The organism is Pseudomonas sp. PA-6-3C (assembly GCF_021605825.1).
GTDB classification, from domain to species: domain Bacteria; phylum Pseudomonadota; class Gammaproteobacteria; order Pseudomonadales; family Pseudomonadaceae; genus Aquipseudomonas; species Aquipseudomonas edaphica.
The window spans coordinates 1-56,826 of the sequence record NZ_WKDV01000025.1 but is presented as its reverse complement, the minus strand read 5'-3'; the positions used below and the strand labels follow the sequence as shown (position 1 = coordinate 56,826).

The window sequence follows — 56,826 nt, the reverse complement described above, 5'->3', positions numbered from 1 at the left end:
GACGGCACCCTCGACGCCACCGGCCTCAACTGCCCGGAACCGGTGATGATGTTGCACCAGCACATCCGCGACCTGCCGCCTGGCGGCCTGCTCAAGGTGATCGCGACCGACCCGTCGACCCGTCGCGATATTCCCAAGTTCTGTGTGTTCCTTGACCACGAACTGGTGGATCAGCAGGAACAGGCCGGCAAATACCTGTACTGGATTCGCAAGAAGTCTGCTTAAACCAGGCGAATCCGCCGGCGCGCGCTGCGTGCCAGGCGGATCAACAGCATCGCCGCGGCGCAGCTCAAGCCCACGATCAGCCCTTGCCACAGCCCACTCGGCCCACTTGCTGCGCCCAGCCAATCGGTCAGCCCCAGGGCATAACCCACCGGCAACCCCACGCCCCAGTAAGCAAACAAGGTCAGCACCATGGTCACCCGTGTGTCCTGGTAGCCACGCAACGCGCCGGCTGCGGTGACCTGGATCGCGTCGGAGAACTGGAACAGCGCCGCAAACACGATCAGCATCGATGCCACGTGGATCACCCGCGGGTCAGGCGTGTAAATCGTGGCAATCTGTTCGCGAAACAGCAGCATCAGGCTGCAGGACAGGCACGCGTAGGTCAGTGCCGTGCCCATGCCGACCCCGGCGGCAAAGCGTGCTTCACGCGGCTCGCCACGGCCCAATGCCTGGCCGACCCGCACCGTGACCGCCATGCTCAGCGAATAGGGGATCATAAACACCAGCGAGCTGAAGTTCAGCGCGATCTGGTGCCCGGCCACCACGTTGGCGCCCAGGCTGCCGATCAGCAGGGCGATCACCGCAAAGATGCTCGATTCGGCAAACACCGCGATCCCGATCGGCAGGCCGATGCCCAGCACGCGCTTGATCACGGCCCATTGCGGCCAGTCGAAACGCTTGAACAACTCGCTGCTCTGGTACGCCGGTGCCCAGCGGGTCCAGGCGGCGAGGCCGAGCATCATCACCCACATCACAATGGCTGTAGCCCAGCCACAGCCCACGCCGCCCATGGCCGGCACACCGAAGTGGCCATAAATGAACACGTAGTTCAGTGGAATATTCAATGCCAGCCCGCACAGGCCCATGACCATGCTGGGGCGCGTACGGCCCAGGCCATCACTGAAGCAACGCAACACGTAATACAGGGCGATGGCGGGCATGCCGGACGCGATGCCGTGCAGGTAGGCCATGCAGGGTTTGATCAGCTCGGGGTCGACATTCATCGCGTGCAGGATCGGCTCGGCGCTGATCAGCATCAGCAGGGCAGTGATGCCCACCACCACTGCCAGCCACAGGGATTGGCGCACCAGCGGGCCAATCTCGGTGTGGTGACCGGCGCCGAAGCGCTGGGCGACTTTGGGCGTGGTGGCCAGCAGCGTGCCGGTCATCAGCAGGTATACCGGAATCCAGATCGAGTTGCCCAAGGCCACCGCCGCCAGGTCTCGCGGGCTCACGCGCCCGGCCATCACCGCATCGACAAAGCCCATGGCCGTGGTGGCGAGTTGGCCGATCATGATCGGCAGGGCCAGGGTCAGCAGGCTGCGCACCTCGCGACTGACGCGGGCGAGGCGGGAGAGGGTGGAGGTGGCGGTGTTCACGTGCGGTTGTCCAGTAAAAGAGTTGCAAAGGACGGCGAAGTCTACGTGTTGACGCTGTGGTCAGGAAAAAACCTGTGTTGCTGATTTGTAATGCGCTTTCCCGGTAGAGGATAAACCCCTGTGGGAACAGGCCCATGTGGGAGCTGGCTCCCACACAAGCCAGCTCCCACACTCGAACCACGCATCCCTGTACACTGCTGGTCCGCGAAAGGAGCCTGCCATGCTGATTGTTGCCGACGAAAATATCCCGCTGCTCGATGCCTTCTTCGAAGGGTTTGGCGAGATTCGCCGCGTACCCGGGCGTTCCATCGACCGCGCCACGGTCGAGCAGGCCGATGTGCTGCTGGTGCGCTCGGTAACAAACGTCAATCGTGCCTTGTTGGACGGCACTCAAGTGCGCTTTGTGGGCACCTGCACCATTGGCACCGATCACCTGGACCTGGATTACTTCAAACAGGCCGGTATCACCTGGTCCAGCGCCCCGGGCTGTAATGCCCGAGGCGTGGTGGACTATGTGCTGGGCAGCTTGCAGACCCTGGCCGAAATCGAAGGCGCCGACCTGAACCAGCGCACTTATGGCATCGTCGGTGCCGGTGAAGTGGGCGGGCGCTTGGTCAAGGTGCTTAAAGGTCTGGGTTGGAACGTGCTGGTGTGCGACCCGCCGCGCCAGATTGCCGAAGACGGTGATTACGTCAGCCTGCAGCAGATTATCGAGCAGTGCGATGTGATCAGCCTGCACACGCCGCTGACCAAGTCTGGTAACGGCTCCACCTGGCACCTGTTTGATCGTGAACGCCTTGGTCGCCTCAAGCCCGGCACCTGGCTGATCAACGCCAGTCGCGGCCCTGTCGTCGATAACGCGGCCTTACGCGAAGTACTGCTGGAGCGCGAAGACCTGCAAGCCGTGCTGGACGTGTGGGAAGGCGAGCCCGAAGTGGACGTCGACCTGGCCGACCTGTGCGTGCTGGCCACACCGCATATCGCCGGCTACAGCCTCGACGGCAAACAGCGTGGCACCGCGCAGATCTACCAGGCTTTGTGCGCCCATATGGGCCAGGAACCCAGTATCCAGTTGAGTGATTTGTTGCCGCAGCCATGGCTGGCCGAGGTGCACTTGAATGCATCGACAGACCCGGCCTGGGCGCTGGCGACCTTGTGCCGCAGTGTGTACGACCCGCGCCGCGATGATGCGGATTTGCGCCGCAGCCTTGTGGGAACCGTGGAAGAGCAACGCAAGGCGTTCGACCTGCTGCGCAAGCATTACCCGGAGCGTCGCGAGATAGATGGCTTGAAGGTGCGGATCAATGGCGAGTCGGCAGTGTTGTCGAACATCGTCACTGCATTGGGCGCCATGCCTTTATAGGACTGTTACGCCTGTGGCGAGGGAGCTTGCTCCCGTTCGACTGCGCAGCAGTCGCAGGCTTTCAGGGGCGCTGCGCACTGGAGCGCCAGCCCGGCCCAGCGGGAGCAAGCTCCCTCGCCACAAAAGGCGGACCACAAAAAACAGGCATAAAAAACCCGGCCATCAAGGCCGGGTCTGAAAGAGCGTGGGCGCGTCAGCCTTGCTTGGCAGGTTTGACCAGTCGCTGTTCCAGGTCGCTGCACGCTTGCTGGATCATTTCTTCGGTAATCTGCACTTCGCGGCCCTTGGCGTCGATATACGAGCAAGGCAGGTGCTGCGGCTGGCGAATCACTTCAATTTTGGCGTCACTGCTGTTTTGCAAGGTCATGGCCTGTCTCCTCATCAGGTTGTGTGCCTAATCTAATACCTGCGCGTGACCGCGCTATTACAACTGCTTACACGATCACCGCTTCGAACGCCCAGTCCAGCAGAAACCGATACAAATTTCCACCCAGGCGTTAGACCGATAGCCTCTAGGCATCAACATCGGCGGGCATAATTAACCTGACGCATTGTTATTTAGCTAAGTTCCCCCAATGTTGGTGTACAGGTTCCTCATCGGTATGCCCGCCATGTTCTCAGTCCGTCAACGCCGTGCCATTCGCCTGGCCAGCCGCTTTATCGCGCCGTACCGCTGGCAGGCACTGGGTGCTTTGTTGGCACTCATCGTCACTGCGGGCATCACCTTGTCCATGGGGCAGGGCATTCGCCTGCTGGTGGACCAGGGGTTCATGACCCAGTCGCCGCACCTGCTCAACCAGTCCATTGGCCTGTTCATGGTGCTGGTGCTGGGCCTGGCCGTGGGTACGTTTGCGCGGTTTTACCTGGTGTCGTGGATCGGCGAACGGGTGGTGGCGGACATTCGTCGGCAAGTCTTCAATCATCTGATCTACCTGCACCCAGGCTTTTACGAGAACAACCGCAGTTCGGAAATCCAGTCGCGGCTGACCACCGACACCACGTTGCTGCAATCGGTGATCGGCTCGTCGCTGTCGCTGTTCCTGCGCAACGCCTTGATGGTGATCGGCGGCATCGTGCTGTTGTTTGTCACCAACCCCAAGCTCACCAGCATCGTGGTGGTGGCGCTGCCGCTGGTGCTTGCGCCGATCCTGATCTTCGGTCGCCGCGTGCGCAGCCTGTCGCGGCTGAGCCAGGACCGTATTGCCGATGTGGGCAGTTACGTGTCGGAGACGCTTGGCCAGATCAAGACCGTGCAGGCCTATAACCACCAGGTGCAGGACGAACAGCGCTTTGCCATCACCGTGGAAGAGGCGTTTGCCACGGCGCGTAAACGCATCGCGCAGCGCGCCTGGCTGATTACACTGGTGATCATGCTGGTGCTCGGCGCCGTGGGGGTGATGCTGTGGGTGGGCGGTATGGATGTGATCAGTGGGCGGATTTCCGGCGGTGAACTGGCGGCGTTCGTGTTTTACAGCCTGATCGTCGGCAGTGCGGTTGGCACTCTGAGCGAAGTGCTCGGTGAGCTGCAACGTGCCGCCGGTGCCGCTGAGCGGATTGGCGAACTGTTGCAGTCGAGCAATGACATCCAGGCACCCGCCGAAGGCAGCGTGCAGTTGCCGGAGCGGGTCAGCGGTCGTATGGAACTGCAAGACTTGCGTTTTTCCTACCCGTCGCGGCCGGACAGCTACGCCATCGACGGTTTGAGCCTGAGCATCAACCCCGGTGAAACCCTGGCGTTGGTCGGCCCATCCGGCGCGGGTAAATCGACGATCTTTGATTTGCTGCTGCGCTTTTACGATCCGCAGCAAGGCCGCATCCTGCTTGAGGGCCACCCGCTGACCGAACTCGAGCCAATGGACCTGCGCCGTCATTTCGCGCTGGTTTCCCAGAGCCCGGCGCTGTTCTTCGGCAGCGTTGAAGAAAACATCCGTTATGGCAACCCGTCCGCCACCCGCGAACAGGTCGAAGCCGCGGCACGCATCGCCCACGCCCATGACTTCATCCTGCAAATGCCCGATGGCTACCAGACCCATCTGGGCGACGGCGGTATGGGCCTGTCCGGCGGCCAACGCCAACGCCTGGCCATCGCCCGCGCGTTGCTGGTGGATGCGCCGATCCTGCTGCTGGACGAAGCCACCAGCGCCCTGGATGCGCAGAGTGAGCATTTGATACAGCAAGCCTTGCCGCAACTGATGCAGGGCCGCACCACGCTGGTGATTGCGCATCGGTTGGCCACAGTGAAGAACGCCGACCGGATTGCGGTGATGGACCAGGGCAAGCTGGTGGCAGTGGGTACGCATCAACAGTTGATTGCGAGTAATCCGTTGTATGCACGGTTAGCGGCGTTGCAGTTCAGTGATGGCGGTGAGGTTGTGAAAAACGAAGGCTAGCGCGATCTATGTGGCGAGCGGGCTAGTGTGGCAGGCAGGCTAGTAGGGTGAGCAGGCTAGTAGGCTGAGCAGGTTTGTTGTGGAGAGCGGGCTTGATGTGGCGAGCGGGCTTGCCCCGCGTTGGGCTGCGTAGCAGCCCCAAAACTTGCCGACTCGGTCTATCAGTTACACCGTGGCGGGGCTGAATAGGGAGCGCTTCGCACTCCAGCGCAGGGCAAGCCTGCTCGCCACAACAAGCCTGCTCGCCACAACAAGCCTGGTGGCCAAATGAAACCTGTTGGCCACAGCAAGCCTGCTGATCGCACTTCAGTCAGTCTTACTGATCATCAAAATACCGCTCATGCCAATCCACCAGCGGCTGCGGTGAATTGAGTTTCTGCCCGTAGATCACCGAATAAGACAGCACGTTCTGCACATACTGGCGGGTTTCGTCGAACGGGATGCTTTCCACCCACACATCGAAACTCAGGTGGTCGGCACCGCGCAGCCACTGGCGCACACGGCCGGGGCCGGCGTTGTAGGCGGCGGAGGCGAGTACGCGGTTGCCGTTGAATTGGCTGTGTACCTGGCTCAGGTAGGCGGCGCCGAGCTGGATGTTTTTGTCCGGGTCCAGCACCTGGGCCGGGGAGGCCAGTGGGATGCTGAATTTACGTGCGGTTTCTTTGGCAGTGCCGGGCATCAGTTGCATCAGGCCACTGGCGCCGACGCCGGAGCGCGCGTCGTCCATGAAGGCACTTTCCTGGCGGGTGATGGCGAACACCCAGCTTGAATGCAGGCCACGCACCTTGGCTTCGCGTACCAGCGTGTCGCGGTGTGCCATCGGGAAACGAATATCCAGGTCATCCCAGTACTGCGCCTGGCTGATGGTGCGGATCGCCGGGAAGTACCACTTCATGTCGTAGGCCAGCTTGGCCTGGGCGACCATTTCATCGCGGTTGAAGTGACGGCTGACGTGGTACCACTCGCGGCGGCCATCAACAATCTGGCCGCGTGCATAGAACTCCATCGCGCGGCGCACACCGGGGGTGTTGCGCACTTTGTTGATCAGCGCCTGGCTCATCACCAACGGTTTGTTTTTCAACTGGTAGGGCGCTTTGGAGCGATCAGCCGCGAGGAACCCGTAGAAATCACGTTCCTGCGCAAGATTCTTGTACAGCACCAGCGGCTGCGGGTTCTTCGGCTCGGCCAGTTCCAGGCTGCGCGCCTGCCAGTAGCGCCAGCGGTTGGTGGTGGCCAGGTCTTGCGGGAGTTTGCGGGTCAACTGGTAGGCATCTTCCCAGCGAGCCAGGCGCAACAGCAGGCGCAGGCGCCATTCGGAGACGGTGTTGTCACGCAGCTCGGGGTCGTACTTGGTCATCACGTCCAGGGCGCGTGGGTCGTAGCGGCGCGCGAGGGTCAGGCCGATTTCGCGGGCGATCGACACTTTTTCGTCACGGGAGAAGTGCATGCTGCTGGCATAGCCGTCGAGCAGGGCCATGGCCTTGTCCGGGTCCTGGCGTGCCAGGCGGCGCAGGCCCAGGCCCACAGCGTCAGACATGGCCTCGTTGGCCGGCAGGAAGCGCGACGGGTCGCTGAGCATGTCGGGCTTTTGCGCCACGTCGATCATCAAGCGGCCTTGGGCGCCAAGGGTTGGCAGGGTTTTCACCAGGCTGTTGGCCAATGCGTAGTTGCGGGCTTCGGCGGCGAGCTTGGCGCGGTCCCAGATTTTCTGTTCGGTGAGTTGGCCATCGGCGGCCCACTGGCCAAAGGTGGCGTCACAGGCGGCCGGCTGGGATTTGCCGGTCATCCAGAGTTTTTCGGTGGTCTTGTAGCCTTCGGCTTTGAGGTTGTGCGTCAGCTGGTACTGGCCATGCAGGCAGTCCAGTTCGACGAAATTGAGCTTGGCGTCGTAGTACTTTTCGAAGGTTTGCCAGTCACCACGGTCGGCCAGCCAGCGCAACCAACGCAGTTTCATCCAGTTGGCCTGGGGCAGGTCGCCGTTTTTGGCGAGGAACTGTTCGATTTCCTCGTTGCTCGCGGTTTTGAGGCGCGCGGTCAGCTCGTCGTAGGCCAGGTACGGCGTGAGCGGGTAGTCGGCCAGGGCCTGGCTGTATTGCATATACGGGCCGCTGTCGCCTTTGGCGAGGGCGCGTTTGGCTTCATCGTAATACTGACGTTGGGTGGTGAGGTCCACGGCCTGGGCGGATTGAACGGCGGTGGCGGAAAGAAGCAGACAAGATAAAAAGTTGAAAAGGCGACTGCGCATGAGACGTCCGTGCAGAGAAATCACGACTAGCACCGGCACCGCCGACACTGATTGCCCCTAGCTTAGCCTTTTGCCAGCGGCTGGCGAAAGCTTTGCCGGCCGGCTGGCAGCAGTTCACCGTAAATGTCCTACAGAACGTGTCTGTGGCAAAAATGCCGGCCGCATCCCACCCTCAAGTCAGGTAGAATGCGCGCCCAGTTTTTGGAGAAGCGTATGACCCTGCTCAAATTCAGCGATGTGTCCCTTGCTTTCGGCGCTATGCCGTTGTTGGACAAGGTGTCCTGGCAGATCGCCCGTGGTGAGCGGGTGTGCATCATCGGCCGCAACGGCACCGGCAAGTCCAGCATGATGAAGCTGGTAAAAGGCGACCAGAAGCCCGATGACGGCTCTGTATGGCGCGCGCCGGGCCTCAAGATCGGCGAATTGCCGCAGGAATTGCCGGTGGCCGACGGACGGACAGTGTTCGACGTGGTTGCCGAAGGCCTCGACGGCGTTGGCGAGTTGCTCGCGCAGTACCATCACCTGGCGCAGAACTGCGTCACCGAAGCCGACCTGGACAAGCTCATGCACGTCCAGCAAGACCTCGAAGCCCGTGACGGCTGGCGCTTGCAGCAACTGGTCGACAGCACCCTGAGCCGCCTGCAACTGCCGGCCGACAAGACCCTCGCCGAGTTGTCCGGTGGCTGGCGCCGTCGCGTGCTGCTGGCCCAGGCGCTGGTGTCCGAGCCCGACCTGCTGCTGCTCGACGAACCAACCAACCACCTGGACATCGGCGCTATCGCCTGGCTCGAAGAAGCCCTCAAGGATTTCCAGGGCGCCGTGCTGTTCATCACGCACGACCGCTCCTTCCTGCAAAACCTGGCCACGCGCATCCTCGAACTGGACCGTGGCGGCCTGATCGACTGGAACGGCGACTACGCCAGCTTCCTGGTACACAAAGAAGCCTCGCTGGCCGCTGAAGAAACCGCCAACGCGCTGTTCGACAAGAAGCTGGCCCAGGAAGAAGTCTGGATCCGCCAGGGCATCAAGGCCCGTCGCACCCGTAACGAAGGCCGTGTACGCGCCCTCAAAGCCCTGCGTGTTGAGCGCAGTGAGCGCCGCGAGCGCACCGGCAAGGCCAATATCCAGCTGGACACCGCCGACAAGTCGGGCAAGCAGGTGATGGTGCTGGAGAATGTCAGCTTCCACCACCCGGATGGCCCGTTCCTGATCAAGGACTTTTCGATGGTCCTGCAGCGCGGCGACCGTATCGGCCTGCTGGGCGCCAACGGCACCGGCAAGACCACCTTGCTCAAACTGATGCTCAATGGCCTGCAACCGACCAGCGGCACCGTGGAAGAAGGCACGCGCATCGACGTGGCCTACTTCGACCAGTTGCGCCATCAGTTGGACCTGGAAAAGACCGTGATCGACAACGTCGCCGAAGGCCGCGACTTTATCGACATCGACGGTCAGAGCCGCCACGTGCTGAGCTACCTGGGCGACTTCCTGTTCAGCCCGCAGCGTGCGCGTACGCCAGTCAAAGCCCTGTCCGGTGGTGAGCGTGCGCGCCTGCTGCTGGCCAAGCTGTTCAGCAAGCCGTCCAACCTGCTGGTACTCGACGAACCGACCAACGACCTCGACGTGGAAACCCTCGAGCTGCTGGAAGAGGTTTTGCTGACCTTCAACGGCACCGTGCTGATGGTCAGCCACGACCGGGCATTCCTCGACAACGTGGTGACCAGCACCCTGGTCTTCGAAGGTGAAGGCAAGGTGCGTGAATACGTCGGTGGTTACCAGGACTGGATCCGTCAGGGCGGCTCGCCGCGCCTGCTGGGCGTGACCGAGAGCAAGTCCGGCAAGGCCGACCTGACCTCGGCAGTCGTGGCGCCTGTGGCCGCTGCTGCTGCACCGGTTGCGGAAGCTGCACCGGCGGCCAAGAAGAAGCTCAGCTACAAGCTGCAACGCGAGCTGGAAGCCTTGCCGGGTGATATCGACGCCAAGGAACAGCAGATCGCTGCGGTAGAAGCAGACATGGCTGACGCGGGTTTCTACCTGCGCCCGGCGGCGGAAACCGCCAAGGTGATTGCTTCCCTGGAAACGTTGAACCAGGAGCTGGAAGTGCTGATGGAGCGTTGGGCTGAGCTGGATGCCTGATTGATTCGCACGCCATAAAAAAGCCCGGCGCTCATCGGTATGATCGCCGGGCTTTTTATATGAAATGCGATTCGAAATGTGGGAGCTGGCTTGCCTGCGATAGCCTCACCTCGGTCTGCCTGAAGCACCGAGGTGCCTGCATCGCAGGCAAGCCAGCTCCCACATTAGATCTTCATCGGCCTTACGCGCTTTTTACCAGCTTGACCGCCAGCACATCGCACGGCGCGCCGTGCAGCACGTCATTGGCGGTAGAACCCAGCAACAACGCCAGGCCATGACGACCATGGCTGCCGACCACGATCAGGTCGCAGTTCTGCTCTTTGGCCAGGTGATGGATTTCCTGGCGCGGTTGGCCGTAGGTGAGGTGGCAGTCTTCCTTTTTCAAGTGCGGGTACTTGAGAATCAAACGGTCCAGGCGCTCTTTGGCCTGGTCAAACTGCTGTTGCTGCAACTGGGAAAGGTCCATGGGTACGTCGCCACCAAAGGCCATGGCCATGGGCTCGACGATATGCACGAGTGACAGCTTGGCGCCGTTGGCGATTGCTGAAGCCTGAGCGCGCTTGATAACCGGGTCGCACTCTTCGGTCAGATCGACCGCGACCAGGATATGTTTGTAGGAATGTTCGTTGGGCATGGCGCGTTCCTCCAGGAGACTGCAATAAGTTCAGTATGGCTGGTTTCAAGCGGATGGGTTGCGTCAGCTCAAATCCGCGCATCTAGAAATTCGGGAGTACACATATGACGGTCTGGATAGTGGTGTCAATCCTTCTGGTGGTTCTTAGCCCCCTGGCCTGGCTGCGCCCGTCGCGCCATCAGAGCGGGCGCATGGCCCTGCGCATGGAGGCGCGCCGCATCGGTTTGGCCATGCAATTGGCGCCACAGGAGTGGCCGCACTGGCTTGCGCAAGAGCCGCCGAGCCCCTGCGCGCAGTACTGCAGACCACGGCGGGGCAGCACGCCGGCCCAGTGGAGTTATTGGCAAATGTCGCCAGGCGTATGGGTCAATCAATGGCGTGAAGTGTGTGAGGATGAAAAGTTGTTGCCGCATTTTGCGACGTTGCCGGCCAACGTCTACAAGGTCGAGGCCGACAAGCAAATGATCGCCCTGTATTGGGGCGAGAAGGGTGAGGCCAGTGTGCTGAAGGACATCGATACGCTGCTCAAGGCCCTGGCATGACGCCATTAGCGTTAAAAGACAGGCATTAAAAAGCCCGACATCATCATCGGGCTGGAGTTGGCCAGGCAGGCCGGTAATTCTGTGTTCCTCGCGCCGGGTGTTCATCACGGGGCGCTTTGCGGTTGTCGCAAGCCTAGCGGCATATCCGATTCTGTACAGCCTTTTCCCACATCTTTTTTATTATTGATTCTGTGAATATTTGAATATTGACAGGGCGCAGGCGTGGGCGTGGAGTTCTGAACTGACTGGAAAGTCGCGTTTTTCCTGGCCTTTCGAGCGATTGACAATTGCCCTGAATTGGATGAAGGTGACGTACCCAAATCAAACGGGCGTATGAATTGAGCGTTTGTCTGTCAGACGACTCATACAGAACCCCGACTAGCGCATTGGCGGGTGTGCCTGGCGGATTGGCATGAGCATTGAGGCAACTATCAATGTCCAACCAATAGGCCAGCGTCCAGTGTGTACTGTTCAGCTTCCATATCGTGGAGATCAGTTGATGATTTACGAAGGTAAAGCCATCACGGTTAAGGCTCTTGAAAGTGGCATCGTCGAACTGAAATTCGACCTCAAGGGTGAGTCCGTCAACAAGTTCAACCGTCTAACCCTGAACGAACTGCGTCAGGCCGTAGACACCATCAAAGCAGATGCTTCGGTCAAGGGCGTGATCGTCTCCAGCGGCAAGGACGTGTTTATCGTCGGCGCTGACATCACCGAATTCGTCGACAACTTCAAGCTGCCCGATGCAGAGCTTGTGGCCGGCAACCTCGAAGCCAACAAGATTTTCAGCGATTTCGAAGACCTCAACGTGCCAACCGTGGCTGCCATCAATGGCATCGCGTTGGGCGGCGGCCTGGAAATGTGCCTGGCTGCAGACTTCCGCGTCATGTCGGCCACCGCCAAAATCGGCCTGCCTGAAGTCAAACTGGGCATCTACCCAGGTTTCGGCGGCACTGTGCGTCTGCCGCGCCTGATCGGCGCTGACAACGCGATCGAGTGGATCGCCGCCGGTAAAGAAAACCGTGCCGAAGACGCGCTGAAAGTCGGTGCAGTCGATGCCGTGGTTGCCCCGGACAAACTGGCTGAAGCCGCCCTGAACCTGATCAAAGGCGCCATCAGCGGCGAATTTGACTACAAGGCCAAGCGTCAGCCGAAGCTGGAAAAACTCAAGCTCAACGCCATCGAACAAATGATGTCGTTCGAAACCGCCAAAGGTTTTGTGGCCGGCCAGGCCGGCCCGAACTACCCGGCGCCGGTTGAAGCGATCAAGACCATCCAGAAAGCTGCGAACTTCGGTCGCGACAAAGCCCTGGAAGTGGAAGCGGCAGGTTTCGTCAAACTGGCGAAAACCTCGGCAGCACAAAGCTTGATCGGCCTGTTCCTGAACGATCAGGAACTGAAGAAAAAGGCCAAGGCCTACGACGAAATCGCCCGCGACGTGAAACAGGCTGCCGTACTGGGCGCCGGTATCATGGGCGGCGGTATCGCCTATCAGTCGGCGTCCAAAGGCACGCCGATCCTGATGAAAGACATCAACGAGCACGGCATCGAGCAAGGCCTGGCAGAAGCCGCCAAGCTGCTGGTGGGCCGCGTTGATAAAGGTCGCATGACCGCCGCGAAGATGGCTGAAGTGCTTAACGGCATTCGTCCTACGCTGTCCTACGGCGATTTCGGTCACGTCGACCTGGTGGTCGAAGCCGTAGTCGAAAACCCGAAGGTCAAGCAAGCCGTACTGGCTGAAGTGGAAGGCCAGGTTAAAGACGACACTATCCTGGCCTCGAACACTTCGACCATTTCCATCTCGCTGCTGGCCAAAGCCCTCAAGCGTCCGGAAAACTTCGTCGGCATGCACTTCTTCAACCCGGTACACATGATGCCGCTGGTGGAAGTGATCCGTGGCGAGAAGTCCAGCGAGTTGGCGGTTGCCACCACCGTTGCCTACGCCAAGAAAATGGGCAAGAACCCGATCGTGGTCAATGACTGCCCGGGCTTCCTGGTCAACCGCGTGTTGTTCCCGTACTTCGGCGGTTTCGCCAAGCTGGTCAGCGCCGGTGTCGACTTCGTACGCATCGACAAGGTTATGGAAAAATTTGGCTGGCCAATGGGCCCGGCGTACCTGATGGACGTGGTCGGTATCGACACGGGCCACCACGGTCGTGACGTGATGGCTGAAGGCTTCCCGGACCGCATGAAAGACGACCGCCGCTCGGCGATCGACGCGCTCTACGAGGCCAAGCGCCTGGGCCAGAAAAACGGCAAAGGCTTCTACGCCTACGAGGCTGACAAGAAGGGCAAGCAGAAGAAAGTGGCCGACCCGTCGGTTCACGAAGTGCTGGCTCCGGTCATCTACGAGCAGCGTGAGGTGTCCGATGAGGACATCATCAACTGGATGATGATCGCCCTGTGCCTGGAAACCGTGCGTTGCCTGGAAGACGGCATCGTTGAAACCGCCGCCGAAGCCGATATGGGCCTGGTGTACGGTATTGGTTTCCCTCCATTCCGTGGTGGTGCGCTGCGTTACATCGACTCGATCGGTGTGGCTGAGTTCGTTGCCCTGGCTGACAAATACGCTGATTTGGGCCCGCTGTACCACCCGACCGCGAAGCTGCGTGAAATGGCCAAAAACGGCCAGAGCTTCTTCGGTTAAGCGCCCAGACGACTAGAGCGAGAATATTTATGAGCTTGAATCCAAGAGACGTGGTGATTGTCGACTTCGGTCGCACGCCAATGGGCCGCTCCAAGGGCGGCATGCACCGCAACACCCGCGCCGAAGACATGTCGGCGCACCTGATCAGCAAATTGCTGGAGCGTAACGTCAAGGTCGACCCTAACGAAGTCGAAGACGTGATCTGGGGCTGCGTCAACCAGACCCTGGAGCAGGGCTGGAACATCGCGCGCATGGCGTCGTTGATGACCCAGATCCCGCACACCGCAGCTGGCCAGACCGTCAGCCGCCTGTGTGGTTCGTCGATGAGCGCGCTGCACACTGCTGCGCAAGCGATCATGACCGGCAACGGCGATGTGTTCGTGGTCGGCGGCGTGGAGCACATGGGCCACGTCAGCATGATGCACGGCGTCGACCCTAACCCGCACATGTCGCTGTACGCGGCAAAAGCCTCGGGCATGATGGGCCTCACCGCAGAAATGCTCGGCAAAATGCACGGCATTACCCGCGAAGCCCAGGACGCATTCGGCGTGCGCTCCCACCAGTTGGCCCACAAGGCGACCGTGGAAGGCAAGTTCAAGGATGAAATCATCCCGATGAACGGTTACGACGAGAACGGTTTCCTCAAACTGTTCGACTACGACGAAACCATTCGTCCGGATACCACCCTGGAAAGCCTGGCGGCCTTGAAACCCGCCTTCAATCCAAAGGGCGGCACCGTGACAGCCGGTACGTCGTCGCAAATCACCGACGGTGCTTCGTGCATGATCGTGATGTCGGCGCAACGTGCCCAGGACCTGGGCATTCAGCCGATGGCGGTGATCCGTTCGATGGCAGTGGCAGGTGTGGACCCGGCAATCATGGGCTATGGTCCAGTACCGGCCACACAAAAAGCCTTGAAGCGCGCGGGCCTGACCATCTCCGATATCGACTTCTTCGAGCTCAACGAAGCTTTCGCCGCACAGGCTCTGCCAGTGCTGAAAGATTTGAAAGTACTCGACAAGATGAACGAGAAGGTTAACCTGCACGGCGGCGCGATTGCCTTGGGCCACCCATTCGGTTGCTCCGGTGCACGTATCTCCGGCACTTTGCTTAACGTGATGAAGCAAAATGGCGGCAACCTTGGGGTTGCAACCATGTGCATTGGTCTCGGCCAAGGCATTTCCACCGTCTTCGAACGTATCTAAACGTTTCGCTGACGGAAGCCGGGGCCCAGTGCCCCGGTTTTTGTTTTTTGGAATTTTTAATATTTTTTTTCAACAAATTTTGCACGAGGGCCAAAGCATGAAAGTCGAACCAGGGCTCTACCAACATTATAAGGGCCCGCAGTACCGCGTTTTTAATGTGGCGCGGCACTCCGAGACCGAAGAAGAAGTGGTGTTTTACCAAGCACTGTATGGCGATTACGGCTTTTGGGTGCGCCCATTGAGCATGTTCCTGGAGACCGTCGAAGTTGACGGCGAGCAGGTCCCGCGCTTTGCTTTGGTGCAGGTCGAACCCAGTCTTTTTTCAGGGCAATAACGGCAGGCCGCGCAGAATGCTGCGCTTGACCTCACCTTGTTGCCACTATATATAGCGTTGCCGCGACAGGCGCCAACTGCCTTTCACTTCTCGAATTCAGGAATTTTCCGATCCATGGGCAAATCGCTGGTCATTGTGGAATCCCCGGCTAAGGCCAAGACCATCAACAAGTACTTGGGCAACGAGTACGTGGTGAAGTCGAGTATCGGCCATATCCGAGACCTGCCCACCAGCGGTTCGGCTAGCGCCAGCAAGGAGCCTGCCGCCAAGCGCGGCAAGGCCGCTGCGGGCGAAGGTCCGGTGCTCAGCCCTAAAGAGAAAGCGCGCAAGCAGCTGGTCTCGCGCATGGGTGTGGACCCGGATCATGGCTGGAAGGCCAAGTACGAAATCCTTCCAGGCAAGGAAAAGGTCATCGAAGAGCTGCGCCGGCTCGCCAAAGATGCCGACACCATCTATCTCGCGACGGACTTGGACCGCGAAGGGGAAGCCATTGCCTGGCACCTGCGCGAAGCCATCGGCGGTGATGACAGCCGCTACAAGCGTGTGGTGTTCAACGAAATCACCAAGAAAGCCATCCAGGAAGCCTTCTCCAAGCCGGGTGAGCTGGATATCGACCGTGTTAACGCCCAGCAGGCGCGTCGTTTCCTCGACCGCGTGGTGGGTTACATGGTCTCGCCACTGCTGTGGGCGAAAATCGCCCGTGGCCTGTCCGCCGGCCGTGTGCAATCGGTAGCGGTCAAGCTGGTGGTGGAGCGTGAGCGCGAGATTCGTGCGTTCAACCCCGAAGAATACTGGGAAGTCCACGCCGACCTGGGCACTGCCAAGGGCGCCAACGTGCGCTTTGAAGTGGCCCGTGAGAAAGGCGAGGCCTTCAAGCCGCTGAACGAAGCCCAGGCCATGGCCGCGCTGGAGAAGCTCAAGGCTTCCAGCTACAGCATCGTCAAGCGCGAAGACAAGCCAACCAGCAGCAAGCCGTCGGCGCCGTTCATCACGTCCACCTTGCAACAGGCCGCGAGCAACCGCCTGGGCTTTGGCGTGAAGAAGACCATGATGATGGCCCAGCGCTTGTATGAAGCCGGCTACATCACTTATATGCGTACCGACTCCACCAACCTGTCGCAAGACGCGGTGGCGATGGCGCGCACTTATATTGAAAGCGAGTTCGGCAAGAAGTACCTGCCGGAAAAGCCTAACGTCTACAGCAGCAAGGAAGGCGCACAAGAGGCTCACGAAGCGATTCGTCCTTCCGACGCCAACACCGAGCCAAGCAAGCTGAGCGGCATGGAGCGTGATGCTGAGCGCCTCTACGAGCTGATCTGGCGCCAGTTCCTGGCCTGCCAGATGCTGCCGGCGCAATACCTGTCCACCACCGTCAGCGTGGGCGCAGGCGACTTCGAGCTGCGTGCCAAGGGCCGTATCCTCAAGTTCGACGGCTATACCCGCGTGATGCCGCAAATCGCCAAGCCAGGCGATGACGACGTGCTGCCGGACATGGCCCAGGGCGACACGTTGAAGCTGATCAAGCTCGACCCGTCCCAGCACTTCACCAAGCCGCCGGCGCGTTACTCCGAAGCCAGCCTGGTAAAAGAGATGGAAAAACGCGGTATTGGTCGTCCTTCGACCTATGCGGCAATCATCTCGACCATCCAGGACCGTGGCTACGTAGCGCTGCACAACCGTCGTTTCTACTCGGAAAAGATGGGCGACATCGTCACCGAACGCCTGTCCGAGAGCTTCTCCAACCTCATGGATTACGGCTTCACCGCCGGCATGGAAGAGAACCTCGATGACGTGGCGCAGGGCGAACGCGACTGGAAAAACGTGCTGGATGAGTTCTACGGCGACTTCAAAAAGAAACTCGAAGTAGCCGAAAGCCCTGAAAGCGGCATGCGCGCCAACCAGCCGGTGATGACCGACATCCCGTGCCTGACGTGCGGCCGCCCGATGCAGATTCGTACCGCATCCACCGGTGTGTTCCTCGGTTGCTCGGGCTACAGCCTGCCGCCGAAAGAGCGCTGCAAGGCCACCGTTAACCTGGTGCCAGGCGATGAGATTGCAGCCGACGACGAAGGTGAATCCGAGTCGCTGGTACTGCGCGGCAAGCACCGTTGCCCGATCTGCAGCACGGCGATGGACGCCTACCTGCTCGACGAGAAGCATAAGTTGCACATCTGCGGTAACAACCCGGATTGCAATGGCTACGAGATCGAAGAGGGCACCTACCGCATCAAAGGCTACGAAGGTCCGAGCCTGGAATGCGATAAGTGCGGCAGCGAGATGCAGCTCAAGACCGGTCGTTTCGGCAAGTTCTTCGGCTGCACCAACCCGACTTGCAAGAACACGCGCAAACTGCTCAAAAGCGGTGACGCGGCGCCGCCGAAGATGGACCCGGTGAAGATGCCTGAACTCAAGTGCGAGAAGGTCAACGACACCTACATCCTGCGTGACGGCGCTTCGGGCCTGTTCCTGGCGGCCAGTCAGTTTCCGAAAAACCGCGAGACCCGTGCTCCGTTGGTGATGGAAATCGTGCCGCACAAGGACGAGATCGATCCGAAGTACCACTTCCTGTGTGAAGCGCCGAAGAAGGATCCCGACGGTCGCCCGTCCGTGATCCGCTACAGCCGCAAAACCAAGGAGCAGTACGTGCAGACCGAAGTGGACGGCAAGCCTACCGGCTGGAAAGCTTTCTACGACGGTGGTAAGTGGAAGGTCGAGGACAAGCGCCAGGGCGCTTGATCGGCTGATCTGCCAGCTACAAAGGCCGCCTGAAAAGGCGGCCTTTTTTTACGCTTGCAGGAAACTTGGCTGATCCGTGACACTGTTCAGCCAGCATCACGCTTATTTCGTTGTGGAGATTGCCGTTATGGCCAACGAACTCTATACCCGTACCAATCAGAAAATTTACTTCGCGGGTTTGTCCCTGGAAGCCCTTGGCCGCGCCGAGGAAGGGAAGGAGATGAATGCCATCGCGCTGGTCCAGGCCGGGCGTGAGGCGGCGTTGTTCCACCTCTATGGCGCTTTGCTGGGCCTGTGCCATGAAATTGCCGGGTTCTACCGCTTGCCCCAGGCGGGCGCACCACGCGCAGAAATGCTCATGAACCGCGAAGTGCTGGACAGCATGGCGATTCCTGAACTGGCCGAACTGGTGGAAATGGCGCAGAGCCCCGACAGTTGGGTTGCTCGATTGCTCAAAGCGCATGCGGATATGTTCCAGCCGCCGCGTGTTCCCCATGTGCCCAAGGGTGATGTGACACAGCCGCTGATCGTGGCCGTTGCGCTGGGAGAGGATGAGCCCAAGCCCTTGAGCCGCGAAGAGCTGGAAAGCTGGCGCCAGGAGCTGAAGAAGATGGCGTTGCGGTTTCGTGAAGGCTTGAACGAGTGTTAAGAGGTTTGCGCTGAACAAAGGTGGGAGCTGGCTTGCCTGCGATAGGCTGGGTCAGCTTGCCGGCCATTTGCTGATGCACCGTAATCGCAGGCAAGCCAGCTCCCACATTGAGAGCAGTCTTGCCGAAGAGCACCATTCATCAAGCCGTTAAGAAACCTGTTCAGATCCTCAGCGAGGCTGGGTGGATGACTGATATAATCCCGGCCTTTCGTGGAGAACAGACTTATATGCCAACGTCCTTTCTGGAAATTGTAGAGTTGCCTGACGGCCGAATCGAGCTGCGCAGGGCCGAGGACGAGGGTTCTCTGGTTATTTTGGATTTTTCCGAAGATGCAAAAGTGTTCCTGCAGGGCCAACATGTAGAAGTGGCAAAAGCCATGTTGAGCGTTGGTGTGCAGATGGCTGGTCGCCTGGCCGAAGGCGAGCCGGAGAAGGAAGATGGGCCGCGGGTGCTTCACTGAGTAGCAATGACGCGCTCTCGGAAGTGTTCTGACGACCGGGCTTCTGTGGCGAGGGAGCTTGCTCCCGCTGGGCTGCGAAGCGGCCCTGAATAGATTTAATGCGCTGTATCAGGTATTCCACGGTGCCTGGTTTTGGGGCTGCTGCGCAGCCCAGCGCGAGCAAGCTCGCTCGCCACAACAAGCTCACCTGCCACAACAGGCTCGCCTGCCATAACAAGCCCATCCATACGGCTGGCCTGCAGCAGATCCCATTACCCCAATCGAATATTCAAACTCTGCGCATCGCCCGTGCGCGCGGCGCTGATCAGCTGCTGCTTGGCTGTTGCATTCAGTGGGTTCAACCAGCTCACCACCGTGTGGCTGCGCCCCAGGCGCAAGGCTTCGCACGTCAGTTGCTGAGCACTTTGCGCACCGCGCGGTTGCAGCAGCAGGATGCGCTCACGGTTGAGCCCGGCGTCCCGCAGCCAGGCCTGGGTCAGGCTGGCGGGTGGGGCAATCAGCGTCAGCCAGCGTGCGTCCTGCTCCTCGCTCAATTCTCGAAGGATCGGCGCCAGCAGGCTCAGGCAGCTCCCGGCAGCACCGCGCAACGACAGTTCACTGAACGCCTCAGGTTCGGAGCCCCAAGGGGCCTCGACCGCTTCCTTGAGAATGGGCGCAAGGGGTTGGGCCATAAAGGCCTCGAACAGCGACAGTTGTGTGTGTTGTGGGGTGTGCACGAGTTGCATGGTGCCTCCTTTAGCGGCGAATAACGCCGACGCTCAAGCCTTCGATCACCAGGTCCTGATCTTTCAGGTTCACTTCAATCGGGGCGAACTCAGGGTTCTCGGCCATAAGCCAGACCTTGCTGCCTTCGCGCTTGAAGCGTTTGACGGTGACTTCGTCGCCGATACGGGCGACGACGATCTGACCATTACGGGCTTCGCGAGTGGTGTGGACAGCCAGCAGATCACCGTCGAAAATGCCCACGTCCTTCATGCTCATGCCGTGTACGCGCAACAGGTAGTCGGCACGCGGATGGAAGAACGTCGGGTTGATGTTGCAGGACTCTTCGACGTGCTGCTGCGCCAGGATCGGCGCACCGGCGGCGACGCGACCGATGATCGGCAGGGTCGATTCGTCGGCCTTGGCTTCAAAGCCAGGGATGCGAATACCGCGTGAAGCACCTGGGGTCATCTCGATCGCGCCTTTGCGGGCGAGGGCCTTGAGGTGTTCTTCGGCGGCGTTGGGGGACTTGAACCCCAGTTCCAGCGCAATTTCCGCTCGCGTTGGCGGGTAGCCGTTGTCGTCGAGGCAGCGCTTGATAAAAGCCAGAATCTCAGCTTGGCGTGGCGTCAGTTTTAGCATGTTGATCGCTCTGTCTTTTTATACAGTGACTGGAATTATATACAGTGAACTGCGCTTGGCAATCATCCTTTTTTGGCACTCCGCTGGACGGTCGTCTGTCACTCTTCCTGCAAGGCATAGACAGCGCTGCCTACAGGGCGCGAAGGATGTGATTAAATAGCGATGAAATAGATGACTGCCCGGCCGGAAAACGGCCTCGCAGGCTTGACAAGACACACCCTGAAACGTATGTTTCAAACAAGTGTTTGTCAGGCGGAGTAGCCATGGCCCAGTCGGAAACCGTTGAACGCATTCTCGATGCTGCCGAGCAATTGTTCGCGGAAAAAGGATTTGCTGAAACTTCATTGCGGCTGATTACCAGCAAGGCTGGGGTTAACCTCGCCGCTGTGAACTATCATTTCGGCTCGAAAAAAGCCCTGATCCAGGCGGTGTTCTCGCGCTTCCTGGGGCCGTTCTGCGCCAGCCTCGACCGTGAGCTGGAGCGTCGCCAGACCAAGCCCGAAAACAAGCCAAGCCTGGAAGACCTGCTGGAAATCCTGGTTGAGCAAGCCTTGGTGGTTCAACCGCGCAGCGGCAATGACCTGTCGATCTTCATGCGCCTGTTAGGGCTGGCCTTCAGCCAGAGCCAGGGCCACTTGCGCCGTTACCTGGAAGACATGTACGGCAAGGTGTTCCGTCGCTACATGCTGCTGGTCAACGAAGCTGCGCCGCGTATTCCGCCGATCGAACTGTTCTGGCGTGTGCACTTCATGCTCGGCGCCGCCGCGTTCAGCATGTCCGGGATCAAGGCGTTGCGCGCAATTGCCGAGACCGATTTCGGCGTCAATACTTCCATCGAGCAAGTGATGCGCCTGATGGTGCCATTCCTTGCCGCCGGCATGCGCGCCGAAACCGGCGTGACCGACCCGGTCATGGCCGCCGCCCAGTTGCGTGCGCGCAGCAAATCTACGCCGGCCGTCGCCAAGGCGTGATTGCCCCAGGTGTGCGCGGCGGCTAAGCTAGCCGCCATGCCGATTTCAGCTATTTACTCGCAACCCGTTGTGCTCGCTGCGCTTATTACGCCAGGTGAGGGCAACGGGTTGTGTGCGTTATTTAAGGAAAGTTTATGACTGCTGCCCTGCAAGGTTCGTTAATGGTCGATGTGGCCGGTACTTGGCTGACGGCCGAGGATCGCCAGTTGTTGCGCCAGCCTGAAGTGGGCGGGTTGATCATTTTTGCGCGCAATATCGAGCACCCGCGGCAAGTGCGCGAATTGAGCGCGGCCATTCGCGCGGTGCGCCCAGACCTGCTGCTGGCGGTCGATCAGGAAGGCGGGCGTGTGCAGCGCCTGCGCCAGGGCTTTGTGCGCCTGCCGGCCATGCGCCTGCTGGCGGATAAACCCAACGCCGAATACCTGGCCGAGCAGTGCGGCTGGATCATGGCCACTGAAGTGCTGGCGGTCGGCCTCGACCTGAGCTTCGCCCCGGTGCTTGACCTCGACTACCAACGCAGCGCCGTTGTTGGCACCCGTTCCTTCGAAGGCGATCCGGAGCGCGCTGCCGTGCTCGCGGGTGCATTCATTCGCGGCATGAACAGCGCCGGCATGGCGGCCACCGGTAAACACTTCCCGGGCCATGGCTGGGCCGAGGCGGATTCCCACGTCGCGATTCCAAACGACGAGCGCAGCCTGGAACAGATTCGCGCAAATGACCTGGTGCCTTTCGCACGCCTGAGCAAGCAATTGGCGGCGGTGATGCCGGCCCACGTTATTTATCCGCAAGTGGACGCACAGCCCGCGGGTTTCTCGCGTCGTTGGTTGCAGGACATTCTGCGCGGCGAGCTGCAATTTGATGGGGTGATTTTCAGCGATGACCTGTCCATGGCCGGCGCCCATGTGGTCGGTGATGCGGCCAGTCGAATTGAGGCGGCGCTGACGGCCGGTTGTGATATGGGGTTGGTGTGTAATGACCGTGCTGCTGCGGAGCTGGCACTGACTGCGGCGCAGCGCATGAAGGTCACGCCGTCGGCGCGGATTGCGCGGATGCGTGGGCAGGCGATTGCCTCTACGGAGTACAAGCAGGATCCGCGTTGGCTGGTGGCGCTTACCGCGTTACGCGATGCTCAGTTGATCGACTGAACACCGCGTCGCTGCCATCGCAGGCAAGCCAGCTCCCACTCTCGATTTGTGAATACATTCAAGGGTGGGAGCTGGCTTGCCTGCGATAGCGATCTAACCGTCAGCGCTTCTCTTGCTTGTTGGGCAACGGCGCAAACAACGCCTCGATATCCTCATTACCCAACTGCCAATCCCCGGTCGTGCGCCCATCCAGCACGCCTGCTGCCAGGTCAGACTTTTCCTTCTGCAGGTGCTGGATCTTCTCCTCCACCGTGCCCCGCGCGATCATTTTATAGACGAACACCGGCTTCTCCTGGCCGATGCGGTACGCACGGTCGGTCGCCTGGTTTTCCGTCGCCGGGTTCCACCACGGGTCATAGTGGATCACCGTATCCGCCTCGGTCAGGTTCAAACCGACGCCGCCGGCCTTCAGGCTGATCAGAAAAATCTGCAGCTTGCCGCTCTGGAAATCCTTCACCGGCGTGCGCCGGTCGCGGGTCTGGCCGGTGAGTAATGCGTAGGGCACGCCGCGTTTTTTCAGCTCGGCTTCGATCAGGCTCAGCATCGAGGTGAACTGCGAGAACAACAATATCCGGCGCCCTTCGGCAAACAGCTCTTCGAGCATCTCCAGCAGGCTGTCGAGTTTGCCCGAGCTGCTGCCACGGGCGGGCAGGGTGGCATCGTTGACCAGGCGCAGGTCGCAGCACACCTGGCGCAACTTGAGCAGTGCTTCAAGAATGATGATCTGGCTGCGCGCCACGCCTTTACGGGTGATTTCGTCGCGCACCTTTTTGTCCATGGCCAGGCGCATGGTTTCGTACACGTCGCGCTGGGCCTCGTTGAGGTCGACCCAGTGGATGATCTCGGTCTTGGGCGGCAGCTCGGTGGCCACCTGCTCTTTGGTGCGGCGCAGCAGGAAGGGTTTGATCCGACCGTTGAGGTGCTGCAAGCGCACCTCACTGGCGCGCTTTTCGATGGGCACGCGGTAATCGCGGTTGAAGCTTTTGACGTCTCCCAGCCAGCCCGGCAGCAGGAAGTGGAACAGCGACCACAGCTCGCCCAGGTGGTTTTCCAGCGGCGTGCCGCTCAGGCACAGGCGCTGGCGAGCAGTGAGCTCGCGCGCGGCCTGGGCAGCCTTGCTGTTGGGGTTCTTGATGTATTGGGCTTCATCGAGGATCAGCACATGCAAGGGCAGGGCGGCGAGCGTGTCGATGTCCTTGGGCAGCAGCGCGTAGGTGGTCAGCAGCAGGTCATAGTCCTGCAAATGGGGGAAATGTTTCTTACGGCCAGCGCCGTATAGCGCCTGCACCCGCAGTTGCGGTGTGAAGTGCGCCGCCTCATCCAGCCAGTTGGGAATCAGGCTGGTGGGCATCACCACCATGCACGGTCGGTCGAGGCGTCCGGCGGCCTTTTCGCTGAGAATATGCGCCAGGGTCTGCAGGGTTTTGCCCAGGCCCATGTCATCGGCAAGGATCCCGCCGACATCGAGCTGACGCAGCGACTGCATCCAGCTCAAGCCTTCCAGCTGATACGGGCGCAAGGTCGCGTTCAAGCCCTCGGGCGCCACGCAGGTGAAGTCCTTGATGTCGCGCAGGCGCTGGGCGAAATTGCGGATCTTCTCACCGCCTTCCCATTGCAGCGGTAGGTCTTCCAGCGGGTTCAGGCGTATGGCATCGGCTTTGGCCAGGCGCAAGCTGGTGGTGCCGGTTTCCTGTAGGTAAAACTCGCCAAGGGTTGCCAGCACCGGCTTGAGCCTGCCGTACGGCAACGCCACTTGCAGCGGGCCGTGGCCGTTGGGCAGGCCGGGAATATTCACCAGGATCAGCTCGTCGTCACGGCGCCGGGCAAGTTTTTCCGGGTTGAGGATTTCGGTATGCGAACGCATCAAGTTGAGCAAAATCGGCAACAGGCTCAGGCGCTCGCCATTGACGATAATCCCCAGCTCCAGGTCGAACCAGTCGCGTTCCGGGCCTTCGTCGACGGTGGCGTACCAGTCATCGACGGTGCTCAAGTCGAAACCGAAATCCTCATCGATCTGCAACTCCCAACCCTCGGCGCGCAAGGTCGGCGAGGCGTTGAGGGTGAAGTTCAACCAGGCGCTGTCATTGACCATTTCGAACAATTCACCGGCACTCTCCGGCAAGGCCTTGCTCTGGCGTGTAGCGATCTTGAAGCCCAGCAGGCGCAGTTGTTCGCGATAGGGTTGCTCCAGTTCCGGATGGCGCTTGATGCGCAGGCTCTGGGTTTCCTGGCGCACGATGATGTCGGCGTTTTTTTGCCCGCTGACATAGTTGCCCAGGTAATTGAACGACAGCGCCGCACGGTGCTGGATATAGCGCTGCATCTTGCCATTACGCGGTTCAAACGCGCTGAACTCCACGCTGGCCAGCCACAGGCGCGGCACTGGCCGCACATCTTCCATCACCACCTGTGGCAGCACCACGCGGTTATCCAGCACGGCCTGGAGTTTTTCCAACAGCTCGGCATCTTGCGCGGCGGCCGGGTAAGCCAGGGTTTCCTGGACCTTGAGCAGCACTGCCGCGATGTGTTTGCAGTTGGTGTGTACCGGGCAGGTGCAGCGGCTGTCCACCAGGATCAGCGTGCCCTTGGCCGATTCGCGCAGCGAGATGGTTTGTCGGTATACATTGCCGCCAGAGCCTTCGCAGCTGGCGATGATGGTGCTGTCGCCGGACTCGACGATGCGCACGCGGTTTTCCAGGGCGTAGCGCCGCCCGCGCTCAAGGCTTTGCTCTTTAAAGCGATTGGCCCACGAAGGGGCCAGGGGTTTGGTCAACGACGACGTCAGGGGCATGGCGCTGGATCAGTCCTGAATGTCGGGCGGTGGCGCACTGGGTGGTTTGGCGGTCAGCGAAGTGATCTTGATCAGCAGCGCCAAGTGGCCGCCATCCAGGTAATTGAGTTGGTTGTTCTTGGTGCGCACGTCTTGCTGGCTCAAGTGTTCGCTGGCAATCACGCTGCCATTGGCGTCGAACTGGTTGATCCAGAAATCCGCGTCGATATCGGTAAAGCGCCCCAGTTGCAGGTTCAGCGTGCCTTCGATGGGGAACTGGCCGAACTGCTCCTGGCCGTCGGTAATGGCCAGCTTCACGGGTTGCTCGCCAAGGTTCTGATCCCAGGCCCGGTGCAGCAATACGGTGTAACTATTGTCCGCACTGAGCTTGTCGACGATGTTGCCCAGCCGCGGTGGGCTTAGCTTGTCGGTCGGCAACCGCGCAGCGCCGGCATCCCAGTTTTCCGGCGCGGCGCGGCTGTTGATCACCGGTTCGGCGTTCTGGCGCACCAGGATCATTTCAACCAGGTACGGGCTGTCGGCAAACGCCGAAGGTGCGACCACCACCAACACTAAGCTCAGAATGCGGAACAGGCGCATGGGGGCGTCCTTCAAGCAGATTTCGGGATGAGGCGCTCAAACAGCGCCTCCAGGGTATTGAAGCGTTCTTCGGCACGCTCCATCGGCACCATGAATTTGAACAGCGTAGCCCCTTCGAACTTGTAGCGGTTGGGTTGGCCCTGAATCAGTTTGATCAGCACCAATGGGTCCACCGGCGTTTGCGCCTCGAACTCGATGCGCCCACCCTGCGGCCCGGCGTCGACTTTCTTGATGCCGAGCTGTTCGGCCTGCAATTTCAGCAGCGTCAGGCGCACCAGGTTCTTGGTTGGCTCGGGCAGCAGGCCGAAGCGGTCGATCATCTCGACTTGCAAGTCCTTGAGGCCTTCTTCGTCGGTGGCCGAGGCGATGCGCTTGTACAGAATCAGCCGCGCGTGCACGTCGGGCAGGTAGTCCTCGGGAATCAGCGCCGGCAAACGCAGGTTGATTTCCGGGCCGCCGCCCAAGGGTTGGTCGAGGTTCGGTTGTTCGCCCTTGCGGATGGCTTTCACTGCGCGCTCGAGCATCTCCATATACAAGGTGAAACCCACGGCCTGGATCTGTCCGCTCTGGCCGTCGCCGAGCAGTTCGCCGGCGCCACGGATTTCCAGGTCGTTGGTGGCCAGTACAAAACCGGCACCGAGGTCCTGGGTATTGGCGATCGCTTCCAGGCGCTTTTCGGCATCGGAGGTGATCTGTTGGCGCGGCGGAGTCAGCAGGTAGGCATAGGCCTGGTGGTGACTACGGCCCACACGGCCACGCAACTGGTGCAATTGCGCCAGGCCAAACTTGTCGGCGCGCTCGATGATGATGGTGTTGGCGCTTGGCACGTCGATGCCGGTCTCGATGATGGTCGAGGCAATCAGCACATTGAAGCGCTTGTGATAGAAGTCGCTCATGACTTGTTCGAGTTCGCGCTCGCGCATCTGCCCGTGGCCGATGGCAATACGGGCTTCCGGCACCAGTTCGGCGAGGTCGGCGGCGCATTTCTCGATGGTCTTCACGTCGTTGTGCAGGTAATACACCTGGCCGCCACGCAGCAATTCGCGCAGCAGTGCTTCCTTGACCGTGCTTTTGTTCTGCTCCATCACAAAGGTGCGCACCGACAACCGGCGCGCCGGCGGCGTGGCAATGATCGACAAGTCGCGCATGCCCGACACGGCCATGTTCAGCGTGCGTGGGATCGGCGTCGCAGTGAGCGTAAGAATGTCGACTTCGCTGCGCAGGGCCTTGAGCTGTTCTTTTTGACGCACACCAAAGCGGTGCTCTTCGTCGATGATCACCAGGCCCAGGTTCTTGATCTTCACATCGTCCGACAGCAGCTTGTGCGTGCCGATCACGATATCGATCTTGCCCTCGGCCAGGTCAGCGACGGCGGCGTTGACTTCCTTGGCGGATTTGAACCGGCTCATCACTTCCACGGTCACCGGCCAGTCGGCAAAGCGATCACGGAAGCTGTTGTAGTGCTGTTGGGCGAGCAGGGTGGTCGGCACCAGAATCGCTACTTGCTTGCCACCGTGCACGGCAATAAACGCCGCGCGCATGGCCACTTCGGTTTTGCCGAAGCCCACGTCGCCGCACACCAGGCGGTCCATCGGCTTGGGCGCCAGCATATCGGCGCGCACCGCTTCGATGGTGGTTTGCTGGTCGGGGGTTTCTTCGAAGGCGAAACCGGCGCTGAAGGTGGCGTAGTCGGCTTTCGGGTCGGCAAACGCATAGCCTTCGCGCGCGGCACGGCGGGCATAAATGTCGAGCAACTCGGCCGCTACGTCGCGCACCTGTTCGGCGGCCTTGCGCTTGGCTTTCTGCCAGGTCTCGGAGCCCAGGCGATGCAACGGCGCCAGCGCGTCGTCGCTGCCGGTATAGCGGGCGATCAGGTGCAGGCTGGCCACCGGCACATAGAGCTTGGCGCCTTCGGCGTATTCCATGGTGAGGAATTCGGCGGCCTGGTTGTCGATCTCCAGGGTCTGCAGGCCCAGGTAACGGCCCACGCCGTGGTCGATATGCACCACCGGCGCGCCTTCGCGCAGCTCGGTGAGGTTCTTGATCACCGCGTCGTTGTTGGCGTCGGCGCGTTTTTCACGGCGCCGGCGCTGCATCACTCGCTGACCGAACAGCGGGCTCTCGGCGATGAGTGCCAGCGCCGGGTCGTCCAGCAACAAGCCTTCGTCCAGCGGCGCAATGGTGATCGCCAGGCGCTCTTTGCCGGCGACGAAATCCGGCCAGCTGTCGACGGTTTTCGGGCGCAGCTTCAGGCGTTCCAGCAATTCCAGCAGCACTTCGCGACGGCCGGCGGATTCGGCGGTAAACAGCACGCGGCCAGGGAAGTCGCCAAGGAAATTCGACAGCGCTTCCAGTGGCTGGGTGGCTTTGGCCTGGATCGCCAAGTCCGGCAACGTGCTCGCCGGGAAACGCTCGCGACCACTGCCGGTGTCCACGTCCTGCTGGCTGGCGACCACGCGCGGCCAGTTTTTCAGGCGGGCGAAGCAGTCTTCCACCGGCAGGAACAGCTCGGCGGGCGGCAATAAAGGTCGCGACGGGTCGACGCGGCGCTCTTCGTAGCGGTTGCGCACGTCGTTCCAGAAGTTTTCCGCCGCCTGCTCGATGCCCGGCAGCGAGAACACTTGGGTGTCTGCGGGCAGGTAATCGAACAGGGTGGAGGTTTCGTCGAAGAACAGCGGCAGGTAGTACTCGATACCGGCCGGTGTAATCCCGCTGCTTAAATCCTGAAAGATCGGGCAGCGGCGGAAGTCGACGTCGAAGCGTTCGCGAAAGCGCGCCTTGAAGCGCGTGACCGCGTCTTTTTGCAGCGGGAATTCGCGCGCCGGCAGCAGCTTGATCGACTCTACTTTGTCGATGGAGCGCTGGTTGTCCGGGTCGAAGGTGCGCAACGTCTCGATTTCGTCATCGAACAGGTCGATGCGGTACGGCAGTTTGCTGCCCATCGGGAACAGGTCGATCAACGCACCACGCACCGCGAATTCGCCGTGTTCGTACACCGTGTCGACGCAGCGGTAGCCGCTGGCTTCCAGGCGCGTGCGCATCTGCTCTACATCGAGTTTCTGGCCGACATCCAGCACCAGGCTGCTGCCGAGCAGGAACTTGGTCGGCGCCAGGCGGTGCAGGGCGGTGGTGATCGGCACCACCAGCACGCCGTGCGCCAGTTCCGGCAGGCGGTACAGGCTGGCGATGCGCTGGGAAATGATGTCCTGGTGCGGCGAGAACAGGTCGTAGGGCAGGGTTTCCCAGTCGGGGAAATGCAGCACCGGCAAATCGGGGGCGAAGAAGCTCAGCTCCTGCTCCAGCCGCTCGGCGCTTTGGCTGTCGGCGGTGAGTAGCAGGGTAAAGCGCTTGGCTGCGCTGGCAGCCTCGGCAATGGCCAGGCTCAGGGCGGCACCGGGCAGGTTGCCCCAGTGCTGTTTACCTGCCGCGGCAGGGAGAAGCGGTAGACGCAGAACGGGCACGGAAGGTTGAGCTCCAAGCGTTGCGACAAAGTCGGTAATTGTAGCGGCCCAAGGTGCCGCCTGTCAGTTGCTGACTGAACCTATTACGGTTTGCAGGAAATGTAGTGGCTAAGACAAACAATGGCGGGTTTTGACTCAATATGTAGTGCCATTTTGTGCAGATGTTTCGGAGGGTTACGGACAAGTCGGCGTTGGCGCTCAACCAGCGGCCTTCTGGAAGCCGCGTATTTACTGGGCTGCAGCGGTGTGTGATTTTTTCGCAAGCACTTTTTGTTGCCTGACGCGCATTGCTCCGAGGCCGGTCGGGCGGCATAATGTAGCCCCTTTTTTCTGCCCCTACATGTGGAAGGTTCCCGTGACTCAGAAGCCCGACCAGTGTCTTGGTGAATGGATCGACCGTGAAGCACTCGCTGAAGCGATGATTCCGCTTATCGGTCAGCTGTACCGCAATAACAATGTGGTGAGCTCGATCTATGGCCGCAGCCTGATCAACCAGTCAGTCATCGCGATTCTCAAAGCCCATCGCTTTGCTCGCCATCGTTCTGCCGACGACAGCGAACTCTCCGTCCACGAAACATTCCCTCTGCTTAAAGCCATGAGCGAGCTCAAGCTCGGCGCGGCTTCGGTAGACCTGGGCAAGTTGGCTTACAAGTTCCGCAAAGAAGGTGCCGGCCGCAGCGCCGAGCAGTTCGTGCGTGAAGAAATGGCCGATGTGGTTGGCCAGCAAAACGCTGCAGCCCGCAAAGGCACCGACGTGGTGTTGTACGGCTTCGGTCGTATCGGCCGCCTGCTGGCGCGCATCCTGATCGAAAAAACCGGTGGCGGCGACGGCTTGCGCCTGCGTGCCATCGTGGTGCGTAAAGGCGCCGAGAACGACCTGACCAAGCGTGCCAGCCTGCTGCGCCGCGACTCGGTACATGGCCCGTTCAACGGCACCATCGTCATCGACGAAGAAAACAACACCATCACCGCCAACGGTAACCTGATCCAGGTGATCTACGCGAAGAACCCGGCCGAGGTGGATTACACCCAATACGGCATCAAGGACGCACTGCTGGTGGACAACACCGGTGTATGGCGTGATGCCGAAGGCCTGGGCCAGCACCTGGCCTGCCCAGGTATCGACCGCGTTGTGCTGACTGCGCCTGGCAAGGGCAAGCTCAAGAACATCGTGCACGGTATCAACCACGGCGAAATCACCGCTGACGACAAGATCGTGTCCGCCGCTTCCTGCACCACCAACGCCATCGTGCCGGTGCTGAAGGCTGTGAACGACAAGTTCGGCATTGTTAACGGTCACGTTGAAACGGTTCACTCGTACACCAACGACCAGAACCTGATCGACAACTTCCACAAAGGCGATCGCCGTGGCCGTAGCGCCGCGTTGAACATGGTGATCACCGAGACCGGTGCTGCCACCGCTGCTGCCAAGGCCCTGCCTGAGCTGGCCGGCAAGCTGACCGGTAACGCGATCCGCGTACCGACGCCGAACGTGTCGATGGCCATTCTCAACCTGAACCTTGAGAAAGCCGCCACCCGCGAAGAGATGAACGAGTACCTGCGCTACATGGCGCTGCACTCCGACCTGCATAAGCAGATCGACTTCGTTAACTCGCAGGAAGTGGTGTCCACCGACTTCGTGGGCTCGCGCCACGCCGGTGTGGTCGACGCTGAAGCGACCATTACCCAGGACAACCGCGTTGTTCTGTACGTGTGGTACGACAACGAGTTCGGCTACAGCTGCCAGGTGGTTCGTGTGATGGAAGACATGGCCGGGGTTAACCCGCCAGCATTCCCGCGCTAAGCCTTTGCGGTAAATGAAAAAGCCCCGACTGGTTCGGGGCTTTTTTGTGGCTGTTGGTTTTGTGGTGAATATCAGGGCCTCATCGCAGGCAAGCCAGCTCCCACATTTCGACTTGTGAACACAGTCAAATGTGGGAGCTGGCTTGCCTGCGATAGCGGTCTATCAGGCGCCGCCAACCACCGAAGCCTGCGCCGTCCGCAATTCATGCCGATTGCCTTTAAACAGCACCAACGTCGCAATCAGCCCCAACACCGCCGCACCACTGAGCCAAATCCCTGGCGCCGCCTTGTTATCCAGCACATGGATCAGGTAAGTACAGGCCGCCGGCGTAAACCCACCAAAGGTCGCCGTTGCCAGGCTATAAGCCAGCGAGAATCCAGTGGTGCGCACTTCAATCGGCATGATCTCGGTAAGCGCCACCACCATCGCCCCGTTGTACGAGCCATACAGGAACGACAACCACAACAGCACGATCAGCAGATGGCTGAAACTCGGATTCGCCACCAGCCACGACAGCGCCGGATACGCTGTGAGAATTGCCAGAATCGTCGCACCCAGCAGCAAGGGTTTGCGCCCGATCTTGTCGGACACCGCGCCCATCACCGGCAGCCAGATAAAGTTGGAGATGCCCACGCACACCGTCACCAGCAATGCGTCGAAGTCAGACAGGTGCAGTTCGGCCTTGCCGAAGGTCGGGGTGTAAGCGGTAATGAGGTAGAACGACACGGTGGTCATCACCACCAGCGCCATGCCGGCGATGACGATGCCAAAGTTCTGGCCGATCGAACGCACGATTTCCTGCAGGGTAGGGCGGTGTTTACGTGCCTGGAACTCTGGGGTTTCCTCCAGCGAACGGCGAATCACGAAGATCACCGGCACGATCAGGCAGCCGATCAGGAACGGCACGCGCCAGCCCCAGTCGCCCATCTCTTCCGGGCTGAGCCAGTGGTTGAGGCCCACGCCGAGCAAACCGGCGAACACCACCGCAGCCTGCTGGCTGGCGGACTGCCAACTGACGAAAAAGCCCTTGCGGCCCGGTGTGGCGATTTCTGCCAGGTACACCGACACACCGCCCAGCTCGACGCCGGCAGAGAAACCCTGAAGCAGTCGACCGAACAGCACGATCAGCGGCGCGGCCACACCCAATGTGGCGTAGCCGGGCACGCAGGCAATCAGGATGGTGCCGGCGGCCATCAAGGCCAGCGTGATGACCAGGCCCTTTTTGCGGCCGTGGCGGTCGATATAGGCGCCGAGGAAGATTGCGCCCAGTGGCCGCATCAGGAAACCGGCGCCGAAGGTCGCAAGCGATAGCATCAACGAGGCAAACGCGCTGTCGCTGGGAAAGAAGGTCTTGGCAATGGCCGTGGCGTAGAAGCCGTAGACCATGAAGTCGAACATCTCGAGGAAGTTGCCGCTGACAACGCGAAAAATCGCTTTGCCTTTGCCCGTGGTAGTGGACATGTCATGCACTCATGTTGGCTGTCTTATTAGTGATCCCTGGTCATCATTCGTCCTTGCTGCAGTTTTGTAACCATATGTGTATTGGCCATTACCGGCAATAAAAATTGATAGCAAGCATGACTAAATGCGCAGTTGTCGAGGGCGATGAAAATCAAATGTGGGAGCTGGCTTGCCTGCGATAGCGGTGTGTCAGTCCGCAAATGAATGGCTGACCCACCGCTATCGCAGGCAAGACAGCTCCCACAGGGTTCTTTGGTGTTTTTGGGGGCGGTGATTAGTTCAGGAGGGCGTTGCGCAGGCTGTCCGACAGGCCTTTCGGCGCGAGCCAGATACCGAGGTAGGCTTTCGCCAATTCATCATCGCGACTGCTGAACACCACTTGCTCATTGATCTCCAGGCTCAGCCCACGCCCAGGACGAAAATCCAGGGCGTAACGGTCACCGCTGCGAATGTTGCGGAAACTGGCGTGCAGTTGGTCCAGCTCGGGCTTCAGGCGGGCGAGGGTTGCAGCGGATTGCTGACGTTCAAGGGTAGCCGTAGCGGCCTTGATCACATCATTGCGGTCGATGTCGCGAAAGTAATACAGCGCCAGGCGCACAGCCTTTTGCTGGTCCCAGGCCTGTTTGGCGCTGATATCAGCTGGAGCGTACAGCGCGGCCGCATACACATCCGCCCAGAGATACACCAGCACCGCCTGGTTTTTCAGCGCCAGCTCATGCGTTTGCGCAGCAAAACCGGCTTGCTTAAGCCGACTCGCTTCACTGGCGTGCGCTGTCAGCGAAAAAATCATCATTAAACAGAAAACCACATGCCGCATAATGGCCCCGCCTGCGAAGGTGCGTGTCAGCAGTGTAATGCCAGTTTGCAGTTCCTGTAGTAAAGGCAAGACTGGCCTACGACGCGACCAAGGGTTAATGTGCGCGGCGTTGAGCCTTATATAGACTGTGCCCCGGCTCACACACTTGAGCCAAAAATTTCCTTCATGCCCGCTGGCCGCGGCATGATTTAGCCAGGCGTCCAACCGTACGCCTGGCCTGTTCTGAGGAGTACGCATGGCTGTCTACAACTACGACGTGGTGGTACTGGGTTCCGGCCCGGCTGGAGAAGGTGCGGCAATGAACGCCGCCAAAGCGGGGCGCAAGGTGGCGATGGTCGATAGCCGTCGCCAGGTCGGCGGTAACTGCACCCACCTGGGTACCATCCCGTCCAAGGCCTTGCGTCACTCGGTGCGCCAGATCATGCAGTTCAACACCAACCCGATGTTCCGGGCCATTGGTGAGCCGCGCTGGTTCTCGTTCCCGGACGTATTGAAAAGCGCCGAGAAAGTCATCTCCAAGCAAGTTGCGTCTCGCACGGGTTACTACGCCCGTAACCGCGTCGACCTGTTTTTTGGCACCGGCAGTTTCGCCGACGAGCAAACCGTCGAAGTGGTCTGCGCCAATGGCGTGGTCGAGAAGCTGGTGGCCAAGCACATCATCATCGCCACCGGTTCGCGCCCGTATCGCCCAGCCGATATCGATTTCCACCACCCGCGTATCTACGATAGCGACACCATCCTGAGCCTGGGCCACACCCCGCGCAAACTGATCATCTATGGCGCCGGCGTTATCGGCTGTGAATACGCCTCGATCTTCAGTGGCCTGGGTGTGTTGGTGGAGCTGGTCGACAACCGTGACCAGTTGCTGAGCTTCCTCGACTCGGAAATCTCCCAGGCGTTGAGCTACCACTTCAGCAACAACAACATCACCGTGCGCCACAACGAAGAGTACGAGCGGGTCGAAGGCCTGGATAACGGGGTGATTTTGCACCTCAAGTCCGGCAAGAAGATCAAGGCCGACGCCTTGCTGTGGTGCAACGGCCGTACCGGCAACACCGACAAGCTGGGCATGGAAAACATCGGGGTCAAGGTCAACAGCCGTGGCCAGATCGAAGTGGATGAGAACTACCGCACTTGCGTACCGAACATCTACGGTGCCGGTGACGTGATCGGCTGGCCGAGCCTGGCCAGTGCTGCGCATGACCAGGGCCGTTCGGCCGCTGGCAGCATCGTCGACAATGGCAGCTGGCGTTATGTGAACGACGTGCCGACCGGGATCTACACGATTCCCGAGATCAGCTCGATCGGCAAGAACGAACACGAACTGACCAAGGCCAAGGTGCCTTATGAAGTCGGCAAGGCGTTCTTCAAGAGCATGGCGCGTGCGCAGATCGCCGGTGAGCCGCAAGGCATGCTGAAGATCCTGTTCCACCGTGAAACCCTTGAGGTTCTCGGCGTGCATTGCTTCGGCTACCAGGCCTCCGAGATCGTGCACATCGGCCAGGCGATCATGAGCCAACCGGGTGAGCAAAATACCCTCAAGTATTTTGTAAACACCACGTTCAACTACCCGACCATGGCCGAAGCCTATCGGGTAGCGGCCTACGACGGCCTCAACCGGCTTTTTTGAGCGGCTCCGGCCGGTGGCCTGAGCCGGCCGGGGAGACCGATTTCAGTAATTCTCGAGGGTGGCAGTGGCCAAACCGGGAAAGTCTGTAATCAGGCTATCTACGCCGAAGTCGGCGAGCCTGCGCATCAGCGCAGGTTCGTTGACCGTCCACACGGACACGTGCAAACCCTGACGCTGGGCTTTTTCCAGGCGCTCGGGGGTGCACAACGTCCAGTTCAACGCCAAGTACTCACAGCCGTAGTTCTGCGCGACCTTCAACGGGTCGAGCCAGGCGTATTCGGCCACCAGGCCGCGTGACAGGTCCGGGGTGAGCTCAACCGCCGCTTTTAATACTTCCCGAGAACTTGAGGTCACGGTGACCTTGTCCATCAGGCCATGCCGCACGGCCATCTCGCGGATCGCCAGCACAGTGGTCGCGGCGCGGGTGCGCGAGGCACTTTTGACTTCCAGCTGCCAGTGATCGAAGTCGCACTGTTCGAACAGTTCTTCCAGGCGCGGAATCGGGCACGGTTTGACCCAGCCTGGGCCACCTTTGCGCGCGTCCATCTTTACCAGGTCTGCCGCCGAATACTCGACGACTTTGCCGCGCCGGTCGGCGGTGCGCTTGAGGGTCGGGTCGTGGATCACCATCAACTCGCCGTCCATGGACAGGTGCAAGTCCAGTTCGCAACGGCGTACACCGTGCTTGAGGCACTCCTGAAAGCTGGTCAGGGTGTTTTCCGGTGCTTCGCCTTTGGCACCGCGGTGGCCGTAAATCAGGGTCACAGTTGCTCCTTTGCGCCAGATAGGCTGGCGTGTTCAATACGTATTCAGAGGTCGTCGCTTTGTTCCCGCGCCAGACGGCGTTCCTGTGCCTGTTTCTGCAGGATATAGCGCGCCAGCAACTGGCGTTGGGCGTCGGTCATGGATTCGAACTCCGTGCCCACGTCAAAACCATCGCCTTTGGGCTCGCAATGCGTCACGCGTGCGCGCAACAGCAGGCCGAGCGCCTGGGGCATCAGCACCAGCTTGACCGCCAGGTGCGCGCCGGGCGCCAGCGGCGTGGGGTGCTGGAAGTCGATGCCGCCTTCGGAGATGATCACCGGCTGCGGTGCGCCGACTTCGTCCAGCAGGCCGCGGGCCATGATCTGGCTGAGCAGGTCCACGCGTTTGTTCTGGACTTTGAGAAAGGCCGCCAGGCTGCGGTCCTTCTCGCTGATCTGGCGCAGCAGGTGCTGGGCTTCGAATTCGCTGAGGTGCAGTTCGCTGAGCAGATTGAACAGCGGGGAATCATCCAGCAACACTTCCTTGCTCGCCGCTTCCGGGGCAGACAGTGTGCTGATTTGAAGTGCGATCATGTCGTCGATACGGTAGTATTCGCGGCGTTCTTCTTCATCTAATGTCGACATGGCGAACCCCAGGTAACGGTAATGGTCAGAGTGTAAAGCTGCTTACCAGACCCCGCCACCGGGACGTCTTCTTTTCCTCCGAACAAGCCCCGACATGTTCAGACCTCTCTTCGTATTTATCGGCACGCGTTATACCCGTGCAAAGCGCCGCAATCATTTTGTGTCGTTCATTTCCCTGACCTCGATGATCGGGCTCGCCTTGGGCGTGGTCGTGATGATCGTGGTGCTGTCGGTGATGAACGGCTTCGATCATGAGATGCGCACCCGCGTGCTGGGCATGGTGCCCCACGCGACCATCGAGTCCGATGAACCCATCAACGACTGGCAAAGCCTGGCCTCCAAGGTCAAGCAGAACCCCAAGGTGGTGGCCGTTGCGCCGTTTACCCAGATGCAGGGGCTGCTGACCAACGACGGCAAGGTGCAGAAGATCCTGCTCAATGGCGTTGACCCGGCCCAGGAACGTAACGTGTCGATCATCGACAAGTTCATGTTGCAGGGCAAACTCGACGACTTGGCACCCGGCAGCTTCGGCATCGTGATCGGCGACAAGGCGGCGGCCAAGCTCGGCGTGGGCATCGGCGACAAGCTGACCTTCGTCGCGCCGGAAGTCACCGTGACCCCGGCCGGCATGTTCCCACGCATGAAGCGCTTTACCGTGGTCGGCACCTTCCACGTCGGCGCCGGCGAAATCGACGGCTACCTGGGCCTCACCAACCTTACCGACCTGGCCCGCCTGCATCGCTGGCAGCCGGATCAGGTGCAGGGCCTGCGCCTCAAGTTCAACGACCTGTTCGATGCACCGCGCGGCGCGTGGGAAATCGCCCAGCACTTGGGCGACTCGCAGTACTACGCCCGCGACTGGACCCGCACCCACGGCAACCTCTACCAGGCCATCCGCATGGAAAAAGCCATGATTGGCCTGCTGTTGCTGCTGATCGTCGCCGTGGCTGCGTTCAACATCATCTCCACGCTGGTGATGGTGGTGAACGACAAGAAGGGCGATATCGCCATCCTGCGTACCCTTGGCGCCACGCCGGGCCAGATCATGGCGATCTTCATGGTGCAGGGCACCGTGATCGGCGTAGTCGGCACCTTGATCGGTACCGCCGTCGGCATTCTGGCCGCGCTGAACGTCAGCGCCGCCATTGCCGCGCTGGAAAAAGTCATCGGCCACAAGTTTCTCAACGCTGACGTCTACTTCATCGACTACTTGCCGTCCCAGGTTCAGGCCCAGGACGTGTTGATGGTGGGCGGCGCCGCGTTGCTATTGAGTTTCCTTGCCACCCTGTATCCAGCCTGGCGCGCGGCACGCACCCAGCCAGCACAGGCCTTACGTTATGAGTGAATCGGGCATGAGTGAAAAAGCTATCTTGAGCTGCCGCAACCTGGGCAAATCCTACGAGGAAGGCCCGGAGTCGGTAGTGGTGTTGTCCAACCTGCAGCTGGAACTGCACCCGGGCGAGCGCGTGGCGATCGTCGGCAGTTCCGGTTCCGGCAAAAGTACCTTGCTCAACCTGTTGGGCGGCCTGGATACGCCTTCCGAGGGCAGCGTGTGGCTGGCCGGCGAAGAACTGTCGGCACTCGGTGAAAAAGCCCGTGGTCAACTGCGCAACCGTTCGCTCGGTTTTGTGTACCAGTTCCACCACCTGCTGCCGGAATTCACCGCGCTGGAAAACGTGTGCATGCCGCTGCTGATCGGCAAGACCGCGATCCCGGAAGCCCGCCAGCGCGCCAAGGCGTTGCTGGAGCGCGTCGGCCTTGGCCATCGCCTGGAGCACAAACCGGCGGAACTGTCCGGCGGCGAGCGCCAGCGTGTGGCCATCGCCCGTGCCCTGGTGAACAACCCAGGCCTGGTGATGCTTGACGAGCCGACCGGCAACCTCGACTCGCACACCGCGCAAGGCATCAAGGACTTGATGCTGGAACTGAGCACCCAGATGCGCACCGCGTTCCTGGTGGTCACCCATGACATGAGCATGGCCCGCCAGATGGACCGCGTGTTGCACCTGCAGGAAGGTCATCTGGTCGCCATCTGACCCGTTTCAAGCCTGGCTTTTTTAAGCCAGGCTTTTTCATTTTTTTAAACGGTGCCCGCGAATGTTCAGACCGTTATCGATTTTTATCGGCACGCGCTATACCCGCGCCAAGCGCCGCAACCGTTTTGTCTCGTTTATCTCGATGACCTCGATGATCGGCCTCGCCCTGGGCGTGCTGGCGATGATCGTGGTGCTGTCGGTAATGAACGGCTTCCAGCGTGAAATGAGCACGCGCATCCTCGGCATGGTGCCCCACGCCACTATCGTCGGTGTAAACCCGATTGATAACTGGCAGCCCGTGGCCGCCGCCGCGCTGAAGAACCCCGAGGTCACCGCTGCGGTGCCGTTCACACAGATGGACGGCATGTTCTCCTACAAGGGCGCGATGCAACCTATCGAGATCAGCGGCGTTGACCCGGCCCAGGAAGGCAAGGTGTCGATCGTGGCCCAGCATATCGTGCGCGGCAAACTCGAAGACCTGAAGGCCGGCGAGTTCGGCGTAGTGATCGGCGACATTACCGCTCGGCGCTTTCGCCTGAATGTGGGTGACAAGCTGACCCTGATCGTGCCGGAAATCAGCACGGCCGCACCGGGTGGCATCACCCCGCGCATGCAGCGCTTGAACGTGGTCGGTATCTTCAAGGTCGGTGCCGAGCTGGATGGCTCCATGGCCCTGATCAACATGGCCGACGCCGCCGAGATCCAGCATTGGCAGCCGAACCAGGTGCAAAGCGTGCGCCTGGCGGTGAAAGACTTGTACGCGGCCCCCAAGGTTTCGGCCGACATTGCCGCGAGCCTCGGCGCCGACTACAAGCCGGATGACTGGACCCACACCCAGGGCAGCCTGTTCAGTGCAATGAAGATGGAAAAGACCATGATCGGCCTGCTGTTGCTGATGATCGTCGCCGTCGCTGCGTTCAACATCATCGCCACGCTGATCATGGTGGTGAACGACAAAGGCGCGGACATCGCGATTTTGCGCACCATCGGCGCCACGCCACGGCAGATCATGGCGATCTTCATGGTGCAGGGCACGGTGATTGGTATCGTCGGCACCTTGATCGGCGGCGTGCTGGGCGTGATTGCGGCGCTGAACGTGAGTGAACTGGTGGGCTGGCTGGAGCGCGTGACCGGGCAGCATATCTTCAGTTCGGACGTGTACTTCGTCAGCAACCTGCCTTCCGAGCTGCAAGGCGGCGATGTACTGCTGATTTGCACGGCCGGGTTTGTGTTGAGCTTTATGGCCACGATTTACCCGGCGTATCGGGCGGCGAAGATTGAGCCGGCGCATGCCCTCAGGTATTCGTAAACGCTAAGACCGCTATCGCAGGCAAGCCAGCTCCCACATTTTGATGTGTGAATACATTCGAATGTGGGAGCTGGCTTGCCTGCGATAGGGCCGGCCCAGCTTGCATCAATTCCCCCTGGGCAACTCAATCACAAACCGCGTCCACCCGGCTTCAGACTCACAATAAATCCTTCCTCCATGCGCCCGCACAATCGACTGGGTAATCGCCAACCCCAGCCCCGCATGCTCGCTGCTGCCTTCATGGCGCGCCGGGTCTGCCCGATAGAACCGGTCAAACAATTTAGGTAACAAAGCCGCAGGGATACCTTCCCCTGTATTGGCGACAGTCAGCGTCACAGCCTGTGCGCTTTCCGTTATCCGCACGCGCACCTCGCCACCCACGGGGGTAAACCGCAGCGCGTTATCCAGCAAGTTCGACAAGGCTCGGCGCAACATACCGCGATCGCCCGCCGTTTGAGCCGTGCCCTCGCACACCAGATTGACCTGCGCGTCTTCGGCCAACAGCGCAAAAAACTCCAGCAACGCCTCCACTTCATCGTGCAGCGCCAGCGCTTCGCGCTTGGGCATCAGCAGGCCATGGTCGGCTTTGGCCAGGTACAACATGTCATTCACCAACTGCGCCATCCACTGCAACTCCTCCAGGTTGCTGTGCAGCGCCTCGCGGTAGTCCTCCAGCGGGCGCGGCTGGGTGAGGATCACCTGGGTTTGAGTCAGCAGGTTCGACAGGGGCGTGCGCAGTTCATGGGCGATATCGGCGGAGAAAGACGAGAGGCGCTGGAACGCGTCGTCGAGCCGCCCCAGCATCGCGTTAAACGCTTGGGCGAGTTCGGCCAGTTCCACCGGCATTTGCGCCTGGGGCAATCGTTGGGTCAGGGAGTGGGCCGACACGCCGGCGGCCACTTCACTCATGCGCCGTAACGGCCGCAGCCCGCTGCGCGCTGCCCATGCGCCGAGCAGCGCGGTGGCCAGGGCGGACAAGCCGACCGTGAGCCAGATCAACCGCTGCATGCGTTGCAGAAAGTGCTGGTGGTGCGTGATGTCGAGGATCAGCGTCACTTGCGGCGAGCCGGGTTGGCCCTCCAGCAACGGCGCGTTGTACACGCGGTAGTCGGTGCCGGCGTTTTGCAGGCTGTGCAGGCCGGGCGCTGCGGGCAGCGTGACACTCGGCGCGCCATCAAACCAGCGTTGGCCGGCGGCGCTGATGCGCAAGGCAAGGTCCGGCTGGCGGCTGAGTTCGGCACGCAGTTGCGCTTCTCGCTGAGTAAAGGACGCCAGTGAGTCGACACCCTGCAAGGTGCTGCGCAGCGCGATCAGTTTGCCGTCGAGTTGCTGCTGGTCCAGTTCGATAAAGTGCGCTTCGCTGGCCTGGTTAAACAACACGCCAGCGATGAGCGAGACCACCGCCGTACAGCCGGCAAATAACAGGGCCAGACGGCTGGCCAGGGACAGGCGCGCAATCAATTGCACCGTTCCTCCAGCACATAGCCCATGCCGCGCACGGTGTGGATCAGCTTGGTGGGGAAGTTGTCGTCGACTTTAAGGCGCAAGCGGCGGATCGCCACTTCGATGATATTGGTGTCACTGTCGAAATTCATGTCCCACACCTGGGAGGCAATCAGGCTCTTGGGCAGCACTTCGCCCTGGCGGCGCAGCAGCAGTTCGAGCAGGGCGAACTCCTTGGCGGTGAGGTCGATACGCTGGCCGCCGCGCTCGACGCGGCGGCGGATCAGGTCCAGGCGCAGGTCGGCCAGTTGCAGCGTGGTTTCCTGCGGGGTGCTGCTGCCACGGCGCAACAGGCTGCGCACCCGCGCCAGCAATTCGGAAAAGGCGAAAGGCTTGACCAGGTAATCGTCGGCGCCCAGCTCAAGGCCGTGCACACGGTCTTCCACGGCGTCGCGGGCGGTGAGGAACAACACCGGAATGTCCAGGCCCGCACTGCGCACGGCGTGCAGAATTTGCCAGCCGTCGCGGCCGGGCAGCATCACGTCGAGGATCAGCAGGTCGTAATCGCCGGTCAGGGCCAAATGCTGCCCACTCGTGCCGTCAGCCACCAACTCGGTGGTAAAGCCAGCCTCGGTCAGGCCCTGGCGCAGGTAGTGGCCGGTTTTCGGTTGGTCTTCAACGATCAGCAGTTTCATGGGCAACTCGTGGCAACAGGTGGCGATGGGCTTTATACCGTGGGCGGCAGCGTCAGGGCGTAACCTGACAAAGTTGTAATCTAGCAGTCAGCTGGCTGGCAGCAGAGCCATCTTAAAGTGCTGACCAAGCTGGACACACTTTTTTGGAGAAGCGTCATGGCGTTGCGTACACCTCTGTTATTGGCGGGCTGTTTGTTGGCATTGAGCGTTAATGCAATGGCTGATGAGGCTCACACCTACGCGTTTGGTCACCCGGCACCGGCCGATAAAGCCACGCGCACCGTGGAAGTAACCCTGCAGGACATTTCCTTTTCGCCCAAGGCTCTGGATGTAAAAGCCGGTGAGACCGTGCGCTTTGTGCTGGTCAACAAAGGCCAGTTGCTGCACGAGTTCAACCTGGGTGATGCGGCGATGCACGCCGAACACCAAAAAGAAATGCTCAAGATGCAGGCCAGCGGCATGCTCACGGCCACCGGCATGGGCAAGATGGACCACGCCGCCATGGGGCATGGCGATATGGGCGAGATGGGTGGCATGAAGCATGACGATCCCAACAGCGTGCTGGTCGAGCCGGGCAAGACCGCCGAGCTGACCTGGACCTTCAACAAGGCCGCGGGTCTTGAGTTTGCCTGCAACATTGCCGGGCATTATCAGGCGGGCATGGTCGGCAAGCTGACCGTTGAGTGAGGCGATTCTTAAGGGCGGGAGCAAAGGCTGGTAGACTGGCGCAGTTTATTTAGCCAGGTTTCCGCCATGCATCCCGCAGCCGAACATTCGCCGCTGGGCAAGTCCAGTGAATACATCTCTACCTACACGCCGTCGTTGCTGTTTCCGATCCCTCGCGCCGCCAAATGGGCCGAGCTGGGCCTGACTGCCGAAACCCTGCCTTATAAGGGCGTGGATTTCTGGAACTGCTTCGAACTGTCGTGGCTGCTGCCATCCGGCAAGCCGGTGGTGGCCATCGGTGAATTCAGCATCCCGGCCGAGTCGCCGAACATCATCGAGTCCAAATCTTTCAAGCTGTACCTCAACTCGCTGAACCAGACCGCGTTTGCCGACACGCAAAGCCTGGAAGCCACCTTGCGCACCGACCTCAGCGCCGCCGCCGGCCTGCCTGTGAGTGTGCGCATCCGCAGCCTGGCCGAGGTTGAGGCCGAAGGCGTGATGGCGTTGCCGGGGGCGTGCATCGACGACCTGGACATCAGTGTCAGCAACTACGAGCACCCGCGCCCGGAACTGCTGCGTTGCGACGACTCGCGCATTATCGAGGAGAGCGTGCACAGCCACCTGCTCAAATCCAACTGCCCGGTCACCAGCCAGCCGGATTGGGGCAGCGTGGTGGTGGAGTACCGTGGTCACGCGTTGGATCACGCCAGTTTGCTGGAATATATCGTGAGCTTCCGCCAGCACTCGGACTTTCATGAGCAGTGCGTTGAGCGGATCTTTTTGGACTTGCAGCGGTTGCTCAAGCCAGAGAAGTTGACGGTGTATGCGCGCTATGTGCGGCGCGGTGGGTTGGATATCAACCCGTATCGCAGCACTGAGAATGTGCAGTTCCAGAACGTGCGCCTGGCTCGTCAGTAGCCGTCACACAAAACAAATGTGGGAGCTGGCTTGCCTGCGATAGCGGCCCATCAGTCATACATCGGGTGACTGATACACCGCCATCGTAGGCAAGCCAGCTCCCACATTTTGGTTCTGTGTTTGGCTTGGGGCCGGGTTAGATCCCCATGTTGCCCAAGGTGATCATGATATTGCGCAATGTCCCGGAAATGACCGGGTGTTCGGCATCGAACTCTATGGCTGCTTGATTCACATCGTCGGAAATACTGGGCGTTTGGGTGGCCGGTTCAAGTTCGAGTTGTAATTCGAACTTGGCAATCAAGGCTTCCAGTGCTTCACGTTTTTCTTCAGACAGCGGCGGTTGCTGTTCCAACTGCCCGCGCAGGATGTTGACCTGTTCTTCAAGCTTTATGCGGTCAGGCATGACGTTCTTCCTTTTATCGATAGGCACTGGCATAGACCGCGGCACGCCGTGAAAGGTCTACGGGCTGACCTGTAGATTAATCCACCGGCGCCTTGAGTGCATGATCTCTATCAGGGCTTCTCGCCTTTAAGCTGGCGCAGGCTGATATCCGCCAGGCACGTGCCCAGCTCGCCAAGGTGATCGATCACTGAATGCACGCCCAGCCCATACAGCGCCACCGTGGCTTTGCCGCGCTTGTGCTCGCGCTGTTGTTCGGTCAACGCCTGCCATTGCTCAGGTGACAGGCCGCACAGCGAGCCGCAGGACGCCAGGCCGATGGTCCATAACCCGGCATTCAGGCCCGATTGCAGCAAACGTGGCTCGCCGCTGACCAGCACACAGCCTTCGAGGCGTTGGATATTCAGTGCCATCAAGGCTTGCCAGCAGGCATGTGGCGCCGGCCAGCGGAGGGAGGAGGGCGGTGTTGCCTTCACCCAGTCGGGCAATGCGGCCGACAGGGGTGTGGTCACCGAGGCGGGCAGTTCATCCAGCCAGGCGCAGGGCACGCCTTGGTCCTTGAGGCTGCGCAGAATCTTCAGCGCGCCGGGCGTGGCCTGGGAGTCGGGGCAGGGCGAGTCTGTGCGGGCCTGGGAACCGAAATCCACCAGGCAGCCACTCAGGCCAAACAGCACGGCAGTCAAGGTGGGGGCGCTGGCTATGGCAATTTCGGCGTGAGGCATTTCGACTTCCCTGAAATAGCTACGACGCTATCCGGGCTGCATGACAAGCGGATGACACTTAACCTGTTTGTAGGAATTTTGTGCATTTTGCGTATGTCGTTTCCTCGTTACTGCCTAAATCCACACATCCGTCATATACTGACGGTCTTATTCAGGGCATAGCGCCCATGACAGATCATTCAAGGAGCCAAAGCTATGCGCTGGAGCCAGTACTTCGCTCAGCTATCTGTGTGTGCAACTATCCTGCTCGCCCCCTTCGCGGCCCAGGCTGCGTCGGAAGACGATCCATGGGAAAGCGTCAACCGCCCGATCTTCACCTTCAACGACACCGTTGATACCTACGCGCTCAAGCCGATTGCCCAGGGTTATCAATTTGTAACCCCGCAATTTGTACAAGACGGCATCCACAACTTCTTCCGCAACATCGGCGATGTCGGCAACCTGGCCAACAACGTGCTGCAGCTCAAGCCGCACGCCGCCGGTGTAGACACCGCCCGCCTGTTGATGAACACCACCTTCGGCGTGCTTGGTTTTGTTGATGTGGGCACCAAAATGGGGCTGCAACGCAGCGATGAAGACTTCGGCCAGACCCTCGGCTACTGGGGCGTTGGCAGCGGTCCTTACGTGATGCTGCCGCTGCTCGGCCCAAGCACCCTGCGTGATGCGCCGTCCAAATACGTCGACAGCTACACCCAACCGTACCGCTACATGAACGATATCGGCTGGCGCAACAGCACCTTCGGCCTGAACATCGTTGATACCCGTGCCAGCCTGCTCGACAGCGAGAAGCTGATCACGGGCGACAAATACACCTTTATCCGTAACGCTTACCTGCAGAACCGTGAGTTCAAGGTAAAAGACGGCAAGGTCGTCGACGACTTTTAAGCCGTGACGTTTTGAAATGAAAAAAGGCGACCTCTATAGGTCGCCTTTTTTGTGCGCGTTTTTCAGCGCATTTTCAAGATCCTGAGGCCCAGGTGCTGGCGCTCGCCTTCGTTTTTGGCCCACACCACCTCGGTGTCCGCCTCCAGGCCCGTGAGGGCGGCGTGTTCCGAATCGATGCGCACGGTCAGTTGGTCTCCCACCTGAAACTGGCGAGGTGCCTCAACCTGCATGCCGGAGCTGGAAAGGTCCACACAAACCCCGGCAATCTCTTGCCCCGCGTGGATCAGCGCCACATCGGCATCCACGCGCATGCGGATGAAATCGCGTTTTTCGTCGTAGCCGCGCTCATGTTCGCTCACGAGTTCCATCCTTACTTTGTGTTGTGGTGGTGACTGTTCTTATAACTCCCGGTGATTTGCGGTGTAAAGACGCCCGGCGACCATCGGCATGAGCTTGAAACCCCTGACGGATGGGAGTACCGTCTGCGCCTTAGAAGGGCACCTCTGCTTTACCGTTGTGCATGGGAGAAATCCCAGTACTTTGTAGGACAGAGAGGCTAGAAAGCGAATCCAGTACGTGAGCCCGGCCATTGCCGAGCCGCCTACGCCAACCTAATTCTGGCGCCGTTTGCCCACATGCAAAAAACCAGTGCCACGCTGCTGATAATCGATGACGACGAAGTAGTGCGCGCGAGCCTCGCGGCCTATTTGGAAGACAGTGGCTTCAGCGTCCTGCAGGCCAGTAATGGCCAACAGGGTCTCCAGGTGTTCGAGCGCGACAAGCCCGACCTCGTGATCTGCGACCTGCGCATGCCCCAAATGGGCGGCCTCGAGCTGATTCGCCAGGTAACCGAGCGTGCGCCGCAGACGCCAGTGATTGTTGTGTCCGGTGCCGGCGTGATGAACGATGCTGTCGAGGCCCTGCGCCTGGGCGCTGCCGACTACCTGATCAAGCCCCTGGAAGACCTGGCGGTGCTGGAGCATTCGGTGCGCCGCGCGCTGGACCGTGCTCGCCTGCTGCTGGAAAACCAGCGCTACCGCGAAAAGCTCGAAACCGCCAACCGCGAACTCGAAGCCAGCCTCAATTTGCTCCAGGAAGACCAGAACGCCGGTCGCCAGGTGCAGATGAACATGCTGCCGGTGAGCCCGTGGACCATCGACGAATTCAAGTTTGCGCACCAGATCATCCCGTCGCTGTACCTGTCGGGTGATTTTGTCGACTACTTCCGCGTCGATGAGCGACGTGTGGCGTTCTACCTGGCCGACGTGTCCGGCCACGGCGCTTCTTCTGCGTTTGTTACCGTGTTGTTGAAATTCATGACCACACGGCTGTTGTTCGAATCCAAGCGCAATGGCACCTTGCCGGAGTTCACCCCCTCCGAGGTGCTGGGCCACATCAACCGAGGCCTGATCAGCTGCAAGCTGGGCAAGCACGTGACGATGGTTGGCGGCGTGATTGATGAAGAAACCGGTCTTTTGACCTACAGCATCGGCGGTCACCTGCCGATGCCGGTTTTATACACTCCCGACAGTGTGCGTTACCTGGAAGGCCGTGGTTTGCCGGTGGGCTTGTTTAACGAAGCCACCTACGAAGACCACATCCTGGAATTGCCGCCGACGTTCAGCCTTACGCTGATGTCCGACGGCATACTGGACCTTCTTCCAGAGCCTACACTCAAAGAGAAAGAAGCTGCCTTGCCCCAAAAGGTCAAGTCGGCGGGCGGCAGCCTGGATGGCCTGCGGCAGGTTTTTGGATTGTCCACGCTAGGGGAGATGCCGGATGATATCGCCCTATTGGTGTTGAGCAGGAATCTTTGATGAGTACCGGAAGAATCCAATTCGCCGAGCAAGACGGGACCTTCGTCCTGAAGTTTGTCGGTGAAGTGCGCCTGACCTTGTGTTCGGCGCTGGATGCGACGATTGAGCGGATCTTCACCGCGCTGAACTTCTCAGCGATCGTGATCGATCTGACCGAAACCCGCAGCATCGATAGCACCACCCTTGGCCTGCTGGCCAAGTTGTCCATTCTGTCTCGGCAGAAGGTTGGCCTGTTGCCGACCGTCGTCACCACTCACGAAGACATCACCCGTCTGTTGCAGTCCATGGGTTTTGACCAGGTGTTCAACATCGTTGACCGCCCGATCCCCTGCCCGGAATGCCTGACCGACCTGCCTTCGCAAGACCAGTCCGAAGAAGTGGTACGGGTCAAGGTGCTGGAAGCGCACAAGATCCTGATGGGCCTGAACGAGTCCAACCGCGAAGCGTTCCACGACCTGGTCAATGCCCTAGAGCGCCACTGACCTTCAGTTGAAACCCAATCCAATGTGGGAGCTGGCTTGCCTGCGATAGCGGTGTGTCAGCCACCTATTCATCACTGACCCACCGCTATCGCAGGCAAGCCAGCTCCCACAGTTTGAATGGGGGTTGGTTTGAGATCAGCAAACATGAAAAAGGGCGGCACCCTCACAGGTGCCGCCCTTTTTGTCGCCGCCTGCCTTACAACTTGGCAGTCAACAACGCCTCCAGCTTCTCCTGGTCCCGAGCAAACTGACGAATCCCCTCCGCCAGCTTCTCAGTCGCCATCGCATCCTCGTTGGACTCCCAACGGAACTGCGCTTCCGTCAAATGCACCCGCGCTTCACCGGCATGGCCTGGCGACAGCTTGCGCTCCAGCTTGCCTTCATCCGCCGCCAGCTTCTCCAGCAGGTCCGGGCTGATGGTCAGGCGGTCACAGCCGGCCAGCTCTTCAATCTGGCTGAGGTTACGGAAGCTCGCACCCATTACTACAGTTTTATAGCCATTGGCCTTGTAGTAGTTGTAGATGCGCGTTACCGACACAACGCCTGGGTCTTCAGCGCCGGTGTAGTCGTTGCCGTTAGCCTTCTTGTACCAGTCGTAGATACGGCCTACAAACGGCGAAATCAGGAACACACCGGCTTCGGCGCAGGCCACGGCCTGGGCAAACGAAAACAGCAGCGTCAGGTTGGTTTGAATGCCTTCTTTTTCCAGCTTCTCCGCTGCGCGGATGCCTTCCCAGGTGGAGGCGATCTTGATCAGCACGCGGTCACGGCCTACGCCGGCTTTGTCGTACAGGTCGATCAGACGGTGCGCACGCTTGAGAATCGCGGCTTCATCGAACGACAAACGCGCATCCACCTCGGTGGAAATACGCCCCGGCACGACTTTGAGAATCTCTTGACCTACCGCCACCGCAAAACGGTCGCTGGCCAGGCCCACGTCACCGTTGCAGTCCTTCACAGCCTCATCCAGCAGCGTGGCATAGCCTGGAATCGACGCCGCCTTGAGCAGCAGGGAAGGGTTAGTGGTGGCGTCTTGCGGCTTGAGCTTGGCGAGGGTGGAGAAATCGCCGGTATCGGCTACAACGGTGGTGAATTGCTTGAGTTGTTCCAGCTTGGAAGTCATGGGCGTGCTCTGTCCTGTGGGTCTGATGACATTACCCGAGCGCCGACAAGCGCTCAAGGGCGCAAATACATTCAGTTGTTTGCGAGGGCAACAACCTGAAAACAGCCGTTTGAATGCCCCGTCTTGGTGCTAAATAGGAGACCAAAACCCCCGACAGGTTCAACCCAAGTTCCCCCAACCCACGCGGCCCCGTGTGAGAGCAGGCTCGCCACAACAGCCCAGCCACCGACCAACTCCCTGACACCCATCGCCCAAACCTGTGGGAGCTGGCTTGCCTGCAATAACGCCAGCCCAGCCACCAACCAACTCCCTGGCACCCCGCACTCAAACTGTGGGAGCTGGCTTGCCTGCGATAACGCCAGCCCAGCCACCAACCAACTCCCTGGCACCCCGCACTCAAACTGTGGGAGCTGGCTTGCCTGCGATAACGCCAGCCCAGCCACCACCCAACCCCCTGACACCCTGCACTCAAACTGTGGGAGCTGGCTTGCCTGCGATGACGCCAGCCCAGCCACCAACCAACTCCCTGACACCCCGCACTCAAAACTGTGGGAGCGAGCTTGCTCGCGAAAGCCGCCTGTCAGCCTCCAAATAAACCAACTGACACCTAACCCCTCACCGCCCCTCCAACAACTCCCCAGCCTGATCCAACAAAGCCAACGGATCACTCGCCTTATGAATATCCACCGACAACAACTGCCTGAACCGACGAGCCCCCGGAAACCCAGTCCCCAACCCCAACACATGCCGAGTAATGTGATGCATCGCACCACCGCTCGCCAAATGCTCCGCAATATAAGGCCGCAACTGCGCCAACACCTGCGCCCGGCTCACCACCGGCGCCTCACTCCCAAACAACCGCTGATCCACCTCCGCCAACACATACGGATTGTGATAAGCCTCCCGCCCCAACATCACCCCATCAAACACCTGCAAATGCTCTTGGCACTGCTCCAGCGTCTTGATCCCGCCATTCAACACAATCTCCAACGCCGGGAAATCCTGCTTCAACTGCGCCGCCACGTCATACCGCAACGGCGGAATATCCCGATTCTCCTTCGGCGACAACCCCTCCAGAATCGCAATCCGCGCATGCACCGTAAAACTCGTACACCCCGCATCACTCACCGTCCCAACGAAATCACACAACTCGGCATAACTGTCTCGCCCATTGATCCCGATACGATGCTTCACCGTCACCGGAATCGACACCGCATCCCGCATCGCCTTCACGCAATCCGCCACCAGCGCCGGGTGCGCCATCAGGATCGCGCCGATCATATTGTTCTGCACCCGATCACTCGGGCAGCCGACGTTCAGGTTCACTTCGTCGTAACCGGCGGCCTCGGCCATACGGGCGCAGGCAGCGAGGTCAGCGGGCACGCTACCGCCCAGCTGCAAAGCAAGCGGGTGCTCGGTTTCGTTGTGGCGCAGGAAGCGCTCGTGGTCGCCATGCAGGATCGCGCCAGTGGTGACCATCTCGGTGTAGAGCAGGGCGTGCTTGGAGAGCAGGCGCAGGAAGTATCGGCAGTGACGGTCGGTCCAATCCATCATGGGGGCGACGGAGAAGCGGCGGGAGAGGGATTGGGGGGCAGCTGTGATTAAGGGCATTGGGCAATCTGAATGGGTGAGGCAGAGGCGGGGAGTTTATCAGGATTGGGGCTGGGATCGGGTGAGGTTGGCGGCTACATCGTTGAGGGAGTTGAATCTTCCGGCAGCGTCAGGGATTCCGTGTCATAGCAGCCTCAATGATTGCATCCAGTCGGGATCTTAAATCGTTGGTTGCTGTTTTGGTTCGGTAGGTCACGGTAGGACTGCTAAATAAATCTGTCCCCTTTTTTGGTGATGTGCTGGAAACCTGCGCATTCCACCGCAGCTGATGGGCATCGTGCCGCAGAACGCGGGTGGGATTGGGTCGATCAGGGAAGCAGCGCAGATTTATGCGGCCAATGAACTGGAGCCGATTCAGGCGCGTATGGCGCAGGTGAATGACTGGCTCGGGGAGGAGGTTGTGCGGTTCAAACCTTACGAAATTCCCGTTGGGGCCTAAAACCCCCTGCGCAGCAAACGAGGCGACGAAGCGGTGCGTCAAGACCGGTCCGACGAGCTATAGGGGGAGTACGAGTACCTTAGGGAACTGAAGCGTCGGGGCATCATGGGCAATGATTTCTTGATCGAGGACAACGCGGGCAGGCTTACGACTCAGTCCATCGCTGTCTGATTTGATGTCAAAGGGCCCACCGCTCGCTATGATGCCTATTCACAGTGCCGGGAGGGCCTATGCCAGTCATCGAATTGTATTCAAAACGCAGGAAGCGTGAGCTCGGTCTTGAGCCTGATGTCTACACCTACGAAAGCTTCAATGCCAATCTCCGAGCTCAGATATGCTATGTAATCGATGATGTGCTTGGCATTCAGAATCGAAACGAGCTAGAAAGAAATTACGGAAGTATTTGCGAAATCCTGCGGCGGGAGTATGGGGTCTATAAGCTTGTGGCAGGTCTCCATGTTCGGGCCTCAGTAATGGATGAGCTTGGCCAGTTCATATCACTCGAACAGGATATTGATAGAGTTCTTGATGCCATTGAGCTCTGCTTCGTAATCGCGGAATCCTATAGAGATAAGTCCTATACGTATCGGTATCCTCAGGAAGACACTGGTGCCTACATTGATGAGTGTGTTTCCGAGCTAAATACGCGATTTAAAGAGCATGGTAAGGGATACGAAGTAAGTGATGGAAGAGTTCTGAGAATTGACTCCGAGCTTCTTCATACAGAAGCGGTCAAGCCCGCCATAAGCTTCCTGAATCAGTCTGAATACGCTGGCCCAAGGGATGAATTCTTTGGCGCATACGAGCACTATCGGCACGGCAACCTCAAAGAGGCCCTGAACGACGCGCTGAAGGCATTTGAAAGCACTATTAAGGTTGTGCTGGAATTGCGGGGCTGGGAGTACGATAAAACTTCACCGGCTAAGAAACTTTTGGGTGTACTGCTGGCTAATAACTTTCTGCCCTCGTATCACCAGAACCACCTGAACGCTCTCTCAACGTTGTTGGAAAGCAGTGTTCCAACAATCAGGAATAAAGAGGGCGGGCACGGGCAAGGCTCTGAGGTCTCAGAGGTCGAGCCTGAGATCGCTGCATACGTTTTGCACATGACCGCATCGGCAATCGTTATGTTGTGCAGCCTGGAGAAAAAAACCGCCCAAACCGCCCCTGACGCGTGATGCTCTGCTCGTGTACTAGGAGGTGAGCCATCGCCTGCCACACGCCATGTTTTGATGTAAAAGAGCCTCCCTGTCGGTATGCTTGCCGGATTTCAGGGAGAGATGGGTCATGTGGGTTTGGCGTGAAACAAGAGAAAAGTGGTTGCTCGCAGCTGCTCTCACTGTTCTGGGTCTCATCGTCCTGATCAACCTCCAGCTTGAGGTTTGGCCCTGGCTCAAAGGGAGTAAGGCTGCCGCCTTTCTCTCTGCCGAGGCCACTGGCAGTGTTAGCAGTGATCTGCTTGTAGGGCTTTTTTCTGCGTATGTGTTCTACGTAGTCATTGAGCTCATACCCAACTACAGAAGGGAGAGGCTGACGCTAACGCCTTTGAATCTGATCGTCGCCTCTGTCATTGACGCCTACGAGCGTACTCGGGTTTTTGGTCACGAAACGCCGATCACATCGATCGATGACTCCATCTTGGCCCTGGACAACCTGAATGCCCACAAGAGCTCGATTGTGACGAGTGCTCAAATCCTCAGGCTCAAATTTGCAATGGAAACCGCTCATTCAAGGTATCCAGATTTTCAGCACGGCCTGACATTGGCAGCATCAATTTCGCCTGGCCATGCACTCGACTGGCTGGTTCTTAGAGACAAGGTGCGGCTTCTGGCAGACCAGTACGGTTTGTGGCCCCTGCACCCATTTCCACAAAATCTGGGCAACGAGCTCAGCGAGCAGCAGCGTCTTGATCCGGCTTGTGTAGCTACTTTCGAAAAGTATCAGCGAGACATGAATTTGATGAAAGGGACGCTCAAGCTTCGAGTGCTGGAAGTTATTGAGGCTTCGATCTATTGGATGCAGCGACAGGAGTCGTAGGCCAAGATCTCCAGTAGTATTCCACCCTCAACGATCACCCCGATATCAGGCGGGTGTTTGATGGGGTCCATTTTGAGACGGTGGACATCCGGTACAGCACGGTGAATCAGCGGTAGGTGAAAGCCAAGGTTAGCGGAGAGCTTGTGATAATGAACTGGGAGCCGGGCACTAGGAGGACTGTTCTAAGCTTTGAATAAGTGTGCAACACCATCATATAAGCCGCCGTTTAGGCGGATTTTATACAGGAAAATTAGTTTTAACGTTGCTGTTAGCAGGTTCACAGGTCTGCTGTTTTGATTGTTTGTTAGTGGTTAATTGTATTTTTTATTGTTGTTTTTCGTGGCTGGGGTTAGGTCCTAAGAATTTTCCATTAGGAAATATATTTTTCGAGATTTTCCACGTTTTTTGATGTAGCTCATAATTTGATTCTAGGTTTTTACAAAGAAGCTCGTAAGTTGTTTCTGTCTGGTTCAGTGCAGTGTGAAAAATAAGTGGCCCAAGAAGTCGCTTAATTTCTTCAAGTTGCATTTCGACTCCATTTATATTGTGTTTCTCAAGAGCTGGCTGGAGAGTGTTTACATGAAAATTGTTTCTTAAGTCCATGCTGATGATGGTCTGATCGAAGCGCTCTTGCTCTATCGTTAGGGCTAGAAGGTGGCCGATTTCGTTTGCCTCTGAAAAGAAGTTTAAGCCGTTGAAGTCGATACGAACATCTTTATATTCTGGGAACTTAATTGCCTGCATAGAAAATGCTCGATCAAAATCTAATTCATATTGGTCAAATAATTTTTTCATTTGATACATGGCGTTGTATTGCCTGATCAAAGTAAATAGGCATGCATCTAAGGCGCTTTTTCTTTTATTCAAATTTGCCTGATTTTCCTCGTGTTTTCTGAATAAGTACGCAAAATAAGAACCGGAAAATGCGCCAAGTCCAGCAGAAAAAAAAGGCCAGATCTTATCCGTTAAGGGGGTGATAGATTTTTCAACAGCAAGGCTGGAAAAGTACCAAAGAATTAAAGCGGCCAAGCCTGTAAGAATACCCATCCATATGGGGTCGTAACTTCTTAAATTTCTCATAGCTTTCCTTTGTTTTAATTTTGCAGTGTGTCTGAGCAAGCGTGAAGGGGCGTGCGACCTAATATACGTGGGACTTTAAGCGAATAGCGTTTTGCCAACTAGTATCTGTTGGCAGTGCCGCGCGTGCCTTACCAAAGGGGCGACGCCTGTGCCATTCGGGACAGACCACCATTATTGAAAACGTGGTCTGACCGCCTATTCTTCACTATTCTTCACTGTAGTAGCTAAATATTCTGCTACACGATGAACGATGGATGCCGATTCTTGAAAAATCACAATTCCCGCATCAGTCAATCTATCTGGTGTGATTCGCGACCTATTCAACCTGTTGAGTACCATTGTTTCCTGTGGGCTTAAAAGCACTAAGCGATAGTTTTGCTGAATGAAGGAAATAATTTCGTCGTCTGTGCAACCACTGATCACAAGCCGGATCACTTCTTGTGCAAAGGCTCGTCGCGGCATCACGTGCTCAATCAAGACGCTTTCACCGCGCAGTCTTGCATGGTGAGCATCAACGCTGCATTCGGCTTTTGGGTGTTTCTTCAAGCTATTGATGTGGCGGAGGTGGGGGTATTTTACGCGTTGGCAAAGTATGTCGAGTATTCGCTCTACGGAATGAATTGCGCCGCCGTTGTCAGTAAACCCAGCCTCGATAGCCTTATTCCTGGCGTTGATAAATAAGCGCAGTGGAGGCAGAAGAGTGGGCGGGGTGTATTTTCCTTGCATGGTTTTCAGGCTATCTCATCAGGTTTAATCTATTGTGCGATTGGGGCAGACTACCATTATTTTAAATGCGGCCTAACCCATACTTTTCTCTTTTCTTCATAACTGAGCGTAGGCAGTTTCAAATTCCTTAAGAGCTTGATTGACTTTGTAGCGAAGCATCAGCGATGCGGAAAGCTTAACCATTGCTTCGAAAAGCACATGCCCTGACTGAATCTCACATTGACCAACGCAGCGTCCGTAATACTCACCAGGTTCATATGCATAAACCGTATAGAAAGTACCACGATCCTCTCGGTTTAGCCCTGCCATGATGTGTGTCACAGTGCTGCTCCTCGGAACAGGGTCCGGCAGCGAAAACTCCAACACATCCTCAAAAGGAATGAACATAGCAGATGCGGACATTACAAAAAGACTCGCGATATCCAGCGCCTCCTCAATTATTTTAAATTCAGGGGTTTCGTATTCATGTTCAAGAAGATTCCGCATGTTAACTACTTTGCGCAGAAGGCTTGGTGCCAATAAGCCAAGTGCTCTCAATTTTTCTATTTTTTTTGGCACATTCCATTTGAGTGACGGATAACCAAATGAGATCAGCAACTGGTCAAGCTGACAGACAATCGCGCGTTTAGCATTAGTGGTTGCATTTACAAGGGCCGACAAACCTCCCCGCTCAAAATCGTCTTCCGCCAGGCATAAGAACTCGACAGGTGAAGTTTTCAGCGCTGTCATTTCGAAGCTACCACCACCTGACGCTACTGCGCATTTGCTCATATCGAACTCATGAGCGAGGCAAAACTCTTTGATATCCATTTCTCAACCCGGCTCAATTGCCGTTCATGGGACGGCTGTAGAAACAGTGTATCAGGGGCGCTACCGACTGACCGAACCGGAGTCTGCGGATAAATTGGAAGGCATCGGTCCTCCGGAGCGCTATATCGCATCGAAGGCCAGACGAAGCCAAAAACGTACATTATTCACATCTGTATCACTGTGGACGGCCGTTTTTGGCGGGAAGCTGTCGTAGGCCGGGCGTCCGCTCCTGGCCGATTGCTGCCTATCGTAAAGGGCAGGGCGTCAATGCTTGGAAGTTGTGTTGGTACAAAAGTGGTACGCAGCTTTCAGATCAGCTCTGTAGGGCAGGGAATGCAGGGACTACAGGATTGGTAGTTCCAATCCATCATCGTGACGACTAACACAGCATGGAGTAATCTCGGCAACGGGCTAAAATCCATGGGGAAATTTCCCACGCCTTTCTCAGCTTGCCCCTCAGACCACCCCTAGCTAACCTCCCCCAGCCGCTGCCAATCCAGCGGCCGGATGTGGAAGTCCGACCAAGCTGAAGGCGTTCAATCGCCCATAAACACCTACCGACGTTTTTTTACGTCTGTATGATTGCTTATGGCGGCTGTGCGCGGGGCACTTCGGTGCGCCGGGTCCTTTAGCCCTGGTCTTCCACACCTGCGTACAGCTGCCACCCTCATGTGGAAGTGAGTTTGGTAGTTCCTGGAATTCTAAAGGAGCTTCGCCATGTACAAGGTCACGCCTAATCCGCCTCATGCTTCAAACGCTGAACCAACTGATGCCAAGCTTCAAGCTGCTGCTCAGCGCGCTATTCACCATTACCTGCCCCCATCCGACGACGCAGCCGCCACCGACCACCCACCCGGCAACCTATTCTCCGTCAGCCCCAACATCGACACCGAAACCCTACTAGCCAACGCCGCCGAGCACCTCGATTCCGCCAACCAAATAACCGCCACCCTGGCCTTCGACCTCGAAGACCCGCACCGCGCCATCATCCTGGGCATCCAACAACTCATCGACCTAAGCGCTTTACTCGTCGCCCGCGCCCAAGAGCAAGTCTCGCCTGCCGCCAACCCAGCCACTGCCTGACCCCCAACCCCGCCGCCTTACCCCAAGGCGGCAACCTGAACCCCTGCTGTCACCGCGCAAAATTTCATAATCCCCAGCGCCTTTGAGGTCTACGATCCTCTTCAAGAGAGGCCCCCCGCACCTCCAGCCCATAGGGAACTGAAAACATGATCTCGAACCTGGTTAAAGTCGCGCTGATTGCTGGCACGTTGCTGTTGGGCGCTTGTT

49 protein-coding genes and 2 pseudogenes (1 of these 51 only partly in view) are annotated in these 56,826 nt (G+C 59.1%); 28 read left to right on the top strand and 23 right to left on the bottom strand.

Features of this window, described 5'->3' with window-relative positions; translation table 11 throughout:
- On the top strand, nt 1-225 hold the 3' portion of the coding sequence (gene tusA / locus GIW48_RS17540) for a sulfurtransferase TusA (protein WP_058419610.1). It extends 21 nt beyond the left edge of the window; the window shows 225 of its 246 coding nt (coding positions 22-246); its start codon lies beyond the left edge, outside the window; its stop codon occupies nt 223-225.
- On the opposite strand, the gene GIW48_RS17535 is transcribed toward tusA, so the two are convergent.
- Nucleotides 222-1,604, bottom strand: a complete 1,383-nt coding sequence (locus GIW48_RS17535) for an MATE family efflux transporter (RefSeq protein WP_236490674.1) — start codon at nt 1,602-1,604, stop codon at nt 222-224. The two genes, tusA and GIW48_RS17535, sit on opposite strands and share 4 nt — an antisense overlap.
- 220 nt (nt 1,605-1,824) lie before the next feature.
- Here GIW48_RS17535 and pdxB point away from each other — a divergent pair, with 220 nt between their 5' ends.
- Entirely contained in the window at nt 1,825-2,967 is a 1,143-nt protein-coding gene (gene pdxB, locus GIW48_RS17530; RefSeq protein ID WP_099548672.1) for a 4-phosphoerythronate dehydrogenase PdxB, read from the top strand.
- Nucleotides 2,968-3,160: 193 nt separating this feature from the next.
- Here pdxB and GIW48_RS17525 read toward each other — a convergent pair whose 3' ends face one another.
- Nucleotides 3,161-3,334 carry a PA1571 family protein gene (locus GIW48_RS17525; RefSeq protein WP_017137411.1) on the bottom strand — a complete coding sequence of 58 codons (174 nt, stop codon included), beginning with the start codon at nt 3,332-3,334 and terminating at the stop codon, nt 3,161-3,163.
- 235 nt (nt 3,335-3,569) lie between these two features.
- Here GIW48_RS17525 and GIW48_RS17520 point away from each other — a divergent pair, with 235 nt between their 5' ends.
- Nucleotides 3,570-5,357, top strand: coding sequence for an ABC transporter transmembrane domain-containing protein (locus GIW48_RS17520; protein WP_169985558.1), 1,788 nt, complete (start codon nt 3,570-3,572; stop codon nt 5,355-5,357).
- Nucleotides 5,358-5,673: 316 nt separating this feature from the next.
- Here GIW48_RS17520 and GIW48_RS17515 read toward each other — a convergent pair whose 3' ends face one another.
- A complete protein-coding gene (locus GIW48_RS17515; protein ID WP_017137413.1) occupies nt 5,674-7,602 on the bottom strand; it encodes a transglycosylase SLT domain-containing protein in 1,929 nt (642 codons plus the stop codon).
- A 213-nt stretch (nt 7,603-7,815) separates the two neighbouring features.
- On the opposite strand from GIW48_RS17515, the gene GIW48_RS17510 reads away from it, so the two are divergent.
- Entirely contained in the window at nt 7,816-9,738 is a 1,923-nt protein-coding gene (locus GIW48_RS17510) for an ATP-binding cassette domain-containing protein (RefSeq protein ID WP_017137414.1), read from the top strand.
- A gap of 181 nt (nt 9,739-9,919) precedes the next feature.
- On the opposite strand, the gene GIW48_RS17505 is transcribed toward GIW48_RS17510, so the two are convergent.
- Nucleotides 9,920-10,372, bottom strand: coding sequence for a universal stress protein (locus GIW48_RS17505; protein ID WP_176991220.1), 453 nt, complete (start codon nt 10,370-10,372; stop codon nt 9,920-9,922).
- A gap of 104 nt (nt 10,373-10,476) precedes the next feature.
- Here GIW48_RS17505 and GIW48_RS17500 point away from each other — a divergent pair, with 104 nt between their 5' ends.
- The 7 genes from GIW48_RS17500 (at nt 10,477) to GIW48_RS17470 (ending at nt 18,946) form a co-directional block, all read left to right on the top strand.
- Nucleotides 10,477-10,914, top strand: a complete 438-nt coding sequence (locus GIW48_RS17500) for a hypothetical protein (RefSeq protein WP_177032564.1) — start codon at nt 10,477-10,479, stop codon at nt 10,912-10,914.
- 499 nt (nt 10,915-11,413) lie between these two features.
- Nucleotides 11,414-13,561: a fatty acid oxidation complex subunit alpha FadB gene (gene fadB / locus GIW48_RS17495; RefSeq protein ID WP_099548674.1), complete on the top strand. Its 2,148-nt coding sequence runs from the start codon at nt 11,414-11,416 to the stop codon at nt 13,559-13,561.
- A 29-nt stretch (nt 13,562-13,590) separates the two neighbouring features.
- Complete coding sequence (gene fadA / locus GIW48_RS17490; protein ID WP_017137418.1) at nt 13,591-14,766, top strand: acetyl-CoA C-acyltransferase FadA; 1,176 nt, start codon at nt 13,591-13,593, stop codon at nt 14,764-14,766.
- Between the two features lie 97 nt (nt 14,767-14,863).
- A complete protein-coding gene (locus GIW48_RS17485) occupies nt 14,864-15,100 on the top strand; it encodes a DUF1653 domain-containing protein (protein WP_017137419.1) in 237 nt (78 codons plus the stop codon).
- Nucleotides 15,101-15,214: 114 nt separating this feature from the next.
- On the top strand, nt 15,215-17,836 hold the full coding sequence (topA, locus tag GIW48_RS17480; RefSeq protein WP_099548675.1) for a type I DNA topoisomerase: 2,622 nt from the start codon (nt 15,215-15,217) through the stop codon (nt 17,834-17,836).
- A 127-nt stretch (nt 17,837-17,963) separates the two neighbouring features.
- Nucleotides 17,964-18,485, top strand: coding sequence for a DUF6586 family protein (locus tag GIW48_RS17475; protein ID WP_026013729.1), 522 nt, complete (start codon nt 17,964-17,966; stop codon nt 18,483-18,485).
- Between the two features lie 227 nt (nt 18,486-18,712).
- Entirely contained in the window at nt 18,713-18,946 is a 234-nt protein-coding gene (locus GIW48_RS17470) for a hypothetical protein (protein ID WP_010212068.1), read from the top strand.
- 251 nt (nt 18,947-19,197) lie between these two features.
- Here the strand turns inward: GIW48_RS17470 and sulA are convergent, their stop codons facing one another.
- Nucleotides 19,198-19,671 (bottom strand): SOS-induced cell division inhibitor SulA, encoded by a 474-nt coding sequence (gene sulA, locus GIW48_RS17465; protein ID WP_170038815.1) that lies wholly within the window; start codon nt 19,669-19,671, stop codon nt 19,198-19,200.
- 10 nt (nt 19,672-19,681) lie between these two features.
- Nucleotides 19,682-20,290: a transcriptional repressor LexA gene (gene lexA, locus GIW48_RS17460; RefSeq protein ID WP_017137423.1), complete on the bottom strand. Its 609-nt coding sequence runs from the start codon at nt 20,288-20,290 to the stop codon at nt 19,682-19,684.
- Between the two features lie 263 nt (nt 20,291-20,553).
- On the opposite strand from lexA, the gene GIW48_RS17455 reads away from it, so the two are divergent.
- Nucleotides 20,554-21,261: a TetR/AcrR family transcriptional regulator gene (locus GIW48_RS17455; RefSeq protein WP_017137424.1), complete on the top strand. Its 708-nt coding sequence runs from the start codon at nt 20,554-20,556 to the stop codon at nt 21,259-21,261.
- A 134-nt stretch (nt 21,262-21,395) separates the two neighbouring features.
- Nucleotides 21,396-22,406 carry a beta-N-acetylhexosaminidase gene (gene nagZ / locus GIW48_RS17450; protein ID WP_017137425.1) on the top strand — a complete coding sequence of 337 codons (1,011 nt, stop codon included), beginning with the start codon at nt 21,396-21,398 and terminating at the stop codon, nt 22,404-22,406.
- A 100-nt stretch (nt 22,407-22,506) separates the two neighbouring features.
- Here nagZ and GIW48_RS17445 read toward each other — a convergent pair whose 3' ends face one another.
- Genes GIW48_RS17445 through mfd form a run of 3 tightly spaced genes read right to left on the bottom strand, consistent with a single transcriptional unit; the run spans nt 22,507 to nt 29,237 of the window.
- Nucleotides 22,507-25,197 (bottom strand): DEAD/DEAH box helicase, encoded by a 2,691-nt coding sequence (locus GIW48_RS17445; RefSeq protein ID WP_099548677.1) that lies wholly within the window; start codon nt 25,195-25,197, stop codon nt 22,507-22,509.
- A 9-nt stretch (nt 25,198-25,206) separates the two neighbouring features.
- Entirely contained in the window at nt 25,207-25,776 is a 570-nt protein-coding gene (locus GIW48_RS17440; protein WP_017137427.1) for a CsiV family protein, read from the bottom strand.
- Between the two features lie 11 nt (nt 25,777-25,787).
- Entirely contained in the window at nt 25,788-29,237 is a 3,450-nt protein-coding gene (gene mfd, locus GIW48_RS17435; protein ID WP_236461961.1) for a transcription-repair coupling factor, read from the bottom strand.
- A gap of 340 nt (nt 29,238-29,577) precedes the next feature.
- On the opposite strand from mfd, the gene GIW48_RS17430 reads away from it, so the two are divergent.
- Nucleotides 29,578-31,041, top strand: coding sequence for a glyceraldehyde-3-phosphate dehydrogenase (locus tag GIW48_RS17430; RefSeq protein WP_017137429.1), 1,464 nt, complete (start codon nt 29,578-29,580; stop codon nt 31,039-31,041).
- Between the two features lie 162 nt (nt 31,042-31,203).
- Here GIW48_RS17430 and GIW48_RS17425 read toward each other — a convergent pair whose 3' ends face one another.
- Nucleotides 31,204-32,502, bottom strand: coding sequence for an MFS transporter (locus tag GIW48_RS17425; protein WP_017137430.1), 1,299 nt, complete (start codon nt 32,500-32,502; stop codon nt 31,204-31,206).
- Nucleotides 32,503-32,776: 274 nt separating this feature from the next.
- On the bottom strand, nt 32,777-33,319 hold the full coding sequence (locus tag GIW48_RS17420) for a chalcone isomerase family protein (protein ID WP_138454216.1): 543 nt from the start codon (nt 33,317-33,319) through the stop codon (nt 32,777-32,779).
- A gap of 235 nt (nt 33,320-33,554) precedes the next feature.
- Between GIW48_RS17420 and sthA the strand changes: the two genes are divergently transcribed.
- Nucleotides 33,555-34,949, top strand: a complete 1,395-nt coding sequence (sthA, locus tag GIW48_RS17415) for a Si-specific NAD(P)(+) transhydrogenase (RefSeq protein WP_017137432.1) — start codon at nt 33,555-33,557, stop codon at nt 34,947-34,949.
- Nucleotides 34,950-34,991: 42 nt separating this feature from the next.
- Here the strand turns inward: sthA and GIW48_RS17410 are convergent, their stop codons facing one another.
- On the bottom strand, nt 34,992-35,714 hold the full coding sequence (locus GIW48_RS17410) for a glycerophosphodiester phosphodiesterase (protein ID WP_017137433.1): 723 nt from the start codon (nt 35,712-35,714) through the stop codon (nt 34,992-34,994).
- A 44-nt stretch (nt 35,715-35,758) separates the two neighbouring features.
- Entirely contained in the window at nt 35,759-36,337 is a 579-nt protein-coding gene (locus GIW48_RS17405) for a PilZ domain-containing protein (RefSeq protein ID WP_138453757.1), read from the bottom strand.
- Nucleotides 36,338-36,431: 94 nt separating this feature from the next.
- Here GIW48_RS17405 and GIW48_RS17400 point away from each other — a divergent pair, with 94 nt between their 5' ends.
- The 3 genes from GIW48_RS17400 (at nt 36,432) to GIW48_RS17390 (ending at nt 39,682) form a co-directional block, all read left to right on the top strand.
- Nucleotides 36,432-37,682, top strand: coding sequence for a lipoprotein-releasing ABC transporter permease subunit (locus GIW48_RS17400; RefSeq protein ID WP_099548679.1), 1,251 nt, complete (start codon nt 36,432-36,434; stop codon nt 37,680-37,682).
- Nucleotides 37,683-37,689: 7 nt separating this feature from the next.
- Nucleotides 37,690-38,373: a lipoprotein-releasing ABC transporter ATP-binding protein LolD gene (lolD, locus tag GIW48_RS17395; protein ID WP_020372695.1), complete on the top strand. Its 684-nt coding sequence runs from the start codon at nt 37,690-37,692 to the stop codon at nt 38,371-38,373.
- A 61-nt stretch (nt 38,374-38,434) separates the two neighbouring features.
- On the top strand, nt 38,435-39,682 hold the full coding sequence (locus GIW48_RS17390) for a lipoprotein-releasing ABC transporter permease subunit (protein WP_056857275.1): 1,248 nt from the start codon (nt 38,435-38,437) through the stop codon (nt 39,680-39,682).
- 105 nt (nt 39,683-39,787) lie between these two features.
- On the opposite strand, the gene GIW48_RS17385 is transcribed toward GIW48_RS17390, so the two are convergent.
- Nucleotides 39,788-41,143 carry a heavy metal sensor histidine kinase gene (locus GIW48_RS17385; RefSeq protein ID WP_236461966.1) on the bottom strand — a complete coding sequence of 452 codons (1,356 nt, stop codon included), beginning with the start codon at nt 41,141-41,143 and terminating at the stop codon, nt 39,788-39,790.
- Nucleotides 41,140-41,820 (bottom strand): heavy metal response regulator transcription factor, encoded by a 681-nt coding sequence (locus GIW48_RS17380; protein WP_099548680.1) that lies wholly within the window; start codon nt 41,818-41,820, stop codon nt 41,140-41,142. The genes GIW48_RS17385 and GIW48_RS17380 overlap by 4 nt, the downstream gene beginning before the upstream one ends.
- A 156-nt stretch (nt 41,821-41,976) precedes the next feature.
- Between GIW48_RS17380 and copI the strand changes: the two genes are divergently transcribed.
- Both copI and queF read left to right on the top strand, forming a co-directional pair.
- Nucleotides 41,977-42,507 (top strand): copper-resistant cuproprotein CopI, encoded by a 531-nt coding sequence (copI, locus tag GIW48_RS17375; protein ID WP_236461958.1) that lies wholly within the window; start codon nt 41,977-41,979, stop codon nt 42,505-42,507.
- Between the two features lie 66 nt (nt 42,508-42,573).
- Nucleotides 42,574-43,404 (top strand): NADPH-dependent 7-cyano-7-deazaguanine reductase QueF, encoded by an 831-nt coding sequence (gene queF, locus GIW48_RS17370; RefSeq protein WP_169985570.1) that lies wholly within the window; start codon nt 42,574-42,576, stop codon nt 43,402-43,404.
- 136 nt (nt 43,405-43,540) lie between these two features.
- On the opposite strand, the gene GIW48_RS17365 is transcribed toward queF, so the two are convergent.
- Complete coding sequence (locus tag GIW48_RS17365) at nt 43,541-43,807, bottom strand: DUF4404 family protein (RefSeq protein ID WP_017137441.1); 267 nt, start codon at nt 43,805-43,807, stop codon at nt 43,541-43,543.
- A 110-nt stretch (nt 43,808-43,917) separates the two neighbouring features.
- On the bottom strand, nt 43,918-44,526 hold the full coding sequence (locus GIW48_RS17360) for an HAD family phosphatase (protein ID WP_236461955.1): 609 nt from the start codon (nt 44,524-44,526) through the stop codon (nt 43,918-43,920).
- Between the two features lie 195 nt (nt 44,527-44,721).
- Between GIW48_RS17360 and GIW48_RS17355 the strand changes: the two genes are divergently transcribed.
- The gene (locus GIW48_RS17355) at nt 44,722-45,411 is read left to right on the top strand and encodes an MlaA family lipoprotein (RefSeq protein WP_065929195.1); all 690 of its coding nucleotides are present in this window, start codon (nt 44,722-44,724) and stop codon (nt 45,409-45,411) included.
- Nucleotides 45,412-45,473: 62 nt separating this feature from the next.
- On the opposite strand, the gene GIW48_RS17350 is transcribed toward GIW48_RS17355, so the two are convergent.
- Complete coding sequence (locus GIW48_RS17350) at nt 45,474-45,770, bottom strand: PilZ domain-containing protein (RefSeq protein WP_017137444.1); 297 nt, start codon at nt 45,768-45,770, stop codon at nt 45,474-45,476.
- 276 nt (nt 45,771-46,046) lie between these two features.
- On the opposite strand from GIW48_RS17350, the gene rssB reads away from it, so the two are divergent.
- Together rssB and rssC are read left to right on the top strand one after the other, a co-directional pair.
- Complete coding sequence (gene rssB, locus GIW48_RS17345) at nt 46,047-47,228, top strand: two-component system response regulator RssB (RefSeq protein ID WP_099548684.1); 1,182 nt, start codon at nt 46,047-46,049, stop codon at nt 47,226-47,228.
- A complete protein-coding gene (gene rssC, locus GIW48_RS17340) occupies nt 47,228-47,710 on the top strand; it encodes an anti-sigma factor antagonist RssC (RefSeq protein ID WP_003172602.1) in 483 nt (160 codons plus the stop codon). Before rssB ends, rssC begins: the two co-directional genes overlap by 1 nt.
- A 196-nt stretch (nt 47,711-47,906) precedes the next feature.
- On the opposite strand, the gene tal is transcribed toward rssC, so the two are convergent.
- The gene (tal, locus tag GIW48_RS17335; RefSeq protein WP_138454296.1) at nt 47,907-48,833 is read right to left on the bottom strand and encodes a transaldolase; all 927 of its coding nucleotides are present in this window, start codon (nt 48,831-48,833) and stop codon (nt 47,907-47,909) included.
- Between the two features lie 615 nt (nt 48,834-49,448).
- On the bottom strand, nt 49,449-50,444 hold the full coding sequence (gene dusA / locus GIW48_RS17330; protein ID WP_236478388.1) for a tRNA dihydrouridine(20/20a) synthase DusA: 996 nt from the start codon (nt 50,442-50,444) through the stop codon (nt 49,449-49,451).
- 247 nt (nt 50,445-50,691) lie between these two features.
- Here dusA and GIW48_RS17325 point away from each other — a divergent pair.
- From GIW48_RS17325 to GIW48_RS29770, 4 genes and pseudogenes are all read left to right on the top strand, one after another.
- A pseudogene (locus GIW48_RS17325) lies at nt 50,692-50,883 on the top strand (phage portal protein); the annotation flags it as partial.
- A 230-nt stretch (nt 50,884-51,113) separates the two neighbouring features.
- A complete protein-coding gene (locus GIW48_RS17320) occupies nt 51,114-52,061 on the top strand; it encodes an STM4504/CBY_0614 family protein (RefSeq protein ID WP_236462956.1) in 948 nt (315 codons plus the stop codon).
- 109 nt (nt 52,062-52,170) lie between these two features.
- Nucleotides 52,171-52,920: a hypothetical protein gene (locus tag GIW48_RS17315; RefSeq protein WP_236462959.1), complete on the top strand. Its 750-nt coding sequence runs from the start codon at nt 52,171-52,173 to the stop codon at nt 52,918-52,920.
- A gap of 23 nt (nt 52,921-52,943) precedes the next feature.
- A pseudogene (locus GIW48_RS29770) lies at nt 52,944-53,106 on the top strand (DNA adenine methylase); the annotation flags it as partial.
- 138 nt (nt 53,107-53,244) lie between these two features.
- Here the strand turns inward: GIW48_RS29770 and GIW48_RS17305 are convergent.
- The 3 genes from GIW48_RS17305 to GIW48_RS17295 all read right to left on the bottom strand — a co-directional run bounded on the left by GIW48_RS17305 (nt 53,245) and on the right by GIW48_RS17295 (nt 55,536).
- On the bottom strand, nt 53,245-54,000 hold the full coding sequence (locus tag GIW48_RS17305; protein WP_236462962.1) for a hypothetical protein: 756 nt from the start codon (nt 53,998-54,000) through the stop codon (nt 53,245-53,247).
- 195 nt (nt 54,001-54,195) lie between these two features.
- The gene (locus GIW48_RS17300) at nt 54,196-54,726 is read right to left on the bottom strand and encodes a hypothetical protein (RefSeq protein ID WP_236462965.1); all 531 of its coding nucleotides are present in this window, start codon (nt 54,724-54,726) and stop codon (nt 54,196-54,198) included.
- A gap of 96 nt (nt 54,727-54,822) precedes the next feature.
- Nucleotides 54,823-55,536 carry a hypothetical protein gene (locus tag GIW48_RS17295; protein WP_236462968.1) on the bottom strand — a complete coding sequence of 238 codons (714 nt, stop codon included), beginning with the start codon at nt 55,534-55,536 and terminating at the stop codon, nt 54,823-54,825.
- Between the two features lie 717 nt (nt 55,537-56,253).
- Between GIW48_RS17295 and GIW48_RS17290 the strand changes: the two genes are divergently transcribed.
- Nucleotides 56,254-56,619, top strand: a complete 366-nt coding sequence (locus GIW48_RS17290; protein WP_236462971.1) for a DUF6124 family protein — start codon at nt 56,254-56,256, stop codon at nt 56,617-56,619.
- Nucleotides 56,620-56,826 lie beyond the last annotated feature (207 nt).

Excerpts from the sequence above, each read along its gene's own strand:
- pdxB (WP_099548672.1), top strand. The coding sequence starts at position 1,825 with ATGCTGATTGTTGCCGACGAAAATATCCCGCTGCTCGATGCCTTCTTC.
- GIW48_RS17525 (WP_017137411.1), bottom strand. The coding sequence starts at position 3,334 with ATGACCTTGCAAAACAGCAGTGACGCCAAAATTGAAGTGATTCGCCAG.
- GIW48_RS17520 (WP_169985558.1), top strand. The coding sequence starts at position 3,570 with ATGCCCGCCATGTTCTCAGTCCGTCAACGCCGTGCCATTCGCCTGGCC.
- GIW48_RS17515 (WP_017137413.1), bottom strand. The coding sequence starts at position 7,602 with ATGCGCAGTCGCCTTTTCAACTTTTTATCTTGTCTGCTTCTTTCCGCC.
- GIW48_RS17510 (WP_017137414.1), top strand. The coding sequence starts at position 7,816 with ATGACCCTGCTCAAATTCAGCGATGTGTCCCTTGCTTTCGGCGCTATG.
- GIW48_RS17505 (WP_176991220.1), bottom strand. The coding sequence starts at position 10,372 with ATGCCCAACGAACATTCCTACAAACATATCCTGGTCGCGGTCGATCTG.
- GIW48_RS17500 (WP_177032564.1), top strand. The coding sequence starts at position 10,477 with ATGACGGTCTGGATAGTGGTGTCAATCCTTCTGGTGGTTCTTAGCCCC.
- fadB (WP_099548674.1), top strand. The coding sequence starts at position 11,414 with ATGATTTACGAAGGTAAAGCCATCACGGTTAAGGCTCTTGAAAGTGGC.
- fadA (WP_017137418.1), top strand. The coding sequence starts at position 13,591 with ATGAGCTTGAATCCAAGAGACGTGGTGATTGTCGACTTCGGTCGCACG.
- GIW48_RS17485 (WP_017137419.1), top strand. The coding sequence starts at position 14,864 with ATGAAAGTCGAACCAGGGCTCTACCAACATTATAAGGGCCCGCAGTAC.
- topA (WP_099548675.1), top strand. The coding sequence starts at position 15,215 with ATGGGCAAATCGCTGGTCATTGTGGAATCCCCGGCTAAGGCCAAGACC.
- GIW48_RS17475 (WP_026013729.1), top strand. The coding sequence starts at position 17,964 with ATGGCCAACGAACTCTATACCCGTACCAATCAGAAAATTTACTTCGCG.
- GIW48_RS17470 (WP_010212068.1), top strand. The coding sequence starts at position 18,713 with ATGCCAACGTCCTTTCTGGAAATTGTAGAGTTGCCTGACGGCCGAATC.
- sulA (WP_170038815.1), bottom strand. The coding sequence starts at position 19,671 with ATGCAACTCGTGCACACCCCACAACACACACAACTGTCGCTGTTCGAG.
- lexA (WP_017137423.1), bottom strand. The coding sequence starts at position 20,290 with ATGCTAAAACTGACGCCACGCCAAGCTGAGATTCTGGCTTTTATCAAG.
- GIW48_RS17455 (WP_017137424.1), top strand. The coding sequence starts at position 20,554 with ATGGCCCAGTCGGAAACCGTTGAACGCATTCTCGATGCTGCCGAGCAA.
- nagZ (WP_017137425.1), top strand. The coding sequence starts at position 21,396 with ATGACTGCTGCCCTGCAAGGTTCGTTAATGGTCGATGTGGCCGGTACT.
- GIW48_RS17445 (WP_099548677.1), bottom strand. The coding sequence starts at position 25,197 with ATGCCCCTGACGTCGTCGTTGACCAAACCCCTGGCCCCTTCGTGGGCC.
- GIW48_RS17440 (WP_017137427.1), bottom strand. The coding sequence starts at position 25,776 with ATGCGCCTGTTCCGCATTCTGAGCTTAGTGTTGGTGGTGGTCGCACCT.
- GIW48_RS17430 (WP_017137429.1), top strand. The coding sequence starts at position 29,578 with ATGTGGAAGGTTCCCGTGACTCAGAAGCCCGACCAGTGTCTTGGTGAA.
- GIW48_RS17425 (WP_017137430.1), bottom strand. The coding sequence starts at position 32,502 with ATGTCCACTACCACGGGCAAAGGCAAAGCGATTTTTCGCGTTGTCAGC.
- GIW48_RS17420 (WP_138454216.1), bottom strand. The coding sequence starts at position 33,319 with ATGCGGCATGTGGTTTTCTGTTTAATGATGATTTTTTCGCTGACAGCG.
- sthA (WP_017137432.1), top strand. The coding sequence starts at position 33,555 with ATGGCTGTCTACAACTACGACGTGGTGGTACTGGGTTCCGGCCCGGCT.
- GIW48_RS17405 (WP_138453757.1), bottom strand. The coding sequence starts at position 36,337 with ATGTCGACATTAGATGAAGAAGAACGCCGCGAATACTACCGTATCGAC.
- GIW48_RS17400 (WP_099548679.1), top strand. The coding sequence starts at position 36,432 with ATGTTCAGACCTCTCTTCGTATTTATCGGCACGCGTTATACCCGTGCA.
- lolD (WP_020372695.1), top strand. The coding sequence starts at position 37,690 with ATGAGTGAAAAAGCTATCTTGAGCTGCCGCAACCTGGGCAAATCCTAC.
- GIW48_RS17390 (WP_056857275.1), top strand. The coding sequence starts at position 38,435 with ATGTTCAGACCGTTATCGATTTTTATCGGCACGCGCTATACCCGCGCC.
- GIW48_RS17380 (WP_099548680.1), bottom strand. The coding sequence starts at position 41,820 with ATGAAACTGCTGATCGTTGAAGACCAACCGAAAACCGGCCACTACCTG.
- copI (WP_236461958.1), top strand. The coding sequence starts at position 41,977 with ATGGCGTTGCGTACACCTCTGTTATTGGCGGGCTGTTTGTTGGCATTG.
- queF (WP_169985570.1), top strand. The coding sequence starts at position 42,574 with ATGCATCCCGCAGCCGAACATTCGCCGCTGGGCAAGTCCAGTGAATAC.
- GIW48_RS17365 (WP_017137441.1), bottom strand. The coding sequence starts at position 43,807 with ATGCCTGACCGCATAAAGCTTGAAGAACAGGTCAACATCCTGCGCGGG.
- GIW48_RS17360 (WP_236461955.1), bottom strand. The coding sequence starts at position 44,526 with ATGCCTCACGCCGAAATTGCCATAGCCAGCGCCCCCACCTTGACTGCC.
- GIW48_RS17355 (WP_065929195.1), top strand. The coding sequence starts at position 44,722 with ATGCGCTGGAGCCAGTACTTCGCTCAGCTATCTGTGTGTGCAACTATC.
- rssB (WP_099548684.1), top strand. The coding sequence starts at position 46,047 with ATGCAAAAAACCAGTGCCACGCTGCTGATAATCGATGACGACGAAGTA.
- rssC (WP_003172602.1), top strand. The coding sequence starts at position 47,228 with ATGAGTACCGGAAGAATCCAATTCGCCGAGCAAGACGGGACCTTCGTC.
- tal (WP_138454296.1), bottom strand. The coding sequence starts at position 48,833 with ATGACTTCCAAGCTGGAACAACTCAAGCAATTCACCACCGTTGTAGCC.
- dusA (WP_236478388.1), bottom strand. The coding sequence starts at position 50,444 with ATGCCCTTAATCACAGCTGCCCCCCAATCCCTCTCCCGCCGCTTCTCC.
- GIW48_RS17320 (WP_236462956.1), top strand. The coding sequence starts at position 51,114 with ATGCCAGTCATCGAATTGTATTCAAAACGCAGGAAGCGTGAGCTCGGT.
- GIW48_RS17315 (WP_236462959.1), top strand. The coding sequence starts at position 52,171 with ATGTGGGTTTGGCGTGAAACAAGAGAAAAGTGGTTGCTCGCAGCTGCT.
- GIW48_RS17305 (WP_236462962.1), bottom strand. The coding sequence starts at position 54,000 with ATGAGAAATTTAAGAAGTTACGACCCCATATGGATGGGTATTCTTACA.
- GIW48_RS17300 (WP_236462965.1), bottom strand. The coding sequence starts at position 54,726 with ATGCAAGGAAAATACACCCCGCCCACTCTTCTGCCTCCACTGCGCTTA.
- GIW48_RS17295 (WP_236462968.1), bottom strand. The coding sequence starts at position 55,536 with ATGGATATCAAAGAGTTTTGCCTCGCTCATGAGTTCGATATGAGCAAA.
- GIW48_RS17290 (WP_236462971.1), top strand. The coding sequence starts at position 56,254 with ATGTACAAGGTCACGCCTAATCCGCCTCATGCTTCAAACGCTGAACCA.